This window comes from Brevundimonas sp. NPDC092305 (genome assembly GCF_044755415.1).
Lineage (GTDB): Bacteria > Pseudomonadota > Alphaproteobacteria > Caulobacterales > Caulobacteraceae > Brevundimonas.
The window spans coordinates 390,159-446,461 of sequence record NZ_JBIVQY010000002.1; the positions used below are offsets into that span (position 1 = coordinate 390,159).

Sequence of the window (56,303 nt, forward strand, 5' to 3'; positions counted from 1 at the left end):
CCAGCGTGCTGACGGCGCCGCGCACGCCGTAGGACCAGCCCTTGGTCTCGCGCAGATCGGCATTGATGCGCGACAGGAAGTCGGTGCCCAGCACGACGTTGGCCGTGGTCAGGCCCAGATTGTCGTCGGTCCCCGACACCGGCAGGACCTCCCCGGCGTAGATCAGCGACTGCGGCGACTGCGGCCGGTCGATCAGGACGATGCGCGCGGTCGTGTCCGGCACGGCGGCGGTGAAGTCCTTCGTCCCCTTCGGTGCGGCGGGCGCGCGCCAGTCGCCGAAGGCGGCCTCCAGCTTCGGCGTCAGTTCGGCCAGCGGAAGGTCCGAGACCACGAACAGCTTGGCGTTGTCCGGGCGGATCCACGCCGCGTGCTCGCCGACCATGTCGTCGCGGGTCAGGGCGGTGATCACCGGCTCGGTCCCGGTGCCCGAGAACGGACGGCCATAGGGGCTGTTGGAGCCATAGATCAGCGGCGGCAGGGCGCGGGCGGCGATGGCGTTCGGCTGGGTCTTCTCATTGGCCAGCGCCGCCAGACGCTGGGCCTTCAGGCGATCCAGCTCCGGCTGGGCGAAGGCCGGATTGCGCACCACGTCCGACAGCAGCGTCAGCGAGGGATCGAGGTTGGTCGTCACCGCCGACAGGCTGGCCGTCGTGCGGTCGGTCGAGCTGGTCACGTTGATGCTGGCTCCCAGACGCTCCTGCGCCTCGGCGAGCGCGATAGAGTCGCGGGTCGTGGTGCCCTCGTCCATCAGATTGATCATCAGGGTGTGGGCGCCCAAACGATCGGCGCGGTCGGCGGCGGTGCCGGCGTTGAAGTCCAGCGCCACGCGGGTCACCGGCACGGTGGTCGAGCGGGCGTAGACCACCTCGATCCCGTTCGACAGACGGGCGCGCTCGACGGCCGGGAAGTCGACGTTGGAGACCTCGCCCACCGTCGGTTTGGCGTCGCGGGCCACGCGCTGGATCGGCTCGGCCGGAACCGGGGTCGCGCCGGCCGGCGTCGCCGCGGCCTCGACATAGGCCTCGCGCTCGCCCGCCTCGACGATCTGGCTGTAGACCGGACGGGTCAGCCACTTGCGCAGCGCCGCCTGAACCTGCGCCGGCGTCACCGCCGCATAGGCCTCCAGCTGGGTCTTGTAGAAGTTCGGATCGCCCGCATACAGCTGGCCCTCGGCCAGAACCGAGGCCTTGCCGTTGGCCTGCTCCAGCCCCTGAATCCGGCCGGATACGTACTGGGTCACGACCCGGTCGATCTCGTCCTGCGTCGGGCCGTTGGCGATCAGGTCCGCCAGAATGGCGTCCATCCGGGCGCCCACCGCCCGCGCGTCCTCGCCCGGTTTCACCATGGCGGAATAGCTGAACATGCTGACGCGCTGGAAGGCCTGATTGCCCGCCGATACGGTCGAGGCGGTCTGGTCGCCGCGCACCAGCGCATTGTCCAGGCGCGAGCTGGACAGGCCGCCGAGGATCGAGGCGCCGACGTTCAGCGGAATGGTGTCCGGATCCAGCAGACCGGGCGTCGCCCAGGTGCGGCTGATGCGGGTCTGGGCCACGCGGTCATGCAACACCTCCTCGACCGGCGCGGCCAGCGTCGGCACATCGGCCTCGGCCGGGGTGTTCACCGGACCGCGCGGGATGCGGCCGAAATAGCGGTCGACGAGCGTGCGGGCCGTCGCCTCGTCGATATCGCCCGACAGCACCAGCACCGAGTTGTTCGGGCCATAGTTCTCGCGGAACCAGTTGCGCACGGTCTCGAGGCTGGCGGCGTCCAGATCGGCCATCGATCCGATGGTCGAGTGGCGATAGGGGTGTCCCTCGGGGAACAGGGCGGCGAGGGTGTTGTAGTAGGTCAGGCCATAGGGCTGGTTGTCGCCCTGACGCTTCTCGTTCTGGACGACGCCCCGCTGCAGATCGAGCACCTCCTGCCCGACCTGTCCCAGCAGATAGCCCATGCGGTCGCTTTCCAGATACAGGGTGTACTCCAGCGCCGGGGTCGGCACCGTCTGGAAGTAGTTGGTGCGGTCGAACCATGTGGTTCCGTTCAGGCCCGTGGCGCCCGCCGCGCTCATCGTCTGGATGTGGCTGGTGGGCGAGTTCTCCGAGCCGCCGAACATCAGGTGCTCGAACAGGTGGGCGAAGCCGGTCGATCCGGCAGGCTCGTCCTTCGAACCGACGTTGTACCAGACCGACACCGCCACCACCGGCGCCTTGCGATCCTCGTTGACGATCACCGTCAGGCCGTTGTCCAGCTGGAACCTTTTCCACGGAATATCGACCCGCGACACCAGCTCCGACACCGGCGCGCCGCGCAGCTCGGCCGCCTGCGGCGCCGTGGTCTGGATCGCGACCGGCGCGGTTTCCGCAAGAACGAGAGAGGGAGCGGCGGCGGCGAGAAGCGCGGCGGCGGCGGCGAGGGTGGCGAAACGCATGCTGGATAGTCCCCTGATTGCGGCGGCGACCTTACCCGGGGAACAGCGCTCGGCAAGCCCCGGTAATTATTACGGCACAGCCTGCCCCGTCGCGCGTTGGACTCGCCGCAGACAATCCGGAGACCGGTGTTGCGCGGCGAACTCAAGACCTATCAGGCCAAACGGAACTTCTCCGACACCCCCGAGCCCAAGGGGAAGCAGACGCGCGTCAAGTCGACGCAACTGCGCTATCTGATCCAGCGTCACGCGGCCACGCGCCTGCACTACGACTTCCGCATCGAGGCCGACGGCGTGCTCAAGTCCTGGGCTGTCACCAAGGCCCCCTCACGCGATCCTTCGGTCAAACGCCTCGCCGTAGAGGTCGAGGACCATCCGCTGGACTACGGCTCTTTCGAGGGGACCATCCCGTCCGGCAACTACGGCGCCGGCACCGTCCAGATGTGGGACCGCGGCACGTGGGAGCCGCAGCATCCGGACACGCTCGAGGCCGACTTCGCCAAGGGCTCGGTCAAGATGATCCTGCACGGCGAGCGGCTGGAGGGCGGCTGGGCGCTGGTCCGGCTCAAGTCCGATCGCGGCAAGCCCTCGAAGCGCAACAACTGGCTGCTGATCAAGGAGAAGGACGAGCACGCCGTCTCCGGCGAGGGCGACGCCAATATGGAGATCGACGCCTCCGTCGCCACCGGCCGCTCTCTGGCCGAGATCGCCGAGGGCAAGACGGAATGGACCTCCTCGAAGCCGGTCGCGAAAAAGGGCCCCGCCAAACCGGTCGCCAAGGCCCGCGAGGCGACGCTGAAAAAGCCCTCCGCCTTCCTGCCCATCCAGCTGTGCAAGGTCGCAGACCATCCGCCCGGCGGCGCGGGCTGGGCGCATGAGATCAAGTTCGACGGCTACCGCGTCCAGATCGCCACCGGCGGCGGCAAGGCGAAACTCTACACCCGCCGCGGCCACGACTGGTCGGACAAGTTCCCCGAGGTCGTCGCCGACGCCGCCTCATGGCCCGACGGCGTCGTTGACGGTGAGCTCTGCGCGCTGGACGCCGACCACATGCCGGACTTCTCCGCCCTGCAGGCCGCCATCGCCGACCGGAAGACCAGCGCGCTGATCTACTTCGCCTTCGACCTGCTGACCGAGGGCGCCGAGGACCTGCGCGCCCTGCCCCTGTCCCACCGCAAGGCCCGGCTGCAGGCCCATCTCGACCGCATTCCGAAATCCGCCGGCAAACGCATCCGCTACGTCGACCACTTCGCCACCACCGGCGCCGCCATCCTCGAAAGCGCCTGCCGCATGGATCTGGAAGGCGTCATCTCCAAGAAACTGGACGCCCCCTATTCCGCCGGCCGCTCGACGACCTGGCTCAAGTCCAAATGCCGGGGCCGGGACGAGGTCGTCATCGGCGGCTGGTCGTCGGAGAACGGCAGCCGCTTCCGGTCCCTGCTGGTGGGGGTGAAAGAGGAGGGCGGCCTGCGCTATCTCGGCCGCGTCGGCACCGGATATTCCCAACCCCTGCTGAAGACCCTGCTGCCCGCGCTCAAATCCGCCGCTTCGGACAAGAGCCCCTTCGCCGGCAAGTCCGCCCCGCGCGGCGGCAGGGACATCCACTGGCTGAGGCCCGTCCTCGTCGCGGAGCTGGAGCACGGCGGCTACACCGAGTCCGGCTCGCTCCGTCAGGCCGCCTTCAAGGGCCTGCGCGACGACAAGGCCGCCGCCGAGGTGACCGAAAAACCGCAACCCCCGACACCCGTCAGTAAGTCAGGAAAACCTGACAAGATCGCCGCCGATCTCCACGTCCCCGGCGAGTCCGTTCCAAAGGCCGGCAAAGGCAAGACCATCATCGCCGGCGTCACCATTTCCAATCCGGACAAGATCCTGTGGCCTGCCGCCGACGGCCGCCGCGCCGTCACCAAGGGCGAGCTGGCCCTCTATTACGAGATGGCCGCCGACCGCATCCTGCCCCACGTCGCCGACCGCCCGATCTCCATCATCCGCGCGCCCGACGGCATCACCGGCCAGACCTTCTTCCAGCGCCACGCCATGGCCGGCTCCAACCCGCGCCTCAAGCTGATCGACGTCCACGAGCGACAGCCCTATGTCACCGTCGTCGACGTCGGCGGCCTCGTCGCCATCGGCCAGTCGGGCGGGCTGGAGCTGCACCCGTGGGGCTGCAAGCCCGGTGATCCGGAGACGCCGGAACAGGTCACCTTCGATCTCGACCCCGACGAGGGCCTGAACTTCGCCGACGTCATCGCCGCCGCCAAACGGGTGAAGGCCGAGCTCGAGGGTCTGGGCCTGACCCCCTTCGTCAAGACGACTGGCGGCAAGGGTCTGCACGTCGTCGTCCCGATCAAGGGCGACGCCCGCAGCCGGGTCGAGTGGGACCAGTGCAAGGCCTTCGCCAAGGGCGTCTCCGAACGCGTCCGCGCCGCCGAACCCGACCGCTTCACCACCACCCTCGCCAAGAAGGCGCGGGGCGGAAAGATCTTCCTCGACTATCTGCGCAACGGCCGCATGGCCACCGCCGTCGCCCCCTGGTCCCCCCGCGCCCGCCCCGGCGCCGGCGTCGCCTTCCCGCTCAGCTGGTCACAGGTCAAATCCGGCCTCGACCCCCGCGCCTACACTCTCCACGACGTCGCCGCCCTGCTGAAGAAGCCCGACCCGTGGAAAGACTTCCGCAAGGGCGAGGTCAGCCTGAAGCCGGTGCTGAAGAAGATGGGGCTCTGACCGACGCGCGTCAGTCTCGCCCGCGCGATGGGACCTCGTCCGTCCAGCATGGCGCGAGCACTCGCGACATCGCGCCGGCCCACTCGGGCCATGGTCCGCCATAGGTGGTCAGCCGGAACTCGACGCCGACCGGTCCGGCTGAAGGCGCCCAGAACACCATCGGACCCGGCCCATCGGGCATGGGCGGCGTAGAATGGCCCAGTGCGCGTCGCCGGGCCCGGGCTTGATCGTCGAGCGGCATCACCACCACCGGCATCTCGAGCTGGTCCACAAGCCGGAGAGTGCTCAGCATGCCCTCACAGGTCCGGCTGTCCGCCCACCTGATCTGTTCCTGCGCGTCCCAGGAATCCAGCGCGCGTCGCGCGAAAACGACAGGCTCTCCGCCTGCACTGAGACCGGGCATCAGATAGAACTCTGAAATCCAGCGGCCACTGCCCTCGCTTGCATAGCCGATCAACAATGCGCCGCCGCGCGAGTGTTCCCAGCTCGCATCCGAACCGTAACGGGGCGGGGACACCGGCAGCTGGGCGAAAGCGGGCGTTCCGATCGAAAAGGTCGCCAGCACCAGAGTAACAAGCAATTTCATTCTCGCCTCGCTCAGAAACAGCTCCATCTGACCTGCCGATGTCCGCCGACATCCGACTCTTTGCATGTCGACTTCAAGGCAAAGGGTCGGTAGGTCGAGTCATGATCCACCTGATCCTTACCGCGCTGACGGTTCAGCACTATCCGGCGGCATTGGTGACCATAGATGTTGGAGCCATCGATCAAACACCCGCTCACGTCATAACCGTCAGCCCGGCGCATGCTCGCCCCGTCCGGTCTCAAGCGGATCGCGATCGGATAGCCTGGCGTGCCGTCCGCAGTTGGCAGGGCGGCTCCCAAAGCATCACCTCCGAAGACTGTCCGGTTCTGAGCGTCATCGCCGGTTCTATGGATGGGCTTCCACCGATCCCGGTATCACCACCGTCGCTTCTTGTTGCGCCAGATCCGCTCCCCATTCCACCGACAATCAAGGATGGCTACTCGCTATCTCTATCATTCCGAACGATGAACTCGGATGGCTCCACTACCGACCTCACCCTCAAAGGCGGAACGGTTTACTACGAGTGGGCCAGCAACGTTGTGAATCAGCTTGCCAGCTGCTGGGGCCGCATTGAGTAGATCCAGACACCTTCGGATAATGTCGCCCTTCGACACCCTGCTGAAAGTTCCAGGCGGTCGGTAAGCTGGCAGCGCCCGCCCCCTACGCCGGATCCCCCAGCCTCTCCGCCAGAAAGTCTACCAACACCCGCACCCGCGCCGGCATGTTCGCACCACCCACGAACACCGCATGGATCGCCTCCCGGTCGCCCGGGTTGAACGCCTCCAGCAGCGGGATCAGTCGGCCCGCGGCGAGGTGGTCGACGACGTTGAAACTGCCCACCCGCGCGATCCCCACCCCTTCGCAGGCCAGCTGCACCAGGGTGTCGCCGTTGTTGGCCTCCACGTTCCCCTGCACCGCCAGCGCATAATCGCGCCCGTCCCGGCGGAAGGGCCAGACCGGTTCGGCGCGGCGGAAGTTGAAGTTCAGGCAGTTGTGGTCGTGCAGGGCCTCGGGCGTCGCCGGCGTCCCCCGCCGCGCCAGATAGTCGGGCGAGGCGACGATGGTCCGGCCCGTCTCGCCCAGTCGCCGCGCCATCAGCGGACTGTCGGCCAGCGGCCCGAACCGGATCGCCACGTCGGCCTGTCCGGCAGCCACATCGACGACGGTATCGGTCAGGCTCAGGTCGACAACGATGTGCGGATAGAGGGCCACGAACTCGCCCAGCGCCGGGGTCACGCACAGGCGGCCATGGGCCAGCGCCGCCGAGACCCGCACCCGCCCGCGCGGCGAGCCCTGATCGGCGATCGCGCGCTCCACATCGTCCAGATCGGCCAGCACCCGGCGCGCGCCGTGCAGATAGGCCTGCCCCTCGGCTGTCAGGCTCAGCGCCCGCGTGGTGCGCAGGATCAGCCGCACCCCCAGCCGCGCCTCGATCCGTCCGATCGTGCGGCTGACCGCCGACGGCGTCAGGCCCAGCGCCCGGGCCGCGCCGGAAAAACTGCCGTGGGCGATGGCGGCCGTGAAGACCTCCATCTCGCCGGTCCGGTCCACTGCCTCGCGCGCCATCTGTGCCTGCAGATCAAGGATGTTTGTCCCGAACCGCTTCTAGTCCCGCGCGCCCGGGGCGTCCATCTGTGCCGCCGACAACAGGCAACGGACCCGAGATGAAGATCAATCCGCCCCTTCTAGCCCTCGCGGCCGGCGCCTTCGGCATCGGCGTGACCGAGTTCGCCCCCATGGGCCTGCTCAATGTCATGGCCGAGGATCTGAACGTCTCCATCCCGGCCGCCGGCCTGCTGGTCAGCGCCTATGCGTTCGGGGTTGTGCTGGGCGCGCCTCTGATGACCCTGACCACAGGCCGCATCCCGCGCCGGACCCTGCTGATCGGCCTGATGGCCATCTTCACCCTCGGCAACCTGCTGTCCGCGATCTCGACCAGCTACGACATGCTGCTGGTCTCGCGCCTGATCACCTCGCTGAACCACGGCGCCTTCTTCGGCGTCGGCTCGATCGTCGCCGCGTCTCTGGTGCCCGAGAACCGGCGCGCGGGCGCCGTGGCCGCGATGTTCATGGGTCTGACGATCGCCAATGTCGTCGGGGTGCCGCTGGCCACATGGGCCGGTGAGCAGATCGGCTGGCGCGCCTCCTTCTGGGGCATCGCGGCGCTCGGCCTCGTCGCCATGGCCGCCCTGCGCTTCACCCTGCCCAACCTCGCCGCCCCAGCGTCCGGCAACGTCGCCGCGGAGCTGCGCGTCCTGAGCCGCACGCCCGTGCTGGCCGCGCTCGCCCTGACGGTGCTGGGCTCCAGCGCCATGTTCACCGTCTTCACCTATATCGCTCCCATCCTGGAACAGCAGACCGGCGCCTCGGTCGCCTTCGTCACCGCCATGCTGGTGACCTATGGCCTCGGCCTTACGGTCGGAAACTGGGTCGGGGGCAGGTTCGCGGACCGCTCGGTCGACCGCACCCTGATCGTCACCCTCAGCCTGCTCGCAGCCCTGCTGGTGGCCTTCGCCTTCGCCATGCCGTGGGCCGGGCCGACGGCGGTGCTGATCTTCTTCTGGGGCGTGGCCAGCTTCGCCCTCGTCCCGCCGCTGCAGATGCGTGTCATGGCCGCGGCCGGAGATGCGCCCAATCTGGCCTCGGCGATGAACATCGGCGCCTTCAACCTCGGCAACGCGCTGGGCGCGGCTCTGGGCGGCGCGGTGATCGGCGCCGGGCTCGGCCTCCCCGCCGTCGCCCTCGCCGGCGCGGGGACCGCCGCCGCCGGCCTGCTGATGATCCTGTGGCTGGCCCGGCCCCGGCGGCAGGAAATCCGCGCGGCCTGTCCCGATCCGCGCTAGACTGCTCCCGGCAAGGGAGAGACCATGGCTGGCCTGAAAGACAAGCGCGGCTTCATCGACAAGGACCGGCTGGACCTGTCCGAGCGCAAGGCGGTCGAATACTGGGCCAAACGCTGGGGCGTCACCGCCGACCAGATCACCACCGCCCACCGTAAGGTCGGCCGCCTGACGAAAGACATCGCGGCGGAACTCGGGAAGAAGCGCTAGGCCGCCTTCTTCTTCGCCGCCGGTTTCTTCGCGGGCGCCTTTTTGGCCGGAGCCTTCTTCGCCCCCGTCGCCGAGCCCTTCAGGCTGGACCGCAGCGCCGCCATCAGGTCGATGACATTGGTGTCGTCCGGCTCGGGCGCCTCGACCAGGCCCTTGCCGCCCTTCTGCTTGGTCTTGATCATGGCCTTCAGGGCGTCGTCATAGCGGTCGACGAACTTCGACGGATCGAATTTCGCCTCCTTCTGGCCGATGATCCGTTCGGCGATCTCGACCATCTCCGCGTCGGCCTTCACCGCCGGGATGTCGTCGAAATAGTCGTCGACGTCGCGCACCTCCTCGTGCGGCCGCAGCGACCAGGCCACCAGACCCTTGCCGCGCACTTCCAGCGCGAGCTGCCGCTCGCGGCCCCGGATCACCACCGAGCCGATGGCGATCTTGCCGGCGCCTTTCATGGCCTCGCGTATCACCGCGAACGCCTCGGTCCCGACGCCCTTTTCGGGCACAACATAGAAGGGGTCGTCCCAGTACAGACGATCGATCTCGTCCTCGTCGACGAACTGGCCGATGTCGATGGTGCGGGTCGATTCCAGCTTCACCTTGTCGAAGTCGGCGTCGTCGAACAGGACGTACTCGTCCTTCGAAACCTCGAAGCCCTTGACCAGATCCGACCGCTCGACCGGCCCCGTGTCCGGGTCGGTGGCCACCATGCGGATGCGGTTGTTCGTGTCCGGATTGATCAGGTGAAAGCTGACGCGCTCGCTCGACGACGTCGCGGTGTACAGCGCCACCGGGCACGTCACGAGGCTGAGCTTCAGATGCCCCTGCCAGGTCGGTCTTGCAGCCATGATCCTGATCCTCCGCACGCATGCGCGGAGTCGAACGCGGAGACGGGGGAGTCGTTCAAGTCAGGCGGTTCAGCCCGGCCGCTTCTTCGGCTTGCCCTTCCACGGCTTGTCCCCGGCCGGGGCGCCGCCGGGACGCGGGGTCCACGGCTTCTTGCCGGCGTTGGGCTTCTCGACCCAGGGCTTCTTGCCGGCGGGCGTGGGCGCGTCCTTGGTGCGCTTCACCCACTTCGGCTTGTCGCCGGTGTCCGGGGCCGGCGCCGCATCGGGACGCGGCGTCCACGGCTTCTTCGCGGGCCCGCCCTCGGGGCGAGGCGCCCAGGCCTTTTTGGGCGCATCGCCGTCGTCGCGGGACTTGCGGAACGGCTTGTCGGACCGCGCGGGACGGTCGTCGCCGCCGCCCGGCTTGTCCCATTTGCGCAGGCTCTTCTCGCCCGGCGCCGGGGCCACCGCGTCCTGGAAGGTCACGCCCTCATCGTTGGCCTGGGCGATGGCGCTGCGGAACTTGGCGGCGGACTCCTCGGTGATCTCGAACTTGGTCTCGCGGTCGAAGATCTTGATCGAGCCGACGTCGCGCTTGGTCACATGCCCCAGACGGCAGATCAGCGGCAGCAGCCACTTCGGGTCCGCGTTCTTGTCCCGGCCGATGTTGACCCGGAACCAGCTCATCGCCCCGCCGCGCGCGAAGTCGACCAGCGGCCCGTCGCGCTGGCCGCGCTCGTTGACGCCGGACGTCTGCGCCCGCTTCATCCGCTCGTCGTCCTGCACGTCCTCGGGGGGCGGCAGCTTCTCGCGATACAGGCGGATCAGGGCGGCGGCGACATGCTCGGGCGAGGTCCGCTCCAGCAGTTGTTTGCCCAGCGCCATCGCGTCCTCGTCCGCCGGCGCCATCAGCACCGGATCGGTCATCATCCGCTCGTGGTCCTTGGCGCGGATGTCGTCGGCGCTCGGCGGCCCGGCCCATTCGGCGTTGATCGAGGCCGACTGGAGCATCAGCTCGACCTTGCGGCGCCGCGTATGGGTGACCATCAGCACGGACACGCCCTTCTTGCCCGCCCGGCCGGTCCGGCCCGAGCGGTGCAGCAGGGTCGCCTTGTTGACCGGGATCTCGGCGTGGATGACCAGCCCCAGATCCGGCAGGTCCAGCCCGCGCGCCGCCACGTCGGTCGCCACGCAGACCCGCGCGTGCCCATCCCGCAGCGCCTGCAACGCCTCCGACCGCAGCGACTGCGTCAGCTCGCCCGACAGGCCCACGACCGAGAAGCCCCGCTCCCGCAGCGACGCCGTCAGGTGCTTCACCCGCTCGCGCGTATTGGCGAACACCAGCGCGCCCGGGCTTTCGAAATAGCGCAGGACGTTGACCACCCCGTGCTCGACCTCGTGCGGCGCGACGCGGATGGCCCGGTATTCGATGTCCCCGTGCGCCACGTTCTTCGACGTCGTGTCGATGCGGATCGCGTCGCTCTGGTAGGTCTTGGCCAGCTGGGCGATCTCGCGCGCGATCGTGGCCGAGAACAGCAGCGTCCGACGCTCGGCCGGCGCCGCGTCGAGGATGAAGGTCAGGTCCTCATGGAACCCCATGTCCAGCATCTCGTCGGCCTCATCCAGCACCACGGCCTTCAGTTGCGACAGGTCCAGCGCGTCGCGTTCCAGATGGTCGCGCAGACGGCCCGGCGTGCCCACGACGATGGCCGCGCCCCGGTCCAGCACCCGCCGCTCGGCCCGCGGGTCCATGCCGCCGACGCAGGTCGCGATCCGCGCCCCGGTGTTGGCGTACAGCCACTCCAGCTCCTTGGACACCTGCAGCGCCAGCTCGCGCGTCGGCGCGATCACCAGCGCCACCGGCGCCGCATTGTCCGCGAACCGCGCGGCCTCGCCCAGCAGCGTCGTGGCCAGCGCCAGTCCGAACGCCACCGTCTTGCCCGAGCCTGTCTGGGCGCTGACCAGCAGGTCGCGGCCCTCTTCGGCCTCCAGCACGGCGGACTGCACCGGCGTCGGCTCGGCGTAGCCGCGTTCGGAAAGGGCGCGATCGAGCGCGGGGTGGCTGGCGGGGAAGGGCATCGGAAACGGTCCAGGGCGGCGCGGGCAGGGCGCGGCGAAAGCAGTCGGAGGAGGGGGGCGCCGCCACTATGCCCCAAAGGCGGCCAAACCGGGGCCTTAGCACGCCCGGCCCCGAATGCAGAGAGGCCGCCCGTACGCATGTCCCGCGTCGGCTGCCCCTCTCTCAGCATGGCGATGACCGAAACCGCTGCCGCCCGCACAGCAGGTGCGACACCAGACCTGAGAACTGACCATGATCTCCGGGCGTTCAGCACAGATATCGGAGATCAACATGGCCCTGTCCCGCATCGCCACCGCATTAGGCGGCCTGCTTCTGTCGAAGGGCGGGCGTCGCTTCGCCGGCCGCCACGCCGGAAAGCTCGCGCTCGCGACCCTTGCGTGGGAGCTCTATCAACAGCGGCAGGCCGGAAAACTCGCCCGTCCCTCGCAGTCACAGACACAGGGCCGATCGTCTCCGAAGAGCCGCCGCTGGAGCGGCCGCAAGGCGCGCGGCCTGTAGCGATCGACCGGTCCACGGGCCCCGGCGCCCCGGACCCGCTTGACGGCGCGCCACCCCTGACGCTTCATCCCGGAAGGGATGGGGACCTCACACATGTTCAAGATCGTCGTCACGACCGCCGCGCTGCTGTGCGGCGGCCTTCTGGCGGGATGCCAGCCGGGCGGAGCGGCAGGCCCCGAATGGCGGCCGGGCGATGCGCCGCGCGTCATGGCCGCCTCTGACATCGAGGCCGGCCGCTACATCGTCGCGACCAGCGGCTGCAACGACTGCCATACCCCCCTCTACGCCCGTACGGGCGGCGCCCAGCCGGCCGAGGCCGAATGGCTCAAGGGCAGCCCTGAGCCTCATACCGGGCCATGGGGCACCAGCTACGGCAAGAACCTGCGTCTGACCGTCGCCGAAAATACCGAGGATCAGTGGGTCCAGCTGCTGACCACCGGCTCCAGCATGCCGCCGATGCCGTGGCCGAGCGTGCGCAACATGTCCGACTACGACAAGCGCGCCATCTACCGGTACATCAAGTCCCTGCCGGGCGATCGCGGCCAACCGGCGCCAGCCCCGCTGCCGCCCGGCGTGACGCCGCCGGGGCCCCCGGCCAGATAGCCGTTGCACCGCGCCACGCGACCGGAACCCGCATGCCGACCTCTCTCGCCCATCTCATCGTCCGCCTGCACCCCGCCGTTATGACCATCGCCAAAACCCGTTTCGAAGGGGCGGGAGCGTAAGCGGGCCTCTACGTATGGGGCGCAGAAGGGGTGCAGCCTTAAGGGTTATTGAGGAGGATCAGAGGGTTATGGCGTCATGACATGACACCAACAGCGGTTTTGAGCCAGTAGCTGTCGTTGACACGTCTCCGAGCGGGCGACGTCCTGACCATCTGCGACGTCCATTTTCTGACGCCCCGCTTGCAGAGGGTTGAGCCGTCAGTCGTCCAGCAACAGCGACGTGGTGACTTGCTCAACGACCGGACGCGCCATGCTGACGGCAAGGTCGAGCCAGTGAACGACATTGTAGAAATAGGTGCCCTCTGCGTAGCAGAGACTGAGAAGCTTCTCGCACCTCGCCTTCGTGAGATCGCGGGCGCAGCGGATCGCGACGACGCGACGAACGGAATCCGCTTTCAGGTTCAGCATCGTCACCAGAAGCGGCTCGGGAAGTCTCGCGAATGCAGCCTTCGGCAGTCGTTTCAGCAACGCGACCCGCACATCATCCGGCAGGTCAAGGGCGAGAAGTTCCCGCTCGCGGCCCTTGGCGATCCGCACGATAGTAGCCGCCACGGTCTCGACCGGCACCACGTACTCCGGATTGAGCAGAGAGCCCTTGCTCCGACTCGCGCGCGCGATCGCCGGAATATCCGACCACTCGCCGTACTTGCCGAAGAACAGAAAATCGCTCTCGACCATGTGGAAATAAGGTGTCGTTAGGGCATGCCGGAATAGTGACAGGTCTATCTTGCCGCCCTTCTCCCCGATGACGTTAAGGGCCGCGCGTATCATGCTGCTGGCGCGGTATTCATAAATTACGCCCAAGTTCGCGGGCAGAGCCAGCGCCGCGGCGGCATCGCCGAGAACTGCACGACGTCGGGCGAGTATGTCGTCGAAGTGGGATTTGAAGCCTTCCCTCACCGCACGACGAGCTGCGTCCGCCCGCCCCTTCCATCCCCGTCGCAACAGGATTTCGTAAGCATCTTCGGCGGGCTGGTAGATTTCGTCCGCCTCCTTGAGGAGGCTCTCATTCGTGAATGTTTCCAACAGGTGTTTGCGCACCTGCTCATACTGATGAGTACCTTCAGGCGACTGCATTAGCGCATTCTTCGCGCGGCGCACGATGATACGTTCAGCGTCCATAAGAGATAGGGCCTCGCCGTCCTCTATGGCGATCTGTACGCCCGCAGCGCGCAATGAGGCCGAGGGATCATTGCGCAGGGCCAGCTTCTCGTCGTGTGAGAGCAAATCGCGGCGCCCGAGCTGGATCGCGGCTTCTCTCCGAACATTGGCATCCCGATGCCGAAAGGCTGTCCGAAGCTCATCGTCGGTAAAATGCGACAGGCTCGCCCAATCTGGCTTGGAGCGTCTTCCGTAGGGCGGCGTGACGTTATCCAGCGCCAAGAAGCGAATGGGCGCATCCGAGGATTGTCTCGATAGACGCCGCAAGAGCGCCGCGACAAGAGCTACCTCGTTCTTATAGTCGGCTTTCTGGAACTCCGCCTGCAACAATGAAAGGCTGTCTTCACCATCCTGCTGCGACAAGTATTCATAGAATGCATCGCGGAGCGGTGTGCCTGATTCTCCCATGCGGTCGGGAGGGAACGAGGACAAGTCTAGCGGCACCTTTCCCCACGCCAATACCTTCAGCGCCCCAATACGCAAAGTGTCGTCGTCGCCCCAGATCGCCAAGGCCTTCAGGTAGTCAAAGTCAGTGTCCTCACGCGCGACCCAGCGCCAGAGCGGCGTAGTTTGCGACGCGATGTTGGCGAGACCCGTTTCGATCAATCCCATGACCTCAGGCGTCGAAAGCTTCGATGTCGCGACGCCCCGCAGGATCACGTTCGCATCATGGGTCCCAAGATAGGTCTCCGATAGACCTGCGACATGCCACGACGCCCCCAGCAACCGAAGCCGAGCGATCTCCTCGGCCGGTACATCGTCCGCCGGCGAGATGCCCGCGAGGCGCTCAACCAAAGACTGGATCTCGACAAGCCTTAGCCCTTGCCCCGTCTCACTCGCGGACGGGTTGCGATCATCGGCTGCGTTCGCTGGCTCGGGGGTTTCGGTGGCAGCGTCACCGACTTGGGAGCCGACGTCTAGTTCATCGATTAGCTCGAAAATCGTCTTGTGCAGATTTCGCCTAAACCCCGACTGCCAAGCCGCTGCTTCGGACTCGAGCTCTTTGTAGAGGTATTTTTTAGATGTTTTGATCGTGTCCTTGAAGGCGAGCACCTGCTTCAGTTGCTCGCCGGGGTCGCCGACAGCACCCGGGTTCTTGAAGAACAACGCGATCCGCGGCCTGCCCTCGCTCTCGTAGAGGCCCGAAGCGAGAGTGAATTCCTCATGGAAGCCCGACGTATATCCGTTACCTGTTTCGCTTCCCCAATGGCGGTGCATCATGCCGACGAAGAGCATGCATCGGCGAACATCTCGATTGATCAGCTCCTGAGGGCGGCCGGCCTGCGGCAGCGTGTCTTCCCATCCGAGCAACTCGACGAGCCAACCGGTCCGTTCCGCATTGACAGAGTTCCACTCGGCCACGCAGTCGCGGGCGAACTGGCGCTCGTCACCCAAGTCTCCGGGCGATGCGAGAAACACGCTGAGAATCTTCTGCGATCGAACCATACGCTAACCATGCGCACCGTCTCGCGCGGCGTAAAGTTACTTGGCGTGCGCCCATGACGTATCTGCCGGTCGGCAATCAACGCTCGGACGGCGCAACGCCATGCTTGGATATTGTTTGGGTAAGCGTGATGCCGGAAAAGTCTCCGGAATCCGCAACGAGTCAGAACCGGGCGTCCACTATCTGCCGCTCACGTCCCTCAGCACCGTCCGCAACGACCGCTCAATCCTCCCCCCGCACCACGCCTCGCCGTAGTCCGCCTTCGCCCGGTCAGCCAAGGCCGCCAGCTCCGGCCGCGCCGCCACTCGCCGCGACAGGGCGGCGGTCAGCGGGGCCTCGTCTTTCAGGAGGGCGTCCAGCGCGGGGAAGCGGTCGGCCATGGTGGTCCACAGGACGGCGGTGACCACGTCGGCCACGCCCGGCGCGTCGCCGCCCAGCAGGACGCCCGAGGTGTTTTTCAGGCCGTGGCGGCGGCCGGTTTCCTCCCAGAACGACATCCATTTGCGCAGGCGCGGCTCGAACTCCGCCCAGCGCTTGTCGGTCCACATCTGGCGGCCGCCGTCCAGCGTCAGCTCGTCGATCACGTCGTTGGCGTCGGCGACGATCTTCAGCGTCAGGGCGCGGGCGGCCGGGTCGGCCGGCAGCAGGTTCAGCGTCTCGCCCAGATACAGGATGATGGCGGTCGTCTGGGCGATGGCGACGTCGGCCCGGTGGTCGACCAGCAGGGGCGGCCCCATGAAGGGCACGGGCATGTCCCGCACCGGCCCCGACATCAGGTCGGCGATGGCGTCGTCACCGACCTCGACCCAGCCCCGCCCGGCGAAGGCCAGCACGGCGCGCACGAACTGTCCCCGGAAGGGCATGGACCAGTAGTAGAGGGTGTAGTCGGTCATGCCGGCTGAACGCGGGAAGGGGCGGCTGCGCTCCCACGTGCATTGGCGCAGCAAAAAGGGCGGGCCCTTTCGGACCCGCCCTCTTCAGTTTCAACGCACGTTGAGCGTGGTCCGGCTCAAGGCCGGGATGACAAGGATCAGAAGTCCATGTCGCCCATGCCGCCCATGCCGCCCGGCATGCCGCCGCCGGCGCCGCCGGCCGAGGCCTTCTTCGGCGCGTCGGCCACGGCCGCTTCCGTCGTGATCAGGATGCCGGCCACGGAGGCGGCGTCCTGAAGGGCGGTGCGGACGACCTTGGCGGGGTCGATGACGCCCATGGCGACCAGATCGCCGTACTCTTCGGTCTGGGCGTTGAAGCCGTAGGTGGCGCCGGCGTTTTCCAGCACCTTGCCCACGACGATCGAGCCTTCGACGCCGGCGTTTTCCACGATCTGGCGGATCGGGGCCTGGATGGCGCGACGGATGATGGCGATGCCGGCGGTCTGGTCGGCGTTGTCGCCGGTCAGGCCTTCAAGCGCGCGGGTCGCCTTCAGCAGGGCGATGCCGCCGCCGGGGACGATGCCTTCCTCGACCGCCGCACGCGTGGCGTTCAGGGCGTCGTCGACGCGGTCCTTCTTTTCCTTCACCTCGACTTCGGTCGAGCCACCCACACGAATGACCGCGACGCCGCCGGCCAGCTTGGCCAGACGCTCCTGCAGCTTCTCCTTGTCGTAGTCCGAGGTCGTGGCTTCGATCTGGGCCTTGATCTGGGCGATGCGGCCCTCGATCGCGTCCTTCTCACCGACGCCGTCGACGATGGTGGTGTCGTCCTTGGTGATGGTGATCTTCTTGGACTTGCCGAGCATGTCGAGCGTGACGTTCTCAAGCTTGATGCCCAGATCTTCCGAGATGACCTGACCGCCGGTCAGGACGGCGATGTCTTCCAGCATGGCCTTGCGGCGATCGCCGAAGCCCGGAGCCTTGACCGCCGCGACCCGCAGGCCGCCGCGCAGCTTGTTGACCACCAGCGTGGCCAGGGCCTCGCCCTCGATGTCCTCGGCGATGATCACCAGCGGGCGGCCCGACTGGACGACGGCTTCGAGGATCGGCAGCATGGCCTGCAGGCTGGACAGCTTCTTCTCGTGCAGCAGGATCAGAGGCTCCTCGAGCTGGGCCTCCATCTTGTCCGCATTGGTGATGAAGTAGGGGCTCAGATAGCCGCGGTCGAACTGCATGCCTTCGACGACGTCCAGCTCGGTCTCGGCGGTCTTGGCTTCTTCAACCGTGATGACGCCTTCGTTGCCGACCTTTTCCATGGCCTTGGCGATCATCTCGCCGACTTCGGAGTCGCCGTTGGCCGAGATGGTGCCGACCTGCGCGATTTCGGAGTTGTTCTCGACCTTCTTGGCCGAGGCCTTGATGTCGGCGAGGACGGCGGTGACCGCCTTGTCGATGCCGCGCTTCAGGTCCATCGGGTTCATGCCGGCGGCGACGGACTTGAGGCCTTCCTGCACGATCGATTGCGCCAGAACGGTCGCGGTGGTGGTGCCGTCGCCCGCCTTGTCGTTCGTCTTCGAAGCGACTTCGCGGATCATCTGGGCGCCCATGTTCTCGAAGGCGTCTTCCAGCTCGATTTCCTTGGCGACCGAAACGCCGTCCTTGGTCGAGCGCGGCGCGCCGAACGACTTCTGGATCACCACATTCCGGCCCTTCGGACCCAGCGTGACCTTCACCGCATTGGCGAGGACGTTGACGCCGCGCAGCATCTTGTCCCGCGCGTCAGTGTTGAATTGTACGATCTTGGCAGCCATGCGAGGCAGCTCCTGGTTCTATGGTTTCGTGAAAGAAGAAGTCAGACGCGGGTGCTTACGACAGCACGCCCAGAACGTCGGATTCCTTCATGATGATCAGGTCATCGCCGTCGATCTTCACTTCCGTGCCCGACCATTTGCCGAACAGGATGCGGTCGCCGGCCTTCAGTTCAAGAGCGTTGACCTTGCCGCTTTCATCGCGGACGCCGGGACCGACGGAGACGACTTCGCCTTCCTGCGGCTTTTCCTTGGCGGTGTCGGGGATGATGATCCCGCCCTTGGTCTTGGATTCTTCTTCAACGCGCTTCACGAGCACGCGGTCGCCGAGCGGACGAAACGCCATCTGTAGTGTCTCCCTTGAAATTCGGTGCGCGACCCGGGAGCGACCGCCGTTTTGGCAGCCGACACGTCCGAGTGCTAACGCGAGCGGCAAGTAGGCGTCGGCACGGGTGTCGTCAAGGAAACCGGGCGCCGAAATTCGACGCGGTCAGTCCTTCGCGGCCGCCACGGCCCACGCCGCCTCGACCTCGCGTCCGAACAGGGGTTGGGCGCCGCGAACCCGCATCCGCCAGTCCCGACCCCGGGCGTCCTGCGTCAGCAGCGCGGCCAATCTGGCCCGAACGGCGTCCAGCGCCTCCTGAGACCGCCCCTGTTCGATGAGGAAGCCGGCATACTGCGCCGTGCCGGTCAGACCGTCCGCATGGGCTGGAGGCAAACGCCGGGAGGCGATCTCCGCCGCCCGATCATACAGGGCCTCGGCCTCCTCCGGTCGCCCGAGATGGTCCAGCACGGCGGCGTAGCCGTACAGGCTCTCCAGCAGGTCCGGACTGTCCGCGCCGACGCCGGCCTCCAGCGTCTTCAGCCCATCCCGGAACGGATCTTCGGCCTCGGCCCACCGGCCCTGATCGCTGAGCGAATAGGCGAGATTGGCCAGCGTTACGCCGGTGAACGGATGGTCCGGCCCGACGATCTGGAGCGCCAGCGCATAGGCCTTGCGGAACGGCCCCTCGGCCCCGACGCCGTCGCCCTGCTGGTGCAGATACCAGCCCTGGTTGGTCAGGGTCTGCGCCTGCAGGATCGGATCGCTCGACGCCTCCGCGATGGCGACCGAACGGGCGTACAGCGGCGCCGCCTGATGAGCGCGGCCGCTCCGGCGCAGCGAGTTGCCGAGGTTCGACAGCACGATCGCCACGCGCGGATCGTTCGGTCCGTACAGGACCTCATACTGGCCCAGCACCTGACGATAGAGGGGGTCCGCCTCCGCATGCCGCCCCTGCGCCGTCAGGGTGTTGGCCAGAAGATTGGCGCTGTCGGCGACCTTCTCATGCACCACGCCGTGGATCGCGGTGCGACGCTCCAGACTGTCGCGCGCGGCGGCCTCGGCCTCCTGCTCGCGATGCAGGGAATCGAGTGCGCGGGCGCGGTCGTAGATCAGGGTCGCGATCTCGGCCTGATCGGGCGCAGGCGCGGCCTCGAACAGGGCCTGCGCCGCCTGCGCATCCTCCATCGCGGCCTCATAGTCTCCGGCCTCGTGCCGGACCCGTCCGCGAGCGGCCAAGACCCGCGCCATGGCCAGACGTGGAGCTTCGGGCCGCTCCGCCTGTTTCATGGCCGCATCGACCGCCGCCTGCGCCGGCGCCAGCTCGCCAGTGTCCAGCCGCTGCCCGGCGAGAGCGATCAACTCCACCACTGCGTCGCCGGGGTCGGTCGCCCGCGCCTCGATCGCGGCAACAGGATCCACCGGCGTCGGCGCTGAAATCCGCACATCCGGCGCCGGGCGCGGTGGAGGGGGAGGGGGAGGGGGAGGCGGTGGTGCGGTCACCGGCGGCGGTTCCTGCCGCGGGGCCGTCTGGGCGACCGCGCACGAGGCCGTCATCGCCGCGATCAGCGCCACCGCCGCCAGTCGTCCGAAATCGCCCACGCCCGCCTCGCAAACCCCTGATGCGCCAATGGCGCGCATCCGGACCGGCTTGGCAAGGTGAATGCTGAATGAACACCGCTTCCCGAGGGCGTTCAGACGCAACCCGCTAAACCTGATCCCACGTTCGGCGGACCTCCGCCGCGAAGACGAAAGGAAAAGACCATGAAGACGCTTTCGAAGTTCGCCCTGATCTCTCCCGCTGTGGTCGGCGCCCTGACGCTCGCGGCCGCCGCTCCGGCCGAGGCCCAGAGCCGCTATCGCGACCGGGACAATAACAACACCGGCCGTGACGCCATCGTTGGCGCGGTCGTCGGCGGTCTGGCCGGCGCCCTGATCGGCAATGGCGACGGCACCTACATCGCCGGCGGCGCACTCGCGGGCGCTGCGGTTGGCGCGGTGTCTTCCAACAACCGCAGCGACTGCGGCTACTACCGCGGCGGCCAGTGCTACCGGAACCAGGGCCACTGGGAACGTGAGCACGGCATCAACCGGAACTACGACTCCGGCTATCGTTACGACCGTCGCTACGACAACAACCGTTACGACCGCCGCGATCGCGACTATCGCTACGATCGCCGCTGGTAGTGCGATCCCGATTTCGTCGGCCGCGTAAGGTCTGGCCGATGATAGGCGAGAAGGCGGGAGCTTCGGCTCCCGCCTTTTCTCATGCCGGATTGCGGCGTCTTCAGTGAAACGCAACCGTTCGTGGAGCAGGGTTAGGCGAACACCGAGCAGATCGCCCATGCACGCCATCGACCCGACCGCCAGAGCCAGACTTCAGCCGCTGCTTCAGCGGGTGCTGATCTACGATCCCAACCTGCACGCCGCCAGCCTGCTGGAAGGGGCCCTGCGGGGGTTTGGCGCGCGCGAGGTCAGGATCGAGGTCCATACCGACATGGCGCGGAGCGCTGCGGAGATGATCGACCCGACCCTCGTCTTCACCGAGGCCGCAGCCGACGCCGACCCCTTTGTCCTCGTCAACGCCATCCGGCGATCGACGATGGGCTGTCGTCAGACGCCGATCTTCGTCCTGACCACGCTGGCGACCGGCTCGGCGCTCGGCCTCGCGCAGGATGCGGGCGCGCATGAGTTCCTGCGCAAGCCCTTCACGCATCGCGATGTCCTTCGCCGTCTCGACCATCTGGCCAGACATCCGCGAGCCTGGGTCGAAAAGCCCGGCTACGTCGGTCCGGAACGGCGGCTGTTCAACAGCGGCGCGGCGCGGCGACGTCTGAGCGACCGACAGGCCCTGATCGAACAGGGCGTCTCCGCCAGCCGGCTGTATCTGGCCCGCTAGACCATCAGCCGTTTCATCAGCTCCGCCGTCGACGGGTCAAGCCCGCGTGACGGCGCGCCGGCCTCGACGTCCTTCAGGATCGCTTTCGCCAGCACCTTGCCCAGTTCGACACCCCACTGGTCGAAGCTGTTGATGTCCCAGATCACGCCCTCGACGAAGGTTTTGTGCTCATAGAGGGCGAGGAGGGCTCCGACCGCCTCGGGCGTCAGCGCGTCCATCAGGATGGTCGTCGAAGGTCGGTCGCCGGGGAAGGTCTTGTGCGGGGCCAGACGGTCCGCCTCATCCTCTGATGCTCCGGCCTCCAGAAGCTCCGCCCGCGCCTGCGCCTCCGTCTTGCCGAGCATCAGAGCCTGCGCCTGCGCCAGCGCGTTGGACCAAAGGGGCGCATCGCCCTCGCGCGCATCCCTCGCCGCGTCCGACGTATGGCCGATCACCACGAACTCGGCGGGAACGACCATCGGTCCCTGATGGATCTGCTGGAAGAAGGCGTGCTGGCCATTGGTGCCGGGCTCGCCGAACACGATCGGGCCGGTGGAGGTGTCGACGGGCGAGCCATCGCGCTTCACGCGCTTGCCGTTGGACTCCATCTCCAGCTGCTGCAGGAAGGCCGGCAGGCGGCGCAGGCCGTGGGCGTAGGGGGCCACAGTCCGCGCATGGCGATCCAGTCCCTCCACATTGAACACCTGCGCTAGCGCCAGCAGCACCGGCGCATTGCGCTCGATATCCGCCTCGAGGAAGTGCTGGTCCATGGCGCGCGCGCCGTCCAGGACCCGCTCGAACACATCCCAGCCCAGCGCCACCGCCACCGACAGGCTGACCGACGACCACAGCGAATACCGGCCGCCGACCCAGTCGCGGAAGCCGAAGGTCCGGCCGCAGCCCCAGGCCTCGGCCTTGTCGGGCGCGGCGGTCACCCCGACCAAGTGGCGCACCATCCGTTTGGGCGACAAGCTCTCGGCCAGCCAGGCCTTGGCCAGATCGGCGTTGGCCAGCGTTTCCTGCGTGGTGAAGGTCTTGGACACGACGACGACCAGCGTCGTCTCCGGGTCCAGCCCGGACAGCGCTTCGGCCATGTCGCGCGGATCAATGTTGGCGACGAAACGCAGCTGGATCGTCGGCTCCAGCGGCTTCAGCGCCTCCCACAGCAGGCGAGGCCCCAGATCGGAGCCGCCGATGCCGATGTGCACGATGGCGTTGAACGGCTGTTTCGTCCCGCCCGTCTCGGCTCCCGAGCCAATGTCGCGTGCGTAGGCGGCCATGGCCTTGCGGGTCTCGGCGACCTCTTTCGACACCGGCTCGCCCAGCGCCCGGAAGTCCGCGTCGACGGCGGCGCGCAGGGCGGGGTGCAGCACGGCCCGGCCCTCGGTGTTGTTGACGGCCTCGCCGCCGAACAGGGCGTTGCGGCGTCCCTCGACGTCGCAGGCCCGGGCCAGATCGATCGCCGCCTCGAATCCCCCGGCGCTCCACGACTGCTTGGACAGGTCCAGATACAGGCCCGCCGCGTCCACGCCCATCCGCTCGGTGCGGCGGGACTCGGTGGCGAAGCGGTGGACAATGCGCTCGCCCGCATCCTTGCGCGCTACGGCGCGGAGCATCGAAAGGGCCTGTGAGCGAGCAGTCATGAAAGGCACTCTGAGGGGGATGAGGTAAACCCTCGTTTACGGGTCAGGCGTAAGCCGGTTCAACGTCGAATCCGTGATTCGGCCCAACAATATGAGGTTGCCATGTCCTGTGGCGTCGCCCTTGCCGTCTCCCTGCTGCTTTCGGACCCCAACGTGGCGCTGGCCGCGTCCCGGCCGCCGGCCGCCGCCGATGCGCCGGTCTCGGTCGCGTCCGAGCCCCTGTTCGCCGATCTGGTGACCCGCTCCGCGGACCTCAGGGGCGTGGTCGAAGGCTGGATTTCCGCCGGTCAGGCCGACAACGCCAGCTTCTGGACCGGCGTCGAGTTCACCAGCTTCAAGGCCCGCGCCTCGGACCTCGCCCAGCGCGACCTGCAGGGCCATCTGGTGCTCAAGGAACGCGGCGTCGACGGCGACCTGAAATGCATCCTGCGCGGCATCTCGGAAGACATGCCCCGCAAGGTAGAGGCGGTCGAAACCGCGCCGAACCCCACCCAGCGCCGCGTCGCGCTGGACGAGCTGCGCTACCTGCTGAACGACAACGTCGAGGTCATCACCGCCCCGCCGCAGCCCGCGGCCTAGGGCGCGAAGGCCCGGATAAACCGCCGGGCGGCCTCGGCGGCCCGCACGTCGCGCTCCATCGGCGGATGAGGCACGCCCAGAATGCTACGCAGATGGCCGTGGCCCAGCGTCATGCCGGCGAACATCTCGGCCGCCGCCATCGGGTCGGGGATCGCCAGCCGACCCTGCCTGTCCTGTTCCTCCAGCCACGCCGCCAGCCGGCGCAGACCCTCTTTGGGGCCCGCGTCATAGATGGCCCCGGCGATCTCGGGCGCATGCGGCGACATCAGCGCCACCCCGCGCATCGAGACCCGGGCGTCGCCGTTACAGATCTTGTCCAGCAGGCCGGCCGCGAAGGCGGTCAGCACCGTCTCCGGATCGCCGCCCGACCGCAGGGGCGAGGTGATGGCGTCCGAACGCCGCGCCGCCAGCGCGCGTCCGATCTCCACCTTGGACGGAAAGCGGTTGTACAGCGTCTGGCGTGATACTCCGGCCTTGCGGGCGATCTGGTCCATCGACACCAGCACGCCCTTCTCGACGAACAGGGCCTGCGCCGCTTCGAGGATGGCCTCGGTCTTGGTCTCGTCGATCTGGCCGGCGGCGCGGGGCATCAGTGCACCTCCGACGGGGCCGCGCCGGTGGGCGCCTTGACCGGTCTGGAGAACAGGGTGGCGAAGGCCGCGATCGCGCAGCCGATGGCCAGCAAAGCGAAGGCGTCGCCAAAGGCGAGCGTCGTCGCCTGCAGGTTCAGCATGCCGTAGATCGCCTTCATCGCCGCGCCGGCCGGATCGGCCGAGCCCGCGAACCGCTCCTGCATCGCCGCAAGCATGCCCTGCATCTGGCCGTCGGCCACGGTGATCCGCTCGGTCAGCTCGTGCATATGCATGGCCGTATTGGTGGTCAGCGAGGTGTTCAGCATCGCCAGACCCACCGCGCCGCCGACGTTCCGGGCCAGATTCACCAGACCCGAGGCGTTCTTCACCATGTGCGGCGGCAGGGTCGACATCGTCACCTGCTGCGAGGCGATCATGGCGATCATGACCCCGACCCCACGCATGGCCTGAACCCCTGCGAACTCCCAGAAGCCCCATTCGCTGGTCACCGCATGGGCGTCCCACATGCCCCAGGCGCACATCATGAAGCCCACAAACATCAGGATCCGCGCATCCACCATCCGCGCCAGTCGCCCCGCGAAGGGCGCCGTCAGGAACATGGACAGGCCGGAAATGACCATGGTCGTCCCGACCTCGGCGGACGAATAGCCGCGCACCCGACCGAGGAAGAGCGGCAGCAGGAAGGTCCCGCCGAACAGGGCCAGACCGACCGTGAAGGTCATGATCACCCCGACCAGAAAGTTCCGGTTGGCGAAGGCTCTCAGCTCGACGATCGGATTTCGGTAGGTCAGCGTCCGCCAGATGAACATCGGCCCGGTGATGGCGGTCAGCACGGCCAGCAGCAGGATGTGGTCGTCGGCGAACCAGTCGTTCTTGGCCCCTTCCTCAAGCACGAACTGCATGCTCATCAGGAAGACGGCCATCATGCCGAGACCGAGCCAGTCAAAGCCGCGCGACAGGTTCGGGTCGCCCTTGTCGAAGTCGCCGTAGCGCCAGACCAGAAACAGCACCAGCAGTCCCGGCGGCACATTGATGAAGAACAGCCAGCGCCAGCCCAGCTGCTCGGTCAGGTGGCCGCCCAGGGTCGGTCCGACGGTCGGCGCCAGGGTGACGATCAGGCCCATGATGACGCTGGCCGTCACCCGCTGCTTGGGCGGAAAGGCAGTGAAGGCCACGGCGAAGACGGTCGGGATCATCGCCCCGCCGACAAAGCCCTGAATGGCGCGAAAGAAGATCATCTCCTGCACCGAGGACGACAGACCCACGGCCACGCTCATGACCATGAAGCCGAGGCAGGAGGCGAGGAACAGCCGCCGCGTCCCCCACCACCGGGACAGGTAGCCGGACAGCGGGATCATCACGACTTCGGGGATCAGATAGGCGGTCTGGATCCAGCTGATCTCGTCGTTCGACGCGCCCACGCCCGCCTGAATCTGGGGCAGGGACGAGGCGACGATCTGGATGTCCAGAATGGCCATGAACTGGCCGATGACCATGCCGGCGAAGCCGAGCAGCAGGACCGTCCAGTTGACCTGCGGTTCCGCCGACGGCGCGGTCCCTGCAGAGGGCCCGGCCGCAGGATTGGCGGCGCTCATGGTCTCAGCGTCCCGTCGAGGCGGTCTGGACCTGACCGGTGGCCGCCTGGGCGAAGGTCAGGCCGCCCTCGCTCTTCAGGTCGACCTTGACCTCGACCGACAGGCCGGGGCGCAGGGCGGCGCCGGCGGTGCGGTCCAGACGGATGCGGACGGGAATGCGCTGGGTGATCTTGGTGAAGTTGCCGGTGTCGTTCTCGACCGGGATCAGGGCGAACTCCGACCCCGTGGCGGGCGCGAAGCTGTCGATGCGGCCGATCAGGTGCTCGCCGGGGAAGGCGTCGGCCTTGATCTCGACCGTCTGGCCGATCCGCAGGCGGTCGACCTGCGTCTCCTTGAAGTTGGCGACCACATAGGAATCGCCCAGCGGCACGATGGACAGGATCTGCCCGCCCGGTCGCACATACTGACCGACGCGCACGCCCCGGGCGCCGACGACGCCGGATACGGGCGCGCGGATCACCGTGCGCTCCAGCGCCACCCGGGCCTGTTCCACGGCGGCGAGGGCCTGTTCGACCGAGGCGACCGACTGGCTGCGGGTCGAGCCCAGCACGCCGGCGGCGCGCTGTTCGGCCACCAGCGCGGCCTGTGCCTCGGCGACCGAGGCCTGCGCGGTGCGGGCGCCGGCGCGTTCGGTCTGGATGCGTTGCTGCGAGACCCAGCCCTGCTCAGCCAGCTTGCCGTAGCGGTCGACCTGTTCGCGGGCCAGATCGGCCTGCGCCTGAGCTTGAGTAACCGCAGCGGCGCGAGAGGCGATGACGGCCTGTTCCTGCACCGCGCGGGCGTCGACGTTCTGCACGCCGGCCTGCACCGCGGCCAGATTGGCTTCGGCCTGCGCCAGATTGGCCTTGGCGTCCGCGTCGTCCAGCCGGACCATGACTTGCCCGGCCTCGACCCGCTGGTTGTCGGCCACAAGCACCTCGACGACATAGCCGTCGATCTGGGGGCTGACCGCGGTGGTGTCGGCTTGGACGAAGGCGTTCTCGGTGGATTCCCACCGCTGCTTGCCTTGCCACCAGACGACGCCGCCCACTACGAGCGCGACAGCGACCACGCCGCCGATGATCAGGGGCAGGCGTTTCTTGAGAACGGGATTGAGAGCCATGGCGAAACCGGGGTCCGGGGAGGAGGTCGGCGCATAAATGGACAGGATTGTCTAAAAATCAATAACGGTTGTGCGATGCGGTGAACACGTGCTGTTTCCGATCGTGTGAGCACCGTGACCGCGCCCTCTTTCGTCGATGTCGCCGTGATCGGCGCGGGGGCCGCCGGCCTGTCCGCCCTGCGACGCCTGTCGGGCCAGCCGCTGACCGTCGTGGGGCTTGAGGCGAGGGGCCGGATCGGCGGTCGGGCGCACACCCTTCTGCGCGAAGACTACGCCATCGATCTGGGCTGCGGCTGGCTGCATTCGGCCGACGAGAACGTTCTGGCGCGTCTGGCCGAGGCCGAGGGCTTCACGATCGACAGGACCCCCCCGCCTTGGGAGAGTCAGGCCTTCAATCTGGAGATGACCCCGGCGGAACAGGCCGACTTCCGCTCGGACTTCGCAGCCTTCGAGCAGCGCGTCGCCGAGGCCGCCGCCATCGGCCGAGAGGGCCCTGCCTCTGACCTGTTCGACCCGGACAGCCGCTGGAACGGCCGCATCGACGCCATCTCCGGCGCCCTGAACGGCGCGAAATTCCGCGAGGTCTCCATCCGCGACTATGACGCGTATCGCGACACCGGGGTGAACTGGCGTCTGACCGACGGCTACGGCCGGTTCGTTGCGGCGCAGGGCCACGGCCTGCCCGTCGTTCTGAACTGTCCCGTCTCACGCATCGATCGCACCGGCGCCCTCCTGCGGCTGGAGACTGCGCAGGGCCTGATCGAGGCGCGAACCGTTATCCTGACCGTCCCGACCGACCTGATCGTCGCCGGCGCCCCCCGCTTCGACCCGCCCCTGCCCGATCTGGTGGAGGCGGCGGCCGGGGTTCCTCTCGGCCTCGCCTCGAAGGTCCATATGCTGGTCACCGGCGCCGAGGATTTCTCCAAGGACGGCCAGCTGTGGGGCAGCAACGACACCGGCGACACCGGCGGCTATCACCTGCGCCCCTTCGGCCGGCCGATGATCGAGGGCTATTTCGGCGCCGATCTTGCACGCGGTCTGGAAGCCGAGGGCGAGGCCGCCTTCTTCGCCTTCGCCACAGACGAGCTGGTCGACCTGCTGGGCTCCAACATGCGCCGCCGCCTGACTTTTGCCTCGGCCAGCATGTGGGGCGCCGATCCGTGGTCGCGCGGCGCCTATTCCCACGCCCTTCCCGGTCAGGCGGATGCCCGCGCCCGCCTGCGCGCCCCGCTCGAGAACCGCATCTTCGTCGCCGGCGAAGCGACCTCGGACGCCTTCTACGGCACGGCCCACGGCGCCTGGGTCGAAGGCGCGCGCGCCGCTGATGAAGCGCTGGCGGCTCTGGGCCTCGGCGTCGCGGTCGAATGAGCCGCAAACCCAAGCCGGCCCCCGAACGCCCCGCCGTCATGACCGGCGCCGCCATCGCCCGACACCGCTGGCCCCCCGACGAAGACAGGGTCGAGGAGATCTTCACCCGACTGTCGCGGGTCATGCCCGACCCGAAGACCGAGCTGAACTTCTCCAGTCCCTACACGCTCGTGGTCGCCGTCGCCCTGTCGGCGCAAGCCACCGACGTGTCCGTCAACAAGGCCACCGACCGTCTGTTCGCCGTCGCCGATACGCCTGCGAAGATGCTGGCGCTCGGCGAGGAGGGGCTGGTTCCCTACATCGCCTCGATCGGCCTCTATCGCGGCAAGGCGCGCAACGTCATCGCCCTGAGCCGCATCGTCATGGAGCAGCATGGCGGCGAGGTCCCGCTGAACCGCACCGACCTGCAGGCCCTGCCCGGCGTCGGCCGCAAGACCGCCAGCGTGGTGCTGAACGAACTGGGCATCGAGCCCGCCATCGCGGTCGACACCCATGTCTTCCGTGTTTCCCACCGACTGGGTTTCGCCAACGCCGGCACACCCGACAAGGTCGAGGCCCAGCTGCATCGCATCGTGCCGGAGGAATGGCTGCCCAAGGCGCACCACTGGCTGATCCTGCACGGCCGCTACACCTGCACGGCGCGCAAGCCGAAATGCTCGGCCTGTGTGATCAACGACCTGTGCCCTTCGCGCCCGGACCTGATGGCGGCGGGCGAGGCGGTCTAGGCCAGCCGTTCGCTGACCGCTCTCGCGAAGCCCGCCCCGGCCGCCGGATCGTGCACGAGGTAGAAGTCCGGCTCGATCAGCTCCAGCTCCATCAGCAGCCAGCCGAGCGCCGGATCGCGCACCATGTCGACGCGGGCGTAAAGCAGCGGCTCCGGCACGGCCGCCAGGGCCGCCCCGGCCAGCGCGACCGCCTCGGCCGGCGGCTCGGCGACGAAAACGTGGTCGCCGCCGAACTGGGTCTGGATGCGGAAGTCGCCCGCGGCCGGACGCTTCAGCACCGCATGGCTCAGCCGTCCGCCGAAATACAGCAGCGACAGCTCGCCGTCCTCGATGGCCGACAGATAGGGCTGGATCATCGCCGCGCCGTCAGGCGCCGCGCTCAGGTCGTCCGAGGCCGTCAGCTTCAGCGTCTTCCACGCCCCGCCGGACACGGTGGGCTTGGCGATGACCGGCGCGCCGAAGCGAGCCAGAGCCTCATCCACCGCCGCCGCATCGACCCGGTCTGCGAAAACCGTCGGCGGAATGGCGATCCCGGCGTCGGCCAGCTCGCGCAGATAGGCCTTGTCGGAATTCCACGACAGCACCCGCGCCGGATTGGCGATCGCGACCCCCGCCGCGGCCCAGCTCGCGCAGGCCTGCATCCAGCGGGCATGATCGCGGTGATAGCCCCAGACCACCAGCGGCAGGACGAGGTCGTAGCCCGCCAGACCCGCTCCATCCTCGACGTGCGCCGTCCATGGCTCCGGCGTCACCTCGGCTCCGGTCGCCGACAGGGCGTCGGACACCCGTTTCAGGATCACGGGCCAGTCGCGCGCATAGGACTGGTCGGCGGGGTCGGGGGTGAGAATGGCGATCCGGCTCATGTCCCGCCTATAGCCGAGCCCTCAGACCCCATAAAGATATCCTTATGTGTTTGGGCGTGACGCGCTTCGTGGCCTCCGCTAAAGGGCCGCCCATGACCCAGACCCCCGCCCTCTACGACGTTTGCGCCGTCGGCAACGCCATCGTCGACGTGCTCGCGCCCTGCGATCCCGCCTTCCTCGACGCCCAGGGCCTGACGCCCGGCTCGATGCAGCTGGTCGACGCCGCCCGCAGCGCCTCGCTCTACGAATCCATGAACCCCGGCGTGGAAGCCTCGGGCGGTTCAGCGGGCAATACGGTCGCCGGCGTGGGCTCCTTCGGCGGACGCGCCGCCTATGTGGGCAAGGTGGCCGACGACACCCTCGGCGGCGTCTTCACCCACGACATCCGCGCCGCCGGCGTGACCTTCGACACCCCTCCGCTGGCCGACGGCGCCGCGGCCGGCCTCGCCACCGGCGTCTGCATGATCAACGTCACCGACGACGGCCAGCGCACCATGTGCACCTTCCTCGGCGCCGCCAACCAGCTGGGCCCGGACGACATCGACGCCGACCTGATCGGCGCGTCTCAGATCGTCTATCTGGAAGGCTATCTGTTCGACCCCGCCCCGGCCCGGGCCGCCTTCGAGGAGTCGGCCGCCGCCGCCCACGCCGCCGGACGCAAGGTCGCCATCACCCTGTCCGACAGCTTCGTCGTCCACCGCTGGCGCGCCGAACTGCTGGCCTTCATCGAGGCCTCGGCCGACATCGTTCTGGCCAACGAAGCCGAACTGACCGCCCTGTTCGAAACCGAAGACTTCGACGCCGCCGCCGCCCGTCTGGCCTCGATGGTCGAAGTCGCTGCAATTACGCGCGGCGCGGCCGGCTCTGTCATCCTGTCCGGAGACGAGCGCGTCGCCGTCACCGCCTTCCCGGTCGACAAGGTGGTCGACACCACCGGCGCCGGGGACCAATACGCGGCGGGCGTCCTGCTGGGTCTGGCGCGCGGCCTGTCGCTTCAGGACGCCGGCAAGCTGGGCTCTCTGGCCGCCTCCGAAGTCATCGCCCACTGGGGCCCCCGCCCGATGACCTCGCTGGAGCAGCTGGCGAAGGACGCCGGGCTGGCCCTCAACCCCGCCTGATCGTCACATAGAGCGCTCCGTCCCCGCCGTGCTTGCGCGCGGCGGGCGCGAAGCCCGAGATGACGCCGCGCAGGGCGGGGGCCTGCAGCCATTCATGGACCGAGGCGCGGATCACGCCCGTTCCGCCCCGCCGTCCCTGCCCGGTGATCACCAGCACGGCGCCATAGCCGCGCGCCTGCGCGCCCAGCAGGAAGGCCGTCAGCGCATCCTGCGCCTGAAACCGGCCATAGCCGTGCAGATCGATGCGCGCGTCGATCGGATCGCGCTCACGCGACAGCCGGCGCTGACGTCTCGGCTCCAGCTCTTCGGCCAGACCCCGCGTGCGGACGGACGCCGCCGCTGCCAGAGGTGTCGCGGATGGGGGCGCCGCGACGGTCTTGCGAACCTTTGGAGGCGATTTTGGCGGAAGGGGTGCGGCGGGCGGCTCTTCGGTCCCGGTCACCCGCAAGGCCTTGCGGCGCGGCGTCGGCGTGACCGAGCCGGCGACCCGCGCCCAGATGCGGCGATCCTCGGACGAGAGATCGTCCCGCCGGCTCATGCCTCGTCGTCGGTCCCGGCCTCTTGCGGCCCCGGAGCATGGCCCAGCAGGTCGCCGGGCTGGCAGTTCAGCTCGCGGCACAGGGCGTCCAGCGTCGAGAAGCGGATCGCCCGCGCCTTGCCGGTCTTCAGGATCGAGAGGTTGGCCACCGTCACGCCGACCCGATCGGCGAGCTCGGTCAGCGACATGCGTCGCTCGACGAGAATGCGGTCCAGTTGAACGCGGATGGCCATAGGTTTGCTCTAACGCAACTTGGTCAAATGGTAAGTTCGGATTCGCGACGAAGGCGCGCGCCCTCGCGGAACACCTCCGCGATGACGACCAGAACGATGACGGCGAAGGACGGGGTGATCAGTTCGAAAATGCTGGGCGCCTGCATGGCGCCGCGCACGAAGCGGGCCACCGCGAACTGGCCGATCCAGACGCCCACGGTCACCGAGGCGAAGGCCAGACCGATCTGGTGCAGACGCACCACATTTCTCGGCTGAAAGGGATCGCCCGCCTTGAGCGTCGCGACGATGCCGATCAGCAGGCGGAAGATAAGGGCGGAAATGCCGAGATAGGCGAAGCTGGCGCCCGCGGCGAGCAGCACATAGGCCCAGGGCAGCGCCACCTGGATGGCGTCTTCGCCCTCGCCGGCGGTCAGCATGGCGTCGGGCGACAGAAACTTGAGGCCGAGCACGGCGGTGGGGATCAGAATGGCCGTGACGGCCAGAACCCAGAATGCGACCCGGCAGGCGATGTCCGCCACGCCGGAAATAGACACAAGGCTCACATGCGGCACGCGGATCCCGAGAGGTTTCGTCATCGGGCGTGGCATGCGGTGGGGGCCTCGTCTGGCCGGTTAATCAGGGCGCGATCGCCGCGCGGGGTCCGGCGAACCCTCGCGCGGTCTTATTCATCGCGTGTGTCATGCGTCTCGTCAAAGCTCCGGTGATCGATCGGCGACCGATCACAGGGCCTGGATGAGCGTGGCGACCAGAGCGGTCGGCAAGGCGGCGAGAAGGAAGGCGTTCATGATGCCGTGGCCGACCTTTTCGATGAAGTAGGAAGCGTTCATGCTGTGCATCGTGTTTCTCCGTTGATCCTGAGTGGAGACGATTTTGTCTCCGTTTTCTGGTGACGCTGCATCGTTGTTGCCGGTTTTGGCCTCATAGGGGAACGTCGCGTCGTCCGTTCTTGAGATAATAGATAGGACTTGCGCCGGGTTAATGCACGTTACATATCGTTTAACGATATTAAACTTTGGTCATGGATTGTTACGGCCGCGCTCGAGGGAAAAATGCTGAAGTTGATCAAGGGGATGCGGCTGGTCGCGGCGACCCACAATCCGGGCAAGGCGAGAGAGATCGAGGCCCTGCTGGACGGACATTACACCGTGGTTACCGCCGCCAGCCTGAATCTGCCCCAACCGGACGAAACCGAGCAAACCTTCACCGGCAACGCCCTGCTCAAGGCGCGACACGCCGCCGATCTTTCGGGCGAGGTCTGCATCGCGGACGACTCCGGCATGTCCGTCGCCGCGCTGGACGGCGCGCCCGGCATCTTCTCCGCCCGCTGGGCCGGGCCGGACAAGGATTTCGGCTTCGCAATGAGCAAGGTGGAGCAGCGGCTGGAAGAGATCGGCGCCACGGACATGCGCGCCTGGTTCACCTCGTCCCTCGCCGTCGCCTGGCCGGACGGGCCAGCCGTGGTGGTCGAGGGTCGGGTGGACGGCCTCCTGACCTTCCCCCCGCGCGGCAACCGGGGCTTCGGCTATGACCCCGTCTTCATCCCTGAAGGTCACGACCAGACCTTCGGGGAGATGGACCCGGCGACCAAGGACGCCATCAGCCACCGCGCCCGCGCGTTCGAAAAGCTGAAGGCCGCCCTGATTGACTGATCCGGTTCCAGATCCGGGTTCGGACGTCGCGCTCTACGTCCACTGGCCATACTGCGCCCGTATCTGCCCCTATTGCGATTTCAACGTCGTGCGGGACCGTGGGCGCACGGAGGAACAGGCCGGTCTCGTCGCCGCCATCCTGGCCGATCTGGAGGCGCAGGCGGGTCTCGTCGGCCCACGCCGGCTTGCCTCCATCTTCTTCGGGGGCGGCACGCCTTCGCTGATGAACCCGGACGCGGTCGGCGAAATCATCCAACGCGCGGAGACGCTTTTCCCTCCGCGCGGCGCGATCGAGATCACGCTGGAGGCCAACCCCACCGACGCCGAGGCGGACCGGTTCGCCGCCATGGCCGAAGCCGGCGTCAATCGCCTGTCGATGGGTGTCCAGTCGCTGGACGACGACGCCCTGACCTTCCTCGGCCGCAACCACTCCGCCGACGAGGCCCGCCGGGCCGTCGCCGTCGCCGTCCGCGCCTTCCCGCGCCTGTCGATCGACCTGATCTATGCCCGTCCCGGCCAGACGCCCGCCAAATGGGCGGCCGAGTTGACCGCCGCCCTCGACCTCGGCTTCGAGCATGTCTCGCCCTACCAGCTGACCATCGAGCCCACGACCGCCTTCGGCCGCGCCGTCGCCCGGCACGTCTGGGCCCCGCCCGACGAGGACCTCGCCGCCGAACTCTACGAGACCACCCAGTCGGTACTCGAGGCCGCCGGCTTCGACGCCTACGAGGTCTCCAACCACGCTCGCGGCGTCGCAGCCCGATCGGCTCACAACCTGCATGTCTGGCGCGGCGGGGATTATCTCGGCCTCGGCCCCGGCGCCCACGGCCGGCTGACGCTGGACGGCGCCCGCACCGCTACGGTCGCCCACCGCCGCATCGCCGAGTACATGGCCGGCGTCGCGTCCGCCCACCCGTGGAGCGAGCGCGACGCCCTGACCCCCGCCGAGGCCGCGGAGGAACGCATCCTGCTGGGCCTGCGCACCATCGAGGGCGTCCGCCGCAACGACCTCGAAGGGCTCCGGCCCGCCCGGCTGAACGACCTCATCGCCGACGGCTTCCTGACGGCGACACCCGATCGCATCATCGCCACCCCCGCCGGCCGCCCTCTCCTCGACAGCATCCTCAAGGCGCTTCTGACCTGATCGCGACAACGCATGCTTGAGCGGAACCCCGCGCTCGGGCACGGTCCCGCCGTGTCCGATCCCTCAGTCTTCCCACCGACCGCCCCGCCAGCGCGCCCCGTCGCGTCCGGCCTCTATCTGGTCGCGACGCCGATCGGGAACCTGCGAGACATGACCCTGAGGGCGCTCGACGTGCTCGCCGCCGCCGATCTGGTGCTCGCCGAGGACACCCGGGTGACCGCAAAACTGCTGTCCGCCTACGGGCTGAAGGTGAAGCTGGAGCGGTGCGACGATCACGCCTCGGCCCGCGCCGCAGAGGTGGCGCTGGAGCATCTGCGGGACGGGGCGGTGGTGGCCCTCGTTTCCGACGCGGGCACGCCGATGGTCTCGGATCCCGGCTTCGTCGTCGCCCGCGCCGTGATCGAGGCCGGCCTGCCGGTGCATCCGATCCCCGGCCCGTCGTCCATGCTGGCCGCCCTCTGCATCGCCGGCCTGCCCGCCGACCGTATCCTGTTCGCCGGCTTCCTGCCGCCGAAGTCAGGCGCGCGCCGCACCGCGCTCGAAGAGCTCCGCACCGGCCGTCAGACCCTCGTCTTCTTCGAGAGCGGCCCCCGTCTGGCCGACAGTCTGGCCGACATGGCCGCCGTCCTCGGCCCCCGCCCCGCCGCCGTCGCCCGCGAGCTGACCAAACTCTACGAAGAGTGCGTGCGCGGCTCCTTGCCCGACCTCGCGACGGATCCCCGTTGCCAGGCCCCCAAGGGCGAGATCGTCATCGTCGTCGCGCCCGGCGAGCAGGAGGTCGCCAGCGCGGATGACGCCGACGCCGCCCTGACCGAGGCCCTGACCCGCCTGCCCCCCGGCGAGGCCGCCGCGGAGGTCTCCAGAGCGCTTAACCTCCCCCGCAAGCCGCTCTACAAGCGGGCGCTGGAGCTTCAGGGCCGGTGACCGACCGGCCCGCGACCCGGCTGAAGGCGCCGAAGGTCGTCCGCGCCAAACGCGGCTGGCGGGTTTCCCTCGGCGGCCGTTCCCGTCAGGTGGGCCACGCGTCGGAATGGCTCGCCGCCACGCTGCTGATGCTGAAGGGCTACCAGATCCTCGGCTTCCGGCTGAAGACCCGCGCCGGCGAGATCGACATCCTCGCCCGCCGTCGCGACGTCCTCGCGGTGATCGAGGTCAAGCGCCGCAAGACGCTGGATCTGGCCCTCTGCGCCCTCACCGCCGATCAGTACGAACGCCTGCTGACCGCCGGCCGCGCGGTGTTGCGTCAAAGACCCAGCCTGGCCGGTCATCAGCTTCGTATCGATATTGTAGCGCTGGCTCCCGGCCGGTTTCCGGTTCATCGTCGGAATGTTACGCCGTTCGGAGGACGGAGGGGTGACCCGGGAAGACGCTGAATCGATCCTGACCGAGGCCGGGCTGGCGGAGGACGAAACCTTCCCGCTGCTCGAAGCCGCGATCGCCTGCGCCATCCATGACTACCCGTTCCGCGACCCCGAGCCCGTCCGCCTGCTGGCCGCCGCCGCGGCTGAGCGCCTGTCCGAACGCATCGGCGGAGAAAGCCCCGACGACGCCCTGGCCGAGACCATGGCCGCCGACCTGCGGCTGAACGGCGACCTGCTGAACCACGATCACCCCGGCAACACCGACATCATCGACGTGGCCGAGCGCCGGCGCGGGCTGTCCGCGGCTCTGGCCGTCTTCTATCTCGACGCGGCCGCCCGCGCGGGGATCACGGCGCAGGGCGTCGATTTCCCGGGCCACTTCCTGCTGCGGGTCGAAACCAGCGAGGGACCGGTCGCGCTGGACCCCTTCAGTCAGGGCCGCCTCGTCCTGCCGTCGGAACTGACCCGCCGGGCCCTGCGCGCGGGCCTGACCCCGCACGTCGCGGACCGGCTCGACGTCCTGATGGCCCCGGTCAGCGATCGCCAGACCCTGATCCGCCTGCAGAACCTGCTCTTCATCCGCGCCATCCGTGCCCAGGACTATGAGATGGCCGAACGCTCTGCCCTGCGCCGGGCCCTGCTCGATCCCGAGGACCACCGGCCGTGGCTCGACGTCGCGACGGCGCGGGAAAAGCAGGGGGCCCTGACCGGCGCGATGGAGGCCCTCGCCCGGGCGCGCGGCGTCGACGATCCGACCGAGGTCCACCGCCGCATGTCGCTGGATCGCGTCCGGCTGCAGCTCAACTGACCTTGCGCCGGCCCGCCGGGCTGCCCATTACGCAGGCTGGCCCGCTCGGAAGGACAGCCCATGCTGAAAGTCGCGATCCAGATGGACCCCATCGAAGGGGTCAACATTGAGTCCGACACCACCTGGCTTCAGGCGATGGAGGCCCAGAACCGGGGCTATCCGATCTGGGTCTATGACTTCCGCACACTCGCGCTCGAGGACGGCCGCCTTTTCTGCCGCGCCCGGCCCGTGATCCTGCGCCAGACAGTCGGCGATCACGTCAGCTTCGGCGACGAGGTGAAGCTGGACCTGGGCAAGGACGTCGACGTGATCCTGATGCGTCAGGACCCCCCCTTCGACATGGCCTATGTCACCGCCACCTATCTGCTGGAGACGGTGCATCCCCGCACGCTGGTGGTGAATGATCCCGCCGAGGTCCGTTCTGCGCCCGAAAAGCTGCTGGTCACTCACTTCCCCGGCCTGACCCCGCCCACCCTGATCAGCTCGGACCCCGTCGCCCTCGTCGACTTCCACCAGCGTCACGGCGACGTTGTGCTGAAGCCCCTGCACGGGGCCGCGGGCTCGGGCGTGGTCAAGCTGAAGGCCGGCGATCCCAATCTCGAGGCCCTGATCGAGATCCACGCCGTCGGCAGCCGTGATCCGCTGGTGATCCAGAAATTCCTTCCGGCGGTCTCGGCCGGCGACAAGCGCATCATCCTGATCGAGGGCGAGCCCGTGGGCGCCATCAACCGCGTCCCGCCCAAGGATCAGGTCCGCTCCAACCTGCGCGTCGGCGGCACGGCCGCGCCGGTCGAACTGACCGCCCGCGATCGCGAGATCTGCGCCGCCATCGGCCCGACCCTGCGCGAGCGCGGCCTGATCTTCGTCGGCATCGACGTGATCGGCGACTGGCTGACCGAGATCAACGTCACCTCCCCCACCGGCGCCCAGCAGCTCAAGCGCTTCACCGGCGTCGACGCCGCCGCCCTGATGTGGGACGCGATCGAAGCTCGCCGAACGGTCTGATTTTTGGTCGAATTCTCGTCTCATAGCGCTTGAAGACCGGGAGAATCAGCCGCCTTCTCGGGCTCCTGAAAACAGGAGATCCGAATGCGCCGTGCCGGCCTGACCTTCGCGACGCTCAGCTGCGTCGCTGTCCTCTCCATGGCTTCGACCGCCGTCGTCGCCCAGACGCCCTCACCACCCGCCGCGACCCAGCCTCCGGCGCCCCGCCCCACGCTTTCCGCTGACATAAGCAGCTATTTCGAGGGCCGCTGGGCCGGATCGGGAACCTTCACCCGATCAGGAAAGCCTCTGACCTCCGTCTTCGAGTTCACGACGGCGCTCGGGGGTGAAGCACTTCAAGTGCGCCATCAGGAAGACCCGCCCCTCATATTCGGCTATCTTGGCCTGATATCGATCGACAGCGTCTCCCATGACGTCGTTCTCTTGCTGGCCGGCAACCAGTCCGGCGGCGCCCGCCTTATGCGCAGCAAGGGCTGGACAGGCGACACCCTGATCTTCGAATCCGGCGCCGGGCTGCGCGTATGGTTCGCGCGCGAACGCATCACCTTTCAACGCCTCGACGCCGACCATTTCCGCGCCACCTACGAGATGAGCGCCGACGACGGCCTGACATGGCGCTCGGGCGACGTGCAGACCTTCTCCCGCGTCCCGCCCTCCGGGCAGGCAAGCTGACGGAAGCGATGGACCGACGACCGCGGTCCATCGAATGCGCCGTCGAAAATTTACCGCCGCTTCAGCCCGCCCAGCAGACCGCGCAGCAGCTCCCGCGTCAGGGTCGATCCCGCCGTGCGCAGCACCGACTTGGTCGCCGCCTCTATCGGCGTCTCGCGGGTCGAGCGTCGGGCCGGCGCGCGGGCCTGCGTTTGTGCGCGGGCGGCGTCGCGTTCGTACTGGGCCTGCAGTTTCGCCTGTTCCTTCGCCCGCGCGGCGGCGGCCTTCTCGGCGTCCTTCGCAGCGATCGCGTCGGCCTTTGCCCGGGCTTCGGCGAGTTTGGCGTTGGCGGCGGCCTGATCCTGCTCGCCCCGCCGGGCGGCGAGGATTTCTTCGGCGGATTCGCGATCGACCACCGTCTCGTACAAGCCCTTTACCGGGCTGGCCGCGATAATCTGCGCCCGTTCGGCGTCAGTCGCCGGGCCCAGCCGGCTGTTCGGCGGGCGGATCGCGGTGCGGGCCACCACCGTCGGCGCGCCCTTGTCGTCCAGCGTCGAGACCAGCGCCTCGCCCACGCCCAGCCCCTGAATTGCCTCAGCCGTGTCGAAGGCCGGATTGGCGCGGAAGCTTTCCGACGCCGCCTTCAGCCCCTTCTGCTCGGCGGGCGTATAGGCCCGCAGGGCGTGCTGGATGCGGTTGCCCAGCTGGGCCAGAACGCTGTCCGGAATGTCGGCCGGGTTCTGGGTCACGAAATAGACGCCGACGCCCTTGGACCGGATCAGACGCACCACCTGCTCCACCTTCTCGCGCAGCGCATCAGGGGTGTCGTTGAACAGCAGGTGCGCCTCGTCGAAGAAGAAGACCAGCCGCGGATTGTCCGGATCGCCCACCTCCGGCAGCTGTTCGAACAGTTCGGACAGCAGCCACAGCAGGAAGGCTGCATACAGGCGCGGGCTGTTCATCAGCTTGGTCGCGTCAAGGATGTTGACCTGCCCCCGGCCGTCCAGCCCGGTGCGCATCATGTCCTCAAGCCGCAGCGCCGGCTCGCCGAAGAAGGCCTTTCCGCCCTGCTGTTCCAGCTGAAGGATCGCCCGCTGGATCGAGGCGATGGAGGCAGGCGCAACGTTGCCCACCTCGCGGCCGATCCGCTCGGCATTTTCGCCGACATAGACCAGCATGGCCCGCAGGTCGTCGAGGTCGAGCAGCAGCAGGCCTTCGGTGTCCGCCACGTGGAACAGGACCGACAGCACGCCCTCCTGCACATCGTTCAGGTTCAGCATTCGGGCCAGAAGCACCGGCCCGATCTCGCTGACCGTGGTGCGGATCGGATGGCCCCTCTGGCCGTACAGATCCCAGAACACCGTCGGCGCCGCCTTCGGCTCCAGCGTCAGGCCCATCCCCTGCGCCCGCGCGACCAGCTTCTCGTTTGGAGCGCCCGGCATGCAGATGCCCGACAGGTCGCCCTTCACGTCGGCGGCGAAGACCGGCACCCCCGCGTCGGAAAAGCCCTGCGCCATGATCTGCAGGGTCACCGTCTTGCCGGTTCCGGTCGCGCCAGCCACCACGCCATGCCGGTTGGCCCGCTTGAACAGTAGCGACTGGGCGAGCGCGTCCTTGTCCATCGATTGGCCGAGGAACAGGCCGGGGAGGGCGTCGGTCATGGATTTTCCCTGAAGGAACTCGTCGGGGGCGACGGCGCTCATGGAATACCGCCGGGCGTGGCGGTTCAAGACCGATTGACGCGGATAAGGCGAAGCTCGACCCTATGGCCATGAAGCCTCCCACCGCCGTCTCGGCCTCCGCCGTGTCCCGCAACGCCCTCGCCGTCATCGCCGTCGTGGCGGGCGGAGCCGCCGTCTACTGGCTCAGGGACATCCTGACGCCACTGGCCATGGCCATCTTCCTGCTCATCATGATCGATGGCGTGAAGCGCACGATCGAGCATCGCACACCGCTTTCGTCCCGATGGGCGGGCGTCGCGGCCGTCATAGTCATCCTGGTCGGGTTCGCCCTGTCGATCTGGATCATCGCTGACGGCGCGCTTGGCTTCTTCGGCGAAGCGTCCGGCGTGTCCACCCGGATCGGTCCGCGACTGGACCAGATACTCACCGACGTCTGGAGCCTGTTCAGCGCCGGCGGAGAGCCGCCCACGGTCGCCGATCTGGTCGCCCAGCTCGACATCCGCCCCTACCTCGGTCAGGCCGCCTACCAGATTCAGGGTGTCGTCTCCGGCGCCTTCTTCGTTCTCGTCTATCTCGGCTTCCTGATCGCCTCCCAGGTCGGGTTCCGTCGCAAGCTGATCAACATGTTCCCGACCAAGGCCTCTCGCGACGAGGCGGTCCAGGTGTTCCAGCGTGTCCGGGGCGGCGTCGAGGGCTACCTCTGGGTCCAGTCCGTGACCGGCGTCATGATCTGCGCCGCCGCATGGATCCTGATGCGAGCAGTAGGTCTGCAGAACGCGGAGTTCTGGACCTTCGTCATCTTCATCGTCGGCTTCATCCCGGTGATCGGCGGCGCCGTCGCCGGGCTGGCGCCGCCGATGTTCGCGCTGGTCCAGTTCGAAAGCTACTGGCCCGCCGCCGTCCTGTTCGTGGGCCTGCAGGCGATTCTGTTCATCTCCGGCAACCTGATCCAGCCACGCATGCAGGGTGACAACCAGAATATTGACCCGGTCGTCGTCCTTCTGTCCCTCGCCTTCTGGGGCAAGCTGTGGGGCGTGGTCGGCATGTTCCTGTCGACGCCGCTGGCCGTCATGGCCATGGCCGTGCTGGCGGAATTCAAGGGCTCGCGTTGGATGGCGATCCTTCTGTCCGGCGACGGCGAGCCCTATGCCGAGCCCGACAAGCCCGCGCCGAAGAAGCCCGGGGCCAGCCGCGTCAACACGCCGCGCCCGCGACCCAATCCGGGCGAATAGCCGCCCTTGAACGGTCACAACCGGCGCCTATCTCATCCCTGTCGCCGGGGCCCCTCCCCTCCCCCCAAGCCCCGGCACGGAGATCGGCGCCACCCTCCCCCTCCTGGGCGCCGATCCGAACAGGCCGCCGGGCGAAAGTCCGGCGGCCTTGTAGTTTCCGGTTGTGCCAAATCCGCCACATGCGACCCCTGCGCGCATCGCCCGTCGGAACGTACGCACGCGGACGCCGTTTGGGTCGCCGTGTGGGGCCTATCGCAACGCGCTACCCAGGAGTTTTTATGAAGACCTTCGCTCTCGCCGCCGCCACCCTGCTGATGACCGGCGTCGCCGCCCCCGCCCTCGCCCAGTCGGCCGACTGGAGCGGGCCCTACGTCGGCGTCCACGCCGGCTGGCTGTTCAGCGGCGAGGAAGAAGACGAAAGCCTAATCTTCGACCGCGACTTCGACGGCGCCTTCGACGACCAGGTCGTTCTCAGCGGCTCGGGCGCCAACGCCTTCAGCCCCGGCTCGTGCGATGGTCAGGCCCGGAGCAACAACGCCGGCGCCGGCTGTAGCGGCGATGACACCGGCGTCGAGGCCGGCGTGCGTCTCGGTTACGACTTCCAGTTCGGCAACTTCGTGGTCGGCGCTGTCGGCGAATGGAGTGCGACGGACGCCGAGGATTCGGTGACCTCGTTCAGCACGACGCCCGCCTCCTACATCTTCACCCGCAATCTGGAGAGCGTCGCCGCCCTCCGCGCGCGCGTCGGCTATGCGATGGGCGACACGCTCGCCTACGTCACCGGCGGCGGCGCCTACGGCAAGATCCAGAACAAGTTCTACACCTCGAACGGCGCCAACAGCTTCACCGTGCAGTCGAACGAGGAAGACGCCGACGGCTATCAGGCCGGCGCCGGTCTTGAGTACAAGCTCGCGCCGAACCTGACCCTCGTGGGTGAGTACATGTACACGACGCTGGACGCCGGTGAGTACGTCGTCCGCGCCGGACCGGGCACGGCGCTTCCGACCAACCCGTTCATCCTGCCGCCGAACACCGCAGGCACGGACATGACGCGGAGCAACGACAAGTTCGACAGCCACGCCGTTCGCGTGGGCATGAACGTCCGCTTCTAGGACGCGTCACGCATGTCTGATGCGGCGCCGGCCCCTGGCGGGGTCGGCGTCGTGCGTTTTGGGGGTTCCGATGCGCGCGCAAACAGCCTAGTCAAACGACAGCTCCGGCGGCCCGAGAGAGGCCGCGTTTGCAACGAGACTGTCCATGCCCGGCGCCGACGCCCCCACGCTCCTTCAGGCAATCACCCTGGAGGCGCTGGAGAAGCGGTTCATAAAGGCCTTGGGCGGCAAGGCGGGCGCTGACGCCCGCGATTTCCTCAGACAGGCGTTCGACGACTACGCCGCCGACGAGACGCCGGAACTGTCCGGCGACGATCTCGCCTCTCTCCTCGCCTCGGCCTGGAACGCCGCCGAGGGCCGCTCGCACGGCGAGCCCGCACGGATCACCGTCTCCCCGCTGACAGGCGCCAAGGGTTCGCCGACCGGCTATGACGTGCTGATCGTCATCCAGGACGACCGTCCCTTCCTCGTCGACAGCGTCATGGGCGAACTGGCCGACGCCGGCGTCACCGTCCGCTCGTTGTTCCACCCGGTGACGAACGAGGAGGGCGGGCGCGAGTCCACTATCGTCGTCGTTCTCGACCCCCTGCCGCAGGAGCGCCGCGACGCGCTCGGCGAAGCCATGGCCCTGACCCTCGCTGACGTCGCCGCCGCCGTCGGCGACCACGCCGCCATGGGCGAGTTGATGGCGCGCGCGATCCAGCATCTCGAGGCCGGACCGAAAGGCGTCGAGCCGACCCTGCTGGCCGAGAACATCGCCTTCCTGCACTGGCTGCAGCAGGACCATTTCGTCTTCCTCGGCGCCCGCGACTACGACTATCCGCGCACGAAGGACGGCGGCTATGAGTCCGAGGCGCCCCTGTCCCAGTCCGGCGAAGGTCTGGGCGTTCTGGCCGATCCAGAGCGCACCGTTCTGCGTCGCGCGTCAGAGCCCGCGGTGCTGACCAAGCAGATGAAGCGTCAACTGGATCTGAGCGATCCGGTCACCGTGGCCAAGGCCAATGTGCGCTCGCGGGTCCATCGCCGGGCCTACATGGACTATATCGGCGTCAAGCGGTTCGGGGCCGACGGGCGTCCGTCCGGCGAGACGCGCTTCGTCGGTCTGTTCACCGCCGAGGCCTACGACAAGGCCGCCGTCGAGGTGCCGCTGATCCGCGCCAAGGTCGCGGGCGCGCTGGACCGGGCCGGCAAGGTCGAGGGCAGCCACAACTACAAGCGCCTGAAGAACATCCTCGAGAACTATCCGCGCGACGAGCTTTTCCAGATTCGCGAGGACGAACTGCTCGACATCTCGCTGGGCGTTCTGCACCTGCACGACCGGCCGCGCATCAAGACCTTCACCCGTCGCGACCCGTTCGACCGATTCGTCTCGGTGCTGGCCTTCATCCCGCGCGAGCGCTTCGACGCCTCGGTGCGGGAGCGCATCGGCCGCATCCTCGCCAAGGCATGGGGCGGGCGTCTGTCGGCTTGGTATCCCCAGCTGACCGACCAGCCGCTGGTGCGCATCCACTACATCATCGGCGTCTCGCCCGGCGATCATCCGTGCCCGGATCAGGCCGAACTGGACGCTGCGGTGGTCGAGGCTGGACGCAGCTGGATCGACCGTTTCGAGAGCGCGCTCCGCGCCGCCGATGTTGACGACGTGGCCGTCGGCCCGCTCAGCGCCAAATGGGCGGAGGCCTTCGGGGCCGGCTATCGCGATCGCTATGACGCCGACGAAGCCGTGCGCGACCTGATGGCGGTCGACGGTCTGAACGACACCGGCCTGAACGACGGCGGCGACCCCGTCGTGGTTCGCGCCTTCCGGACCGCCGAAGACGGGCCGCTGAACTTCCGCTTCAAGCTCTATCGTCGCGGCGCGGCCGTGCCGCTGTCGGACGTGCTGCCCATCCTCGCGGACATGGGGCTGAAGACGCTGGAGGAATGGGGCCACGCCCTGCGTCCGACCGGCGATCCCGAAATCCACGTCCACGAATTCCTGATGGAGGACCCGCGCGGCGGCGACCTGCATTTCGATGACGTCAAGGCGCCGTTCGAGGCGGCCTTCTCCGCCGTCTGGACCGGCCAGACGGAAAGCGACGGTTTCAACCGGTTGGTGCTGGAGCTCGGCGTCGACTGGCGTGACGCCGCTCTGGTCCGCACCCTGGCCCGCTATCGCCAGCAGACCGGCATGGATCCCTCACAGGCCGTGCAGGAAGAGGCGCTGCGCGACTATCCCGCCGTGGCGCGCGCCATCCTGTCGCTGTTCAAGGCGAAGTTCGACGTCTCGGCCAAGGGGGACGCCACGAAGCGCGAACCGGCCGTCGCCGAGCTGGTCGAGAAGATCAACGGCCTGCTGCAGGACGTGAAGAGCCTTGACCACGACCGCGCCCTGCGCCGCCTCGCCCTGCTGGTGCAGGCGATCAAGCGGACCAACTATTATCAGACGGGCGAGGACGGCCGGCCCAAGCCCTATATCTCGATCAAGATCGCCTCGCGCGAACTCGTCGACCTGCCCCTGCCCAAGCCCTATCGCGAAATCTTCGTCTGGGCGCCGCACGTCGAGGGCGTGCACCTGCGCTTCGGCCCGGTCGCCCGTGGCGGCCTGCGTTGGTCCGACCGTCGTGACGACTTCCGCACCGAGGTGCTGGGTCTGGTGAAGGCCCAGCAGGTGAAGAACGCCGTCATCGTACCCGTCGGCTCCAAGGGCGGCTTCTTCCCGAAATACCTGGCCGGCATCGTCCGCGCCGGGGGCGATCGCGACGCCCAGCAGGCCGAGGCCATCCGCGCCTACAAGACCTTCCTGTCCGGCCTGCTCGACATCACCGACAACATCGACGCGAAGGGGAAGGTCGTTCCGCCCGCCAACGTCATCCGCTGGGAAGGCGACGACCCCTATCTGGTCGTGGCCGCCGACAAGGGCACGGCCACCTTCTCCGACATCGCCAACGGCGTGTCGGCCTCCTACGGCTTCTGGCTGGACGACGCGTTCGCGAGCGGCGGCTCGGTTGGCTACGACCACAAGGTCATGGGCATCACCGCCCGCGGCGCGTGGGAGGCGGTCAAGCGCCACTTCCGCGAGATGGGCAAGGACATCCAGACCGAGCCCTTCACCGTGGTCGGCGTGGGCGACATGTCGGGCGACGTGTTCGGCAACGGCATGCTGCTGTCGAAGGCCATCAAGCTGGTCGCCGCCTTCGACCACCGCGACATCTTCATCGACCCGACCCCGGACCCGGCTTCAAGCTGGGTCGAGCGGGATCGCATGTTCAAGCTGCCGCGCTCGTCCTGGCAGGATTACGACAAGTCGAAGATTTCGAGGGGCGGCGGCGTCTTCTCGCGCGCGGCCAAGTCGATCCCGCTGACTCCGGAGATAAAGGCGCTGCTGGAGATCAGTGAGGACGCGGTCGATCCGGCGACCCTGATGAAGGCCATTCTGAAGGCCCCGGCCGAGCTGCTCTATCTCGGCGGCATCGGCACCTATGTGAAGGCGCCGAACGAGACGGACGCCCAGGTCGGCGACAAGGCGAATGACGCCATCCGCCTCGACGCCGCCGAACTGCGGGTCAAGGTCGTGGGCGAGGGCGCCAACCTCGGTCTGACGCAGGCGGGCCGTATCGCCTTCGCCCGCAACGGCGGACGCATCAACACAGACGCCATCGACAACTCGGCCGGCGTCGACAGCTCCGACCACGAGGTCAACATCAAGATCCTGACCGGCGCGGCGATCGCCTCGGGCGCGCTGAAGGCCGACAAGCGCAACGCCCTGCTGGCCTCGATGACAGATGAGGTCGGGCTGAAGGTGCTGGTCCACAACTACGACCAGACTCTGGCCGTTTCGCTGCAGGAGGCGGAGGGCGCGAAGGCGCTCGATTCGCAGCAGCGGTTCATGCAGTGGCTGGGATCGAAGGGCAAACTGGACCGCAAGGTCGAGGGCCTGCCCGACGACCTTCGTCTGGCCGAAATGAAGGCCTCTGGCGCGGCCCTGACCCGGCCCGAACTGGCCGTCCTGACCGCCTATTCCAAGCTGGAGCTGTTCGACGAGATCGTGGCTTCCAAGGCGCCCGACGACGCCTTCTTCAAGCAGACGCTGGTCCGCTACTTCCCCAAACCTCTGGCGAAGTTCGAGGCCGACATGCAGCGGCACCGGCTGAAGCGCGAAATCATCTCGACCATCCTGTCGAACGAGATCGTCAACATGTGCGGTCCGACCTTCCCGGAACGCCTGCGCCTGTCGGCCCAGTGCGATACCGGCGCCATGGTCATCGCCTTCGAGGCCGCGCGTCAGATTTTCCGTCTCGACGAGGCGTGGGACTCGGTGTCCGCGCTGGACCTGAAGATCCCGGCCGAAGCCCAGACCGCGCTCTACACCGAAATCTCCACCGTCCTGCGTCGCCAGACCTTCTGGCTGGCCCGGCGGGCGGCGAAGAAGGGTGCGACCGTGGACGGCCTGATCGCCGCCTATCGTCCTGCGGCCGATGCGCTGCGAAAGGCTGGCGGCGGTGTGCTGTCGCGCTTTGAGGAGGCGCGTCTCGAAGCCCGGGTCCAGAGCTTCATCGCCTTGGGCGCGACGGAAAAGATGGCGCGCGACTTCGCCATGCTGCGTCCGCTGGTGGCCACCGCCGACATCGGCGATCTGGCCCGTGAGATGAAATGGCCGGAACCGGCGATGGCGACCCTTTACCATCAGGTCGGCGCCGCCTTCGACTTCGACCGTCTTCGCGCCGCGGCGGGCAACGTGCCGTCGGCGGATCACTTTGATCGTCTGGCGGTCCGCCGCCTGATCGAGGACCTGATGGCCGAGCAGCTGATCCTGACGCGAGCTGTGGCCAAGGCCTCCAGGCCCGCGGTTGGCCAGAGCGAGGCGGCCTCCGAAAAGGCCGTCGACGACTGGATCGGTTCGCGCCAGACGACAGTCGAGGGCGTCCGCGCTTCGGTGGATGAGATCGAGGCTTCGGGCTCGGGCTGGACCTTCGCGAAACTGACCATCGCCAACTCGGTCCTTCGTGAGATAGCGTCTCAGGCCCGGTAGCGGGCAGGGGAGGGGCTCATGCCCAGGAAGTTTCTGGTCGTCGTCGACGACAGCCCGGAATTCGAGGCTGCGCTGCGTTACGCCTCGCGCCGCGCCCGCTCGACCGGCGGGCACGTCGTCCTGCTGCGGATCATTCCGCCTGCGGCGTCCGACGCCCACTGGGCGGGGGTGCGCGACGAGATCGAGCGGCAGACGCGGGAAGAGGCGCAGGCTTCGCTCAACCGTTGGGCCGGCGAGGCGCAGGAGCGGTCGGGATCGACGCCGATCCTGCTGATAGAGCGCGGCGAACCGCAGGGCTGCATCCGCAAGGTCGTGGGCGAGGATCCTGACATCAAGATTCTGGTGTTGGCGGCCGGCGAGGGCGGACGCGGACCGGGTCCACTGGTCTCGGCGGTGGTCAAACAGGGCGCGACCTTCACCGGCCGCAAGCTGCCCGTCACCATCGTTCCCGGCGAACTGACCGAGAAGGACATCGAGGATCTGGCCTGATCCCTTGATCCTGACCCCCGCCGGGCGCATCTGAGCGCCATGTTCATCCAGACCGAACCCACGCCGAACCCGAACGTCCTCAAGTTCCTGCCGGGACGGGACGTGGCCTCCGATCCCCGCGACTTCGTCAATCGGGAGGAGGCGGCCGCCTCGCCGCTGGCCGAGGCTCTGTTCGACGTCGAGGGCGTGACCGGCGTCTTCTTCGGCTACGACTACCTGTCCGTGACCCGCGAAGCCCAGGGGCCGGAGTGGAGCCAGCTGAAGGCGCCGATCCTCGCCACCGTCATGGACCACTTCGTTTCCGGTGCGCCCCTGTTCCGCGACGGGGGCGTCGCCGACGCTGCTGGTCCGCAGGGCGAGGACAACGAGATCGTGGCCGAGATCAAACAGCTGCTGGACAGCCGAATTCGCCCGGCCGTGGCGCAGGACGGAGGCGACATCCTGTTCGATTCCTTTGACGAGGAAAGCGGCGTCCTGTCCCTGCGCATGCGCGGCGCCTGTGCCGGCTGCCCGTCGTCGTCCGCGACGCTCAAGGCCGGGGTGGAACAGATGATGCGGCACTATGTGCCGGAAGTGACCCGCGTCGAGCAGGTCATCTGATCTGAAACGATTTCGTCCTCGCCAAACGGCCGGGAAGCGATCAGATTCAGCCCATGGCCCGGTTTGAAAGCGACAGTGACGTCCGGCGGCTCGGCGAAGCCCTTGCCGCCCTGCGTCGCGAACGCGGGCTCAGTCAGGCCGAGGCCGGCCAGCGTGCGGGCATGACCAGTCAGGGCTGGGGGCTGTACGAAGCGGGCAAGCGCCCCGGTCTGTTTCGCCCGGACACACAACGGCGACTGACAGCCGCTCTGGACGGCACGCCGGAGGCGCTGGCCCTGTGGCTGGCTGACGGAACCTCCGAATACGCGTCCGCCCCGCCCGCGACAGGGCTGGAGGCTCGCGGCAGGGTCTTTTCCGGCAAGGCGGACGCAACGTGCCAGCTTCAGCTGTCCAACGATGACCTGGCGCCATGGGCCGCGTCCGGCGTGGTGCTCGAGTATGCGCCCGGTCGCTGGCCCCGACGGGATCAGGGCTGCGTGCTGGAGATGCGCGACGGGACCGTGCGAGTCCGGATTTACGAACGGGCCGACGACGCTGTCGTCATTGTTCGCGGCGGAGCCGGAGGCCTGACGGCCGAGGAAGAGACTCCGCGCGAAGACATCGTGGGGGTCGGCGCGGTCATCGCACGGCACGACCAATGAAACAGAATGGTTGCATCCAGCCCGTTGCCATGAAACACTTCCGTTCAGTTCAAGGCGGAGGCGGTAATGGCGCGTACGGGGCCGAAGGATCAGGTGGACGCCTTCGTCGGCGCGCGGATCGGCCTGCGCCGTTCCGCACTGGGCCTCTCGCAAACCGCCCTGGCCCAGCAGCTCGGGATCAGCTTCCAACAGGTCCAGAAATACGAGACCGGCCAGAACCGGATTTCGGCCTCCCGCCTGCATCGGGTGGCCACCGTGCTGGGGACATCGGTCGAAGCCTTCTTTCCGCCGGTGCCGAACGCCTCGTCGGACGGAGAGCCCGAATGGACCGGCCTGCGCCATATCATCGCGACATCGGAGGGACGGTCCGTGGCCGGCGCGTTTCCGCTGATCGAGGATCGCCAGCTGCGGATATCGATCGCGCGGATCGTTCGCGCGCTGGCGGAGGCCGACTGAACGTACGCCGGAAGGTCCGGCCATGAAGGTGCTGGTCATCGATACGGCGCTGGGTCTGTGCACCGCTGGCGTGTTCGAGGTGACGGATGGTCAGTCGCGCAAGCTCGGCCTTCGCTCCGAAGCCATGACCAAGGGCCATCAGGAGCGGCTTGGCGGTCTGGCGCGCGAAGCGGTGGAGGCGGCCGGCGGTTTCGACAGCATCGACCGGATCGGCGTCACGGTCGGGCCGGGTTCGTTCACGGGTCTCCGCGTCGGGCTGGCCTTTTCGCAGGGACTGGGCGCGGCGCTGGATCGTCCGGTGATCGGTGTCTCCACCCTCGACGCACTGGCGGCTGGAGGCGCGAGCGGGACTATAGCCGCCCTCATCGACGCGCGCCGCGGACAGGTCTACGCGCGTTTCTGGCGCGATGGCGCCCCATTGGGCGAGGCGGAGGCGCTGTCGCTTGAGGCCGCAGCCGACGCCGTCGAAGCGCTCGGCGAAGATGCGGTTCTTGTCGGTTCTGGCGCAGCCCTGATCGCCACGGGACGCCCGGTCGTCGACAAGGCCGGACCCGACCCGGAAGCCATCGCCCTCCTGACAGCTGTCGCCGATCCGTCCCTCGCCAACGCCCGCCCCCTGTACCTGAGGGCGCCCGACGCCACACCGCCCACCCGCCTGCCGGGGCAGCCGCGGCCCGTCGCTGCGCGATGAGCGGAGACGCCGAACATCTCGCGGCCCTGCACGCCTCGGCGTACGACAGCCCGTGGGACGACGCCGCCTTCGCCGACCTGCTGACGGCGCCGGGCGTTCTGGCGGTCGTCGAACCGGACGGGTTCATCCTGATCCGGGCCGCGGCGGATGAAGCGGAGATCCTCACCCTCGCCGTCCGGCCGGAAGCGCGCGGACGCGGGTTGGCTGGAATCCTGCTCAGGCAAGCCCTTGCCGACGCGGCGACCCGCGACGTGCGGCGCGTGTTTCTCGAGGTCGCCGACGACAATCTCGCGGCGCGGGCGGTCTATGCAAAAGCGGGGTTTGAGCAAGCCGGAATACGGCCCCGCTACTACGCCCGTCCCGACGGTTCGCGCCGCGACGCACTGTTGCTGGCGCTTAACTTGCCGGACCCGCTTCCCTAGTCGCCAAGCCTTGCCTATTCTCCGCGCCGATGGACCGGATCGAGAAACTTTGCGCCGAGCGCGGCATGCGCATGACCGAGCAACGGCGGGTGATCGCCCGCGTGCTCTCCAGCGCCGAGGATCACCCCGACGTCGAGGAGCTGTATCGCCGCGCCTCGGCCATCGATCCGCACATTTCGATCGCCACCGTCTACCGGACCGTCCGCCTGTTCGAGGAAGCCGGCGTGGTCGAGAAGCACGACTTCGGCGATGGCCGTAGCCGCTATGAAGAGGCCGGCGACGATCACCACGACCACCTGATCGACACCAAGACCGGCGAGGTCATAGAATTCTTCGACGCCGAGATCGAACGCCTGAAGACCGAGATCGCCAAACGCCTCGGCTTCGACCTGGTCGGCCACAAGCTTGAGCTCTACGGCAAGGCCATTCCCGGCGCCGAGCCCGGCGACCGCGAGGGTCTGGTCTACAAGCGCCACGCCGCGCGCGTCGATCCGGAAACGCTCGACACCTGAGCCGACTGCGCGCTCCGGTAGCGCAAAGCGCGTTTGCCCACTAAAACCGCCCGCATGACCGAGACCCTTGTCCCGCCGAAGGCCGGGCAGGCGACCAAACGCCTGTTCATCAAGACCTACGGCTGCCAGATGAACGTCTATGACTCCGAGCGCATGGCCGACGTCCTGCGCCCGCTTGGCTATGCCTCGACGGATACGCCAGAGGACGCCGACTTCGTCATCCTGAACACCTGCCACATCCGCGAGAAGGCGGCCGAGAAGGTCTATTCCGAGCTCGGCAAGCTGCGCCAGATGAAGGAGGCGCGCGAGGGCGGCATGACCATCGCCGTCGCCGGCTGCGTCGCCCAGGCCGAGGGCGAGGAGATCATGAAGCGCCAGCCGGCGGTGGACCTCGTGGTCGGCCCGCAGGCCTATCACCAGCTGCCCGAACTGCTGACCCGCACCGCCCGCGCACGCGGCGAGCGTATCGGCGCCGACTTCGCGCCGGACGACAAGTTCGACGCCCTGCCGAAGGCGCGTGGCGTCGACGGCGTCACCGCCTTTCTGACGGTGCAGGAGGGCTGCGACAAGTTCTGCACCTTCTGTGTGGTGCCCTACACCCGGGGCGCCGAATGGTCCCGGCCGGTCGCCGCCGTTCTGGAGGAGGCGCGCCAGCTGGCCGACAAGGGCGTGCGCGAAGTCACCCTGTTGGGCCAGAACGTCAACGCCTACGACGGCGAGGGACCTGACGGGCAACCCGCCAGCCTCGCGAAACTGGCCGAGGCGCTGGCGGACATCCCCGGCATCGACCGCATCCGCTACACCACCAGTCACCCGAACGACTTCACCGACGAGCTGATCGCCGCCCACCGCGACCTGCCGCAGCTGATGCCCTATCTGCATCTGCCGGTTCAGTCGGGCTCGGACCGCATCCTGCGGCTGATGAACCGCAAGCACGGCCGCCAGAAGTATTTCGACCTGATCGACCGCATCCGCGACGCCCGGCCGGACATGGCGCTGTCGGGAGACTTCATCGTCGGCTTCCCCGGCGAGACCGACCGGGACTTCGAAGACACCATGGATCTGGTCCGGCGCGTCAACTACGCCTCGGCCTTCTCCTTCATGTATTCGCCTCGCCCCGGCACGCCAGCCGCAACGATGGGAGCACAGGTACCGGATGTGATCGCGCGCGAGCGCTTGCATGCGCTGCAGGCGCTGCTGACCGAACAACAGATCGCCTTCAACCGGTCGCAGGCCGGCCGCGTCCTGCCCGTGCTGTTCGAACGCAAGGGCCGCCACGGCGCCCAGGCCATCGGCCGATCACCCTTCCTGCAGTCGGTTCACGTCGATGACGCGGATCATCTGATCGGCCAGATCGTTCCGGTCGAGATCGAACGCGGCCAGCAGAACTCTCTCGCGGGCCGGCTCCAGACAAAGGTTTCGAATGCCGCGTGAGTCCGAGTTCCTGTCGCTGGGCGACGAAGCGCTTCACGCCGTCATCGGCCCGCATAGCCGCCACGTCGCCCTGATCGAGGACGCCTTCAAGGTGCTGGTCGAGACGCCCGGCGGGGGCGTCAGCATCAACGGTTCGGCCAGGGACCGGGCGCAGGCCAAGCGGGTCATCCAGATCCTCGCCGACCGCGCGGAGACCGGGGCCGAGATCACCGAGGCCGATGTGCGCGCCGCACTGGGCGCCGCCGTGGCCGCGCCGAGAGCGGGGCAGGGGGCAACGGTGTCGAACGCCTCGGCCCTGCCGGTCGGCCGGCGCGGCGCCATCGCGCCCAAGACGGCGGCGCAGGCCCGCTATCTGGAGCTTCTGTCCCAGTGCGAGCTGACCTTCGGCGTCGGCCCCGCTGGCACCGGCAAGACCTTCCTCGCCGCCGCCTATGGGGCGTCCCTGCTGCGCCGGGGACAGGTTGACCGGCTGGTCATCACCCGGCCGGCGGTCGAAGCGGGCGAGAAGCTGGGTTTCCTGCCCGGCGACCTGAACGAAAAGGTCGACCCCTATCTGGCGCCGATCTGGGAGGCCCTTAACGACATTCTCGGTCCGGACGACGTCCGCCGTCGTCGTGACAAGGGCGAGATCGAGGCGGCGCCGATCGCCTTCATGCGCGGCCGCACCCTGGCCCACGCCTTCATCATCGTGGACGAAGCCCAGAACCTGACGCGCCTGCAGATGAAGATGGTGCTGACCCGTCTCGGTGAAGGTGCGCGCATGGTGGTCACCGGCGATCCCAGCCAGATCGATCTGCTGAACCGCCGGGACTCCGGCCTGTCTCACGCCCTGCGCATCCTCGACGGGGTGAAGGGCACGGGGGTGCTGAAGTTCGAGGCCTCGGACGTGGTCCGCCACGCCATGGTCGAGCGGATCGTGCGCGCCTACGACGCCGACGCCGCCAGCCAGCGGCCGGCCGCCGACCTCGAAGACCCTGACCGGTGATCGAGGTCGAGGTTGAGGATGCGGCCTGGACCGCCGACCTGCCGGAGGTCGCGGCGGTGGTGGAACGCGCGGCCTCTGCGGCGCTGGGCAAGGTGGAGGGCGATGTCGTCGTCCTGCTGACCGATAACGAGGCGGTGCGCGAGATGAACGCCCGCTTCCGGGACCGCGACCGGCCCACGAACGTGCTGTCGTTCCCGGCGGCCGAAAGCGCGGCGCCGCATCTGGGCGACCTGATCCTCGCCCACGGCGTCTGTGTCGAAGAGGCGCGGGCGCAGGGCAAGAGCCTCGCAGATCACGTCAGGCATCTGACGGTCCACGGCGTCCTCCACCTGCTCGGCCGCGACCACGAGGACGACGCAGAGGCCGAGGAGATGGAGGCCGAAGAACGGGATATCCTTGCCGGGCTGGGCGTCGCCGATCCATACAGCGACGATGAGCGCTTCCCCGACGACGCCTGACGCCGCCCCTCTTCGCCGCCGCCCGAGTCTGGATGGCCGTTGGGTGCGCATCGGACTGGCGTTACTGGCGGGCGCGGGCGCGGCATTGGCTCATCCGCCCTTCGGCTTTCTGCCGGGCCTCCTTGGCTACCCCCTGCTTCTGATCCTGAGCGAGCGGTCGCGGACGACGCGTGGCGGCTTCTGGATGGGATGGCTGGCGGGCTTCGCCTATTTCTTCGTCAGCTGCTGGTGGGTGGCGGAAGCCTTTCTGGTCGACCCGGCGCAGGCCTGGATGGCGCCCTTCGCGGCCTCGCTGTTGCCGATCGGTCTGGCGCTGTTCTGGGGTGTGGCGACGGCGCTGTATCGCCGGCTGGCTCCTGTCGGCATGCGGCGGGTGCTGGTGTTCGCAGCCCTGTTCTGCGCGCTGGAGTGGCTGCGTGGGCACGTCCTCACCGGCTTTCCATGGAATCCGGCCGGGGCCAGCTGGAAAGCTGGCTCGGCCGCCTCTCAGTTTGCGGCCGTGGTCGGGGTGTACGGCCTGAGTTTCGTGACCGTAGCCGCGGTGTCGGCCTTTGCCCCGCTCGCGACAGGCGAAGCCCGACGCCCCCGGGCCATCACGGCCGCCCTCGGCGTGCTGGTTCTGATCGGACTTGTCGGCGGCGGCCTGTCGCGTCTGTCGCAGGCGCGAGTGGTTCCAACCGAGGTGCTGGTCCGGATCGTACAGGCCGACATCGACCAGACGACCAAATGGTCGCCGGAGGTCTATCAGAGCATTCTGGATCGTTATCTGCGGCTGACGGTCCAATCCGCCGGACGCCGACCTGACCTGATCGTCTGGCCGGAGGGCGCCCTGCCCGCGACGGCCAATGACGTGTTCGGATCGTCCGACGCCGTCGCGCTCGCCGGGGCGGTCCAGCCCGGCCAGAGTCTTATCCTCGGCCTTGGCCGGGGCGAACCGGATCCGTCGGTAGCCGAGGGCGCCCGCTACTACAACAGCCTCATGGTGCTGACCGATGAGGGCGGGAACGGCCTGCGTCTGACCAGCGTCTATGACAAGCATCGGCTGGTGCCGTTCGGCGAATATCTGCCGGGCAGCGCGGTGCTGACGCCGCTGGGTTTCCGGGCCCTGACCCATATGCCGCTGGACTTTACTCCGGGTCCGCGGCCCGCGCCGATCTCCATACGGGGCGCAGGACGAGCGCAACCGCTGATCTGCTACGAGGGCCTGTATCCCGGCTTCACCCCGGCCGGCTCGGGGCGGCCCGGGTGGATCATCAACATCTCCAACGACGCCTGGTTCGGGCGGACCTCCGGCCCTGTCCAGCACCTGAATCTCGCCAGCTATCGCGCCATCGAGACGGGCCTGCCGATCATCCGTTCGACGCCGACCGGGGTGTCGGCCGTGATCGATCCGTGGGGCCGGGTCGTGCCGGGACAGTCGTTGGGGATGGGAGAAGAGGGCGTGATCGACGCCTTCCTGCCCCGGCCGGCGCCGGCGACGCCTTATGGCCGGTGGAGCGATATCCCGTTTGCGGCGGCGGTTGTCGCCGGCCTTCTGGCTGCGCTGCGTCGCCGCCGCGCCCGACCGAACGTGTGAGGGAACAGCGTTTCCCGTAACGGCTGCGCATATGGTCAAGCTTGCGCAACCGTGACGCGGACTTGCCTGTGTTTTGCGATTTTTTGGTGACAGACGGATTCGTCCGGCGCATGCAAACGCCCGTGAGGGCGAGGAGATCACCATGGTCAAGGTGAGGGGGCAGGACGGACCGCATCCGGTGGACCGGCACGTCGGCCGTCGGGTTTGCGAGAAACGTCTGGCGCTCGGCTATAACCAGAGCGACCTCGGCCGGGCCCTGGGCCTGACCTTCCAGCAGATCCAGAAGTACGAGAAGGGCGCCAACCGCATCTCGGCGTCCAAGCTGTTCGACATCGCCCGCTTCTTCAAGGTCGACATCGGCTACTTCTTCGACGGCCTGAACGCCGAGGCCGGTGTCGCGGAAGACGGCGCGGCCTTCGATCACGAGCATCCCGCCACCCGCTACACCATCGAGATCGGCCGGTTGGCCCCGCAGCTCAGCACGGACCAGCAGAAGCTGGTGCTGGACCTGATCCGCAACCTGAAAGCCAGCCAGGCCGACTGACCCCGGTCAGCCCTCTGCTCGCTGTCGTCGCTGGCCGAATGTCGGCGCGGCCGCCTTCTGCTCCGCCCAATAGTCCGCGCCCCCGT

General features: G+C 68.1%; 54 protein-coding genes (2 of these 54 cut by a window edge). 34 read left to right on the forward strand and 20 right to left on the reverse strand.

All coding sequences use genetic code 11. The features are described 5' to 3' along the window. Positions 1–2,428 carry the 5' portion of a M16 family metallopeptidase gene (locus ACIQC9_RS12410; protein ID WP_400616303.1) on the reverse strand. 410 nt of this gene lie to the left of the window's left edge, so the window shows 2,428 of its 2,838 coding nt (coding positions 1–2,428); the start codon lies at positions 2,426–2,428; its stop codon lies beyond the left edge, outside the window. 129 nt (positions 2,429–2,557) lie between these two features. On the opposite strand from ACIQC9_RS12410, the gene ligD reads away from it, so the two are divergent. Next, on the forward strand, positions 2,558–5,149 hold the full coding sequence (gene ligD / locus ACIQC9_RS12415; protein ID WP_400616305.1) for a DNA ligase D: 2,592 nt from the start codon (positions 2,558–2,560) through the stop codon (positions 5,147–5,149). A gap of 10 nt (positions 5,150–5,159) precedes the next feature. On the opposite strand, the gene ACIQC9_RS12420 is transcribed toward ligD, so the two are convergent. Further along, positions 5,160–5,735 carry a hypothetical protein gene (locus ACIQC9_RS12420; protein ID WP_400616308.1) on the reverse strand — a complete coding sequence of 192 codons (576 nt, stop codon included), beginning with the start codon at positions 5,733–5,735 and terminating at the stop codon, positions 5,160–5,162. A gap of 101 nt (positions 5,736–5,836) precedes the next feature. Here ACIQC9_RS12420 and ACIQC9_RS12425 point away from each other — a divergent pair, with 101 nt between their 5' ends. Then, positions 5,837–6,313: a hypothetical protein gene (locus tag ACIQC9_RS12425; RefSeq protein ID WP_400616311.1), complete on the forward strand. Its 477-nt coding sequence runs from the start codon at positions 5,837–5,839 to the stop codon at positions 6,311–6,313. Positions 6,314–6,395: 82 nt separating this feature from the next. Here ACIQC9_RS12425 and ACIQC9_RS12430 read toward each other — a convergent pair whose 3' ends face one another. Beyond that, positions 6,396–7,301, reverse strand: a complete 906-nt coding sequence (locus ACIQC9_RS12430) for a LysR family transcriptional regulator (protein ID WP_400616314.1) — start codon at positions 7,299–7,301, stop codon at positions 6,396–6,398. A gap of 98 nt (positions 7,302–7,399) precedes the next feature. On the opposite strand from ACIQC9_RS12430, the gene ACIQC9_RS12435 reads away from it, so the two are divergent. Beyond that, positions 7,400–8,578, forward strand: a complete 1,179-nt coding sequence (locus ACIQC9_RS12435) for an MFS transporter (protein WP_400616316.1) — start codon at positions 7,400–7,402, stop codon at positions 8,576–8,578. A gap of 24 nt (positions 8,579–8,602) precedes the next feature. After that, on the forward strand, positions 8,603–8,785 hold the full coding sequence (locus ACIQC9_RS12440) for a DUF3606 domain-containing protein (RefSeq protein ID WP_400616318.1): 183 nt from the start codon (positions 8,603–8,605) through the stop codon (positions 8,783–8,785). Here the strand turns inward: ACIQC9_RS12440 and ACIQC9_RS12445 are convergent. After that, a complete protein-coding gene (locus ACIQC9_RS12445; RefSeq protein WP_400616320.1) occupies positions 8,782–9,630 on the reverse strand; it encodes a Ku protein in 849 nt (282 codons plus the stop codon). The genes ACIQC9_RS12440 and ACIQC9_RS12445 overlap by 4 nt on opposite strands. Before the next feature lie 69 nt (positions 9,631–9,699). Further along, complete coding sequence (locus tag ACIQC9_RS12450; RefSeq protein ID WP_400616323.1) at positions 9,700–11,688, reverse strand: DEAD/DEAH box helicase; 1,989 nt, start codon at positions 11,686–11,688, stop codon at positions 9,700–9,702. Between the two features lie 271 nt (positions 11,689–11,959). On the opposite strand from ACIQC9_RS12450, the gene ACIQC9_RS12455 reads away from it, so the two are divergent. Together ACIQC9_RS12455 and ACIQC9_RS12460 are read left to right on the forward strand one after the other, a co-directional pair. Continuing rightward, on the forward strand, positions 11,960–12,187 hold the full coding sequence (locus tag ACIQC9_RS12455) for a cysteine protease (RefSeq protein WP_400616326.1): 228 nt from the start codon (positions 11,960–11,962) through the stop codon (positions 12,185–12,187). Between the two features lie 93 nt (positions 12,188–12,280). After that, positions 12,281–12,790, forward strand: coding sequence for a cytochrome C (locus tag ACIQC9_RS12460; RefSeq protein WP_400616328.1), 510 nt, complete (start codon positions 12,281–12,283; stop codon positions 12,788–12,790). 320 nt (positions 12,791–13,110) lie between these two features. On the opposite strand, the gene ACIQC9_RS12465 is transcribed toward ACIQC9_RS12460, so the two are convergent. The 5 genes from ACIQC9_RS12465 to ACIQC9_RS12485 all read right to left on the reverse strand — a co-directional run bounded on the left by ACIQC9_RS12465 (position 13,111) and on the right by ACIQC9_RS12485 (position 20,121). Beyond that, positions 13,111–15,492: a DUF4062 domain-containing protein gene (locus tag ACIQC9_RS12465; RefSeq protein ID WP_400616330.1), complete on the reverse strand. Its 2,382-nt coding sequence runs from the start codon at positions 15,490–15,492 to the stop codon at positions 13,111–13,113. A 204-nt stretch (positions 15,493–15,696) separates the two neighbouring features. After that, complete coding sequence (locus ACIQC9_RS12470) at positions 15,697–16,410, reverse strand: glutathione S-transferase family protein (RefSeq protein ID WP_400616332.1); 714 nt, start codon at positions 16,408–16,410, stop codon at positions 15,697–15,699. A gap of 137 nt (positions 16,411–16,547) precedes the next feature. Then, positions 16,548–18,200, reverse strand: a complete 1,653-nt coding sequence (gene groL, locus ACIQC9_RS12475; RefSeq protein WP_400616334.1) for a chaperonin GroEL — start codon at positions 18,198–18,200, stop codon at positions 16,548–16,550. 55 nt (positions 18,201–18,255) lie between these two features. Beyond that, a complete protein-coding gene (groES, locus tag ACIQC9_RS12480; protein ID WP_008259448.1) occupies positions 18,256–18,543 on the reverse strand; it encodes a co-chaperone GroES in 288 nt (95 codons plus the stop codon). A gap of 144 nt (positions 18,544–18,687) precedes the next feature. Continuing rightward, the gene (locus tag ACIQC9_RS12485; protein ID WP_400616338.1) at positions 18,688–20,121 is read right to left on the reverse strand and encodes a tetratricopeptide repeat protein; all 1,434 of its coding nucleotides are present in this window, start codon (positions 20,119–20,121) and stop codon (positions 18,688–18,690) included. Between the two features lie 162 nt (positions 20,122–20,283). On the opposite strand from ACIQC9_RS12485, the gene ACIQC9_RS12490 reads away from it, so the two are divergent. Then, a complete protein-coding gene (locus ACIQC9_RS12490; RefSeq protein WP_400616340.1) occupies positions 20,284–20,706 on the forward strand; it encodes a hypothetical protein in 423 nt (140 codons plus the stop codon). A gap of 157 nt (positions 20,707–20,863) precedes the next feature. Next, positions 20,864–21,418 carry a hypothetical protein gene (locus ACIQC9_RS12495; RefSeq protein WP_400616342.1) on the forward strand — a complete coding sequence of 185 codons (555 nt, stop codon included), beginning with the start codon at positions 20,864–20,866 and terminating at the stop codon, positions 21,416–21,418. Here ACIQC9_RS12495 and pgi read toward each other — a convergent pair. Beyond that, the gene (pgi, locus tag ACIQC9_RS12500; protein ID WP_400616344.1) at positions 21,415–23,040 is read right to left on the reverse strand and encodes a glucose-6-phosphate isomerase; all 1,626 of its coding nucleotides are present in this window, start codon (positions 23,038–23,040) and stop codon (positions 21,415–21,417) included. The two genes, ACIQC9_RS12495 and pgi, sit on opposite strands and share 4 nt — an antisense overlap. A 102-nt stretch (positions 23,041–23,142) precedes the next feature. Between pgi and ACIQC9_RS12505 the strand changes: the two genes are divergently transcribed. Then, complete coding sequence (locus ACIQC9_RS12505) at positions 23,143–23,619, forward strand: hypothetical protein (RefSeq protein WP_400616346.1); 477 nt, start codon at positions 23,143–23,145, stop codon at positions 23,617–23,619. On the opposite strand, the gene ACIQC9_RS12510 is transcribed toward ACIQC9_RS12505, so the two are convergent. From ACIQC9_RS12510 to ACIQC9_RS12520, 3 genes are read right to left on the reverse strand one after another with little or no spacing between them, the layout of a single operon-like run. Beyond that, positions 23,616–24,209, reverse strand: a complete 594-nt coding sequence (locus ACIQC9_RS12510) for a TetR/AcrR family transcriptional regulator (RefSeq protein WP_400616348.1) — start codon at positions 24,207–24,209, stop codon at positions 23,616–23,618. The two genes, ACIQC9_RS12505 and ACIQC9_RS12510, sit on opposite strands and share 4 nt — an antisense overlap. Then, positions 24,209–25,807, reverse strand: a complete 1,599-nt coding sequence (locus ACIQC9_RS12515; RefSeq protein WP_400616351.1) for a DHA2 family efflux MFS transporter permease subunit — start codon at positions 25,805–25,807, stop codon at positions 24,209–24,211. The genes ACIQC9_RS12510 and ACIQC9_RS12515 overlap by 1 nt, the downstream gene beginning before the upstream one ends. 4 nt (positions 25,808–25,811) lie before the next feature. Continuing rightward, entirely contained in the window at positions 25,812–26,909 is a 1,098-nt protein-coding gene (locus ACIQC9_RS12520) for an HlyD family secretion protein (protein WP_400616353.1), read from the reverse strand. 114 nt (positions 26,910–27,023) lie between these two features. Here ACIQC9_RS12520 and ACIQC9_RS12525 point away from each other — a divergent pair, with 114 nt between their 5' ends. Further along, positions 27,024–28,277 (forward strand): flavin monoamine oxidase family protein, encoded by a 1,254-nt coding sequence (locus ACIQC9_RS12525; protein WP_400616355.1) that lies wholly within the window; start codon positions 27,024–27,026, stop codon positions 28,275–28,277. Further along, positions 28,274–29,002 (forward strand): endonuclease III, encoded by a 729-nt coding sequence (gene nth / locus ACIQC9_RS12530; protein ID WP_400616357.1) that lies wholly within the window; start codon positions 28,274–28,276, stop codon positions 29,000–29,002. The genes ACIQC9_RS12525 and nth overlap by 4 nt, the downstream gene beginning before the upstream one ends. Here the strand turns inward: nth and ACIQC9_RS12535 are convergent. Then, on the reverse strand, positions 28,999–29,865 hold the full coding sequence (locus ACIQC9_RS12535) for a RimK family alpha-L-glutamate ligase (RefSeq protein ID WP_400616359.1): 867 nt from the start codon (positions 29,863–29,865) through the stop codon (positions 28,999–29,001). The two genes, nth and ACIQC9_RS12535, sit on opposite strands and share 4 nt — an antisense overlap. A 92-nt stretch (positions 29,866–29,957) precedes the next feature. On the opposite strand from ACIQC9_RS12535, the gene ACIQC9_RS12540 reads away from it, so the two are divergent. After that, on the forward strand, positions 29,958–30,983 hold the full coding sequence (locus ACIQC9_RS12540; RefSeq protein WP_400616362.1) for an adenosine kinase: 1,026 nt from the start codon (positions 29,958–29,960) through the stop codon (positions 30,981–30,983). Here the strand turns inward: ACIQC9_RS12540 and ACIQC9_RS12545 are convergent. From ACIQC9_RS12545 to ACIQC9_RS12555, 3 genes are read right to left on the reverse strand one after another with little or no spacing between them, the layout of a single operon-like run. Continuing rightward, complete coding sequence (locus ACIQC9_RS12545) at positions 30,970–31,521, reverse strand: Smr/MutS family protein (RefSeq protein ID WP_400616364.1); 552 nt, start codon at positions 31,519–31,521, stop codon at positions 30,970–30,972. The genes ACIQC9_RS12540 and ACIQC9_RS12545 overlap by 14 nt on opposite strands. Then, the gene (locus tag ACIQC9_RS12550; protein WP_400616366.1) at positions 31,518–31,754 is read right to left on the reverse strand and encodes a helix-turn-helix domain-containing protein; all 237 of its coding nucleotides are present in this window, start codon (positions 31,752–31,754) and stop codon (positions 31,518–31,520) included. The genes ACIQC9_RS12545 and ACIQC9_RS12550 overlap by 4 nt, the downstream gene beginning before the upstream one ends. A 23-nt stretch (positions 31,755–31,777) precedes the next feature. Continuing rightward, positions 31,778–32,329 (reverse strand): DUF2975 domain-containing protein, encoded by a 552-nt coding sequence (locus ACIQC9_RS12555; protein WP_400616369.1) that lies wholly within the window; start codon positions 32,327–32,329, stop codon positions 31,778–31,780. Between the two features lie 474 nt (positions 32,330–32,803). On the opposite strand from ACIQC9_RS12555, the gene rdgB reads away from it, so the two are divergent. The 7 genes from rdgB to ACIQC9_RS12590 all read left to right on the forward strand — a co-directional run bounded on the left by rdgB (position 32,804) and on the right by ACIQC9_RS12590 (position 38,393). Next, a complete protein-coding gene (rdgB, locus tag ACIQC9_RS12560; RefSeq protein WP_400616372.1) occupies positions 32,804–33,403 on the forward strand; it encodes an RdgB/HAM1 family non-canonical purine NTP pyrophosphatase in 600 nt (199 codons plus the stop codon). Further along, the gene (gene hemW, locus ACIQC9_RS12565) at positions 33,396–34,547 is read left to right on the forward strand and encodes a radical SAM family heme chaperone HemW (protein WP_400616374.1); all 1,152 of its coding nucleotides are present in this window, start codon (positions 33,396–33,398) and stop codon (positions 34,545–34,547) included. The genes rdgB and hemW overlap by 8 nt, the downstream gene beginning before the upstream one ends. A 51-nt stretch (positions 34,548–34,598) precedes the next feature. Next, complete coding sequence (gene rsmI, locus ACIQC9_RS12570; protein ID WP_400616376.1) at positions 34,599–35,471, forward strand: 16S rRNA (cytidine(1402)-2'-O)-methyltransferase; 873 nt, start codon at positions 34,599–34,601, stop codon at positions 35,469–35,471. After that, the gene (locus ACIQC9_RS12575; RefSeq protein ID WP_400616378.1) at positions 35,468–35,920 is read left to right on the forward strand and encodes a YraN family protein; all 453 of its coding nucleotides are present in this window, start codon (positions 35,468–35,470) and stop codon (positions 35,918–35,920) included. Before rsmI ends, ACIQC9_RS12575 begins: the two co-directional genes overlap by 4 nt. Then, positions 35,901–36,716: a SirB1 family protein gene (locus ACIQC9_RS12580; RefSeq protein WP_400616380.1), complete on the forward strand. Its 816-nt coding sequence runs from the start codon at positions 35,901–35,903 to the stop codon at positions 36,714–36,716. The genes ACIQC9_RS12575 and ACIQC9_RS12580 overlap by 20 nt, the downstream gene beginning before the upstream one ends. A gap of 60 nt (positions 36,717–36,776) precedes the next feature. After that, positions 36,777–37,721 carry a glutathione synthase gene (gene gshB, locus ACIQC9_RS12585; protein ID WP_400616382.1) on the forward strand — a complete coding sequence of 315 codons (945 nt, stop codon included), beginning with the start codon at positions 36,777–36,779 and terminating at the stop codon, positions 37,719–37,721. An 84-nt stretch (positions 37,722–37,805) separates the two neighbouring features. After that, positions 37,806–38,393 (forward strand): hypothetical protein, encoded by a 588-nt coding sequence (locus ACIQC9_RS12590; RefSeq protein ID WP_400616385.1) that lies wholly within the window; start codon positions 37,806–37,808, stop codon positions 38,391–38,393. Positions 38,394–38,443: 50 nt separating this feature from the next. On the opposite strand, the gene ACIQC9_RS12595 is transcribed toward ACIQC9_RS12590, so the two are convergent. Next, positions 38,444–40,033: a helicase HerA-like domain-containing protein gene (locus ACIQC9_RS12595; protein WP_400616387.1), complete on the reverse strand. Its 1,590-nt coding sequence runs from the start codon at positions 40,031–40,033 to the stop codon at positions 38,444–38,446. Positions 40,034–40,143: 110 nt separating this feature from the next. Between ACIQC9_RS12595 and ACIQC9_RS12600 the strand changes: the two genes are divergently transcribed. The 15 genes from ACIQC9_RS12600 (at position 40,144) to ACIQC9_RS12670 (ending at position 56,217) form a co-directional block, all read left to right on the forward strand. Beyond that, positions 40,144–41,286, forward strand: a complete 1,143-nt coding sequence (locus tag ACIQC9_RS12600; protein ID WP_400616389.1) for an AI-2E family transporter — start codon at positions 40,144–40,146, stop codon at positions 41,284–41,286. Positions 41,287–41,564: 278 nt separating this feature from the next. Further along, positions 41,565–42,398, forward strand: coding sequence for an outer membrane protein (locus ACIQC9_RS12605; RefSeq protein ID WP_400616392.1), 834 nt, complete (start codon positions 41,565–41,567; stop codon positions 42,396–42,398). A gap of 145 nt (positions 42,399–42,543) precedes the next feature. Next, a complete protein-coding gene (locus tag ACIQC9_RS12610) occupies positions 42,544–47,409 on the forward strand; it encodes an NAD-glutamate dehydrogenase (protein WP_400616394.1) in 4,866 nt (1,621 codons plus the stop codon). Between the two features lie 18 nt (positions 47,410–47,427). Further along, entirely contained in the window at positions 47,428–47,898 is a 471-nt protein-coding gene (locus tag ACIQC9_RS12615) for a universal stress protein (RefSeq protein WP_400616396.1), read from the forward strand. A gap of 39 nt (positions 47,899–47,937) precedes the next feature. Next, positions 47,938–48,498, forward strand: a complete 561-nt coding sequence (locus ACIQC9_RS12620; RefSeq protein ID WP_400616398.1) for a NifU family protein — start codon at positions 47,938–47,940, stop codon at positions 48,496–48,498. 53 nt (positions 48,499–48,551) lie between these two features. Next, positions 48,552–49,139, forward strand: a complete 588-nt coding sequence (locus ACIQC9_RS12625) for a helix-turn-helix domain-containing protein (protein WP_400616400.1) — start codon at positions 48,552–48,554, stop codon at positions 49,137–49,139. A 66-nt stretch (positions 49,140–49,205) separates the two neighbouring features. Then, entirely contained in the window at positions 49,206–49,595 is a 390-nt protein-coding gene (locus ACIQC9_RS12630; protein ID WP_400616402.1) for a helix-turn-helix domain-containing protein, read from the forward strand. 22 nt (positions 49,596–49,617) lie between these two features. Continuing rightward, positions 49,618–50,286: a tRNA (adenosine(37)-N6)-threonylcarbamoyltransferase complex dimerization subunit type 1 TsaB gene (gene tsaB, locus ACIQC9_RS12635; protein ID WP_400616404.1), complete on the forward strand. Its 669-nt coding sequence runs from the start codon at positions 49,618–49,620 to the stop codon at positions 50,284–50,286. Continuing rightward, positions 50,283–50,708 (forward strand): ribosomal protein S18-alanine N-acetyltransferase, encoded by a 426-nt coding sequence (gene rimI, locus ACIQC9_RS12640; RefSeq protein ID WP_400616406.1) that lies wholly within the window; start codon positions 50,283–50,285, stop codon positions 50,706–50,708. Before tsaB ends, rimI begins: the two co-directional genes overlap by 4 nt. Before the next feature lie 29 nt (positions 50,709–50,737). After that, positions 50,738–51,220, forward strand: a complete 483-nt coding sequence (locus tag ACIQC9_RS12645) for a Fur family transcriptional regulator (protein WP_400616408.1) — start codon at positions 50,738–50,740, stop codon at positions 51,218–51,220. Between the two features lie 54 nt (positions 51,221–51,274). Next, positions 51,275–52,654 (forward strand): tRNA (N6-isopentenyl adenosine(37)-C2)-methylthiotransferase MiaB, encoded by a 1,380-nt coding sequence (miaB, locus tag ACIQC9_RS12650; RefSeq protein ID WP_400616410.1) that lies wholly within the window; start codon positions 51,275–51,277, stop codon positions 52,652–52,654. Further along, positions 52,644–53,639: a PhoH family protein gene (locus ACIQC9_RS12655; protein WP_400616412.1), complete on the forward strand. Its 996-nt coding sequence runs from the start codon at positions 52,644–52,646 to the stop codon at positions 53,637–53,639. Before miaB ends, ACIQC9_RS12655 begins: the two co-directional genes overlap by 11 nt. Then, complete coding sequence (ybeY, locus tag ACIQC9_RS12660; RefSeq protein WP_400616414.1) at positions 53,636–54,097, forward strand: rRNA maturation RNase YbeY; 462 nt, start codon at positions 53,636–53,638, stop codon at positions 54,095–54,097. Before ACIQC9_RS12655 ends, ybeY begins: the two co-directional genes overlap by 4 nt. Next, complete coding sequence (gene lnt, locus ACIQC9_RS12665; protein WP_400616416.1) at positions 54,072–55,673, forward strand: apolipoprotein N-acyltransferase; 1,602 nt, start codon at positions 54,072–54,074, stop codon at positions 55,671–55,673. The genes ybeY and lnt overlap by 26 nt, the downstream gene beginning before the upstream one ends. A 142-nt stretch (positions 55,674–55,815) precedes the next feature. Then, positions 55,816–56,217: a helix-turn-helix domain-containing protein gene (locus ACIQC9_RS12670; RefSeq protein ID WP_400616418.1), complete on the forward strand. Its 402-nt coding sequence runs from the start codon at positions 55,816–55,818 to the stop codon at positions 56,215–56,217. A 6-nt stretch (positions 56,218–56,223) separates the two neighbouring features. On the opposite strand, the gene ACIQC9_RS12675 is transcribed toward ACIQC9_RS12670, so the two are convergent. Beyond that, positions 56,224–56,303, reverse strand: the final stretch of a protein-coding gene (locus ACIQC9_RS12675) for an S-type pyocin family protein (RefSeq protein WP_400616420.1). 430 nt of this gene lie beyond the right edge of the window; only the last 80 of its 510 coding nucleotides appear in the window; its start codon lies off the right edge, out of view; its stop codon occupies positions 56,224–56,226.

Coding starts and splice junctions, on each gene's coding strand:
- ACIQC9_RS12550 (WP_400616366.1), bottom strand. CDS start 31,754: ATGGCCATCCGCGTTCAACTGGACCGCATTCTCGTCGAGCGACGCATG.
- tsaB (WP_400616404.1), top strand. CDS start 49,618: ATGAAGGTGCTGGTCATCGATACGGCGCTGGGTCTGTGCACCGCTGGC.
- miaB (WP_400616410.1), top strand. CDS start 51,275: ATGACCGAGACCCTTGTCCCGCCGAAGGCCGGGCAGGCGACCAAACGC.
- rimI (WP_400616406.1), top strand. CDS start 50,283: ATGAGCGGAGACGCCGAACATCTCGCGGCCCTGCACGCCTCGGCGTAC.
- ACIQC9_RS12610 (WP_400616394.1), top strand. CDS start 42,544: ATGCCCGGCGCCGACGCCCCCACGCTCCTTCAGGCAATCACCCTGGAG.
- ACIQC9_RS12450 (WP_400616323.1), bottom strand. CDS start 11,688: ATGCCCTTCCCCGCCAGCCACCCCGCGCTCGATCGCGCCCTTTCCGAA.
- ACIQC9_RS12490 (WP_400616340.1), top strand. CDS start 20,284: ATGAAGACGCTTTCGAAGTTCGCCCTGATCTCTCCCGCTGTGGTCGGC.
- ACIQC9_RS12425 (WP_400616311.1), top strand. CDS start 5,837: ATGATCCACCTGATCCTTACCGCGCTGACGGTTCAGCACTATCCGGCG.
- ACIQC9_RS12595 (WP_400616387.1), bottom strand. CDS start 40,033: ATGACCGACGCCCTCCCCGGCCTGTTCCTCGGCCAATCGATGGACAAG.
- ACIQC9_RS12555 (WP_400616369.1), bottom strand. CDS start 32,329: ATGACGAAACCTCTCGGGATCCGCGTGCCGCATGTGAGCCTTGTGTCT.
- ACIQC9_RS12670 (WP_400616418.1), top strand. CDS start 55,816: ATGGTCAAGGTGAGGGGGCAGGACGGACCGCATCCGGTGGACCGGCAC.
- ACIQC9_RS12520 (WP_400616353.1), bottom strand. CDS start 26,909: ATGGCTCTCAATCCCGTTCTCAAGAAACGCCTGCCCCTGATCATCGGC.
- ACIQC9_RS12420 (WP_400616308.1), bottom strand. CDS start 5,735: ATGAAATTGCTTGTTACTCTGGTGCTGGCGACCTTTTCGATCGGAACG.
- ACIQC9_RS12615 (WP_400616396.1), top strand. CDS start 47,428: ATGCCCAGGAAGTTTCTGGTCGTCGTCGACGACAGCCCGGAATTCGAG.
- ACIQC9_RS12590 (WP_400616385.1), top strand. CDS start 37,806: ATGCGCCGTGCCGGCCTGACCTTCGCGACGCTCAGCTGCGTCGCTGTC.
- ACIQC9_RS12505 (WP_400616346.1), top strand. CDS start 23,143: ATGTCCTGTGGCGTCGCCCTTGCCGTCTCCCTGCTGCTTTCGGACCCC.
- ACIQC9_RS12535 (WP_400616359.1), bottom strand. CDS start 29,865: ATGAGCCGGATCGCCATTCTCACCCCCGACCCCGCCGACCAGTCCTAT.
- ACIQC9_RS12470 (WP_400616332.1), bottom strand. CDS start 16,410: ATGACCGACTACACCCTCTACTACTGGTCCATGCCCTTCCGGGGACAG.
- ACIQC9_RS12620 (WP_400616398.1), top strand. CDS start 47,938: ATGTTCATCCAGACCGAACCCACGCCGAACCCGAACGTCCTCAAGTTC.
- ACIQC9_RS12625 (WP_400616400.1), top strand. CDS start 48,552: ATGGCCCGGTTTGAAAGCGACAGTGACGTCCGGCGGCTCGGCGAAGCC.
- ACIQC9_RS12655 (WP_400616412.1), top strand. CDS start 52,644: ATGCCGCGTGAGTCCGAGTTCCTGTCGCTGGGCGACGAAGCGCTTCAC.
- pgi (WP_400616344.1), bottom strand. CDS start 23,040: ATGACTGCTCGCTCACAGGCCCTTTCGATGCTCCGCGCCGTAGCGCGC.
- ACIQC9_RS12515 (WP_400616351.1), bottom strand. CDS start 25,807: ATGAGCGCCGCCAATCCTGCGGCCGGGCCCTCTGCAGGGACCGCGCCG.
- ACIQC9_RS12430 (WP_400616314.1), bottom strand. CDS start 7,301: ATGGCGCGCGAGGCAGTGGACCGGACCGGCGAGATGGAGGTCTTCACG.
- ACIQC9_RS12435 (WP_400616316.1), top strand. CDS start 7,400: ATGAAGATCAATCCGCCCCTTCTAGCCCTCGCGGCCGGCGCCTTCGGC.
- nth (WP_400616357.1), top strand. CDS start 28,274: ATGAGCCGCAAACCCAAGCCGGCCCCCGAACGCCCCGCCGTCATGACC.
- rdgB (WP_400616372.1), top strand. CDS start 32,804: ATGCTGAAGTTGATCAAGGGGATGCGGCTGGTCGCGGCGACCCACAAT.
- ACIQC9_RS12460 (WP_400616328.1), top strand. CDS start 12,281: ATGTTCAAGATCGTCGTCACGACCGCCGCGCTGCTGTGCGGCGGCCTT.
- ACIQC9_RS12545 (WP_400616364.1), bottom strand. CDS start 31,521: ATGAGCCGGCGGGACGATCTCTCGTCCGAGGATCGCCGCATCTGGGCG.
- ACIQC9_RS12630 (WP_400616402.1), top strand. CDS start 49,206: ATGGCGCGTACGGGGCCGAAGGATCAGGTGGACGCCTTCGTCGGCGCG.
- ACIQC9_RS12495 (WP_400616342.1), top strand. CDS start 20,864: ATGCACGCCATCGACCCGACCGCCAGAGCCAGACTTCAGCCGCTGCTT.
- ACIQC9_RS12645 (WP_400616408.1), top strand. CDS start 50,738: ATGGACCGGATCGAGAAACTTTGCGCCGAGCGCGGCATGCGCATGACC.
- groL (WP_400616334.1), bottom strand. CDS start 18,200: ATGGCTGCCAAGATCGTACAATTCAACACTGACGCGCGGGACAAGATG.
- ACIQC9_RS12510 (WP_400616348.1), bottom strand. CDS start 24,209: ATGCCCCGCGCCGCCGGCCAGATCGACGAGACCAAGACCGAGGCCATC.
- ACIQC9_RS12600 (WP_400616389.1), top strand. CDS start 40,144: ATGAAGCCTCCCACCGCCGTCTCGGCCTCCGCCGTGTCCCGCAACGCC.
- lnt (WP_400616416.1), top strand. CDS start 54,072: ATGAGCGCTTCCCCGACGACGCCTGACGCCGCCCCTCTTCGCCGCCGC.
- ACIQC9_RS12605 (WP_400616392.1), top strand. CDS start 41,565: ATGAAGACCTTCGCTCTCGCCGCCGCCACCCTGCTGATGACCGGCGTC.
- ACIQC9_RS12540 (WP_400616362.1), top strand. CDS start 29,958: ATGACCCAGACCCCCGCCCTCTACGACGTTTGCGCCGTCGGCAACGCC.
- ACIQC9_RS12445 (WP_400616320.1), bottom strand. CDS start 9,630: ATGGCTGCAAGACCGACCTGGCAGGGGCATCTGAAGCTCAGCCTCGTG.
- groES (WP_008259448.1), bottom strand. CDS start 18,543: ATGGCGTTTCGTCCGCTCGGCGACCGCGTGCTCGTGAAGCGCGTTGAA.
- gshB (WP_400616382.1), top strand. CDS start 36,777: ATGCTGAAAGTCGCGATCCAGATGGACCCCATCGAAGGGGTCAACATT.
- ACIQC9_RS12455 (WP_400616326.1), top strand. CDS start 11,960: ATGGCCCTGTCCCGCATCGCCACCGCATTAGGCGGCCTGCTTCTGTCG.
- ACIQC9_RS12440 (WP_400616318.1), top strand. CDS start 8,603: ATGGCTGGCCTGAAAGACAAGCGCGGCTTCATCGACAAGGACCGGCTG.